A 56867-nucleotide genomic window follows, 5' to 3' on the forward strand; every position below is an offset into this window, starting at 1 on the left:
GTGGTTTCGAGTTCAAGAATACGAGCAAGGCCACCGCGGTCAAGCTCGAGGATCTCAAAGGCACGGGTGACTTGCCCGAGCACTTCACCAAAGGAGAAAGCAAATGACCAGGCTGAAAGCGGTTGCAGTTTTCACGATCGCCACGGCGATCATTGTTCTCGGAGCTGAAGTTGGCGAGCAGCTCTCAATTCCGGGGATTAACAGTGTCATCCCGCGAGCTGAAGCCATCGTTGGCCGGCCTCTCACGCCGGTAAGCTACGCTGGCGTGGCACGGCGCACCGCACGCCGTTACTAAGCAGCCGCTTGTTATCACGGCTGGTCCGGCAATGAGCTAACGGTCATGACAATCGAGACACCCCAAATCATGAAAGTCATGACCGTTTCCCTCTTCCCCTGCCCCTTCTCCCGCAAGGGAGAAGGGAGATTCGTGAGTCGCTTGCGCGACTTTCACATTAAGGGAAGCGGGCGTGGGCGATGAAGAGCACTTGCCAGCGCCCGCGCCTTCGCAGCTCAAGAACCACCGTTTCGCGCCGACGGCTCGTTTGGCGAAAGCCAGTCAGAGTCCTGGACGATGCCGAAGTCGCGAAGCCCGGCGATGAAGGCATCGGCGGCGCTGTCATGGCCTTGGCTGCGCACCAGGTCCAGCAATTTCGACGCCAGTTCGGCAAGCTCTTCGAGACTTTGCGCCGAATTGATGCTGGCGGCAGGATAATCCGCATCCACTCCCAGAGTGGCGAGCATGCTGGTTGCCATGAACTGCCTTGCGGCGCGCAATGAATCTGCCGATGAGCTAGCGCCAGCCTCAGCAGCGACTTCGATAAAACCGCAAGCGAGCAGACCGGCAATACCGGCGGCCGCCTGCGCTGGCGAGGAGAATCGGCGAACCAGCGCCGCGGCCGTGGACTTCCCGTCAATGGTGATCAGCAGAGCGCGCAAACGGGCCGGCAGCTTGTGTCTGCGCCACTTGATCTCGTCGAGCCCCCTGGCCGTCTTGGTGTAAACGATGTCCGGATCCATCGCCACTCCTCTGCTTCCTAGTTACGAATATAACACCATTTTATTTTCATGGTGACGGTCACGCGTGCCTCGTGAAAGCCTTGAAATGCGGTCGCCGGAGGGCGCGTGCCGGCCAGTGCTGTTTGACTATTTCGCGCGCTGCAACACCGACCGTCATGCTTTCGACACAAAGGCGACGTACCATCTGCCGATTGCTTACCCAGCACGCGCGGGCACGGATGACATTCTAGCGGGCTGACTGCCCCTACGCGCCCGGACTAACGGTCATGACATGTCGAGACACCCCTGATGATGAGAAAGCCATGACCGTTTTCCCTCTTCCCCTGCCCCTTCTCCCGCGAGTGGAGAAGGGAGTTTCGTGAGTCGCTTGCGCGACTTTCACATTAAGCCATAAGCCAAGGAGGCGGGGGGTGGACAGGTTCTTCAGCGGACTACGCATCGGCGAAAAAAATCGGCCTCGGCTTCGTCGTCATCGGCCTCCTTTTTTGTCGGCGTCGCCTGGCACTACCATCAGACGCTGGCTACTGTGCTCGGCGACTACCGGCAACTACAGGTTTTTGAAGTGCGAAAATCGCTGGCGCTGGAGATCGAGATCGAACTGGCGGCCGTACGTGACGCCGAGAAAGGCTTCCTCATCGAGCACCGGGAAGCCTTGGTGGAAGAAACCGACAAGCACTTGCAGGCGCTGAACGACAAGGTGGCGGCGCTGGCCGCGGTCGACCCGGACTCCCGACAAACCGCAGCGTCCCTGCAGGGCCTGCTGAGCAGCTATCAGGAAGATTTCCACGCCGTCGCCGACGCCTGGCGGATCATGGGACTGGACGAGGACTCCGGACTACAGGGCACCTTCCGCAAAAAGGTGCATCACCTGCAGGAGCTTGCGGCCAATTACAACGTCGACCGCCTGTACACCCTGCTACTGCAGATTCGCCGTAGCGAGAAGGATCTGGCCTTGCGGCAGGACCCTGCCTACCGCGAACAGGTTCGCCGCCTGATCGCCGAGTTTCGCCAGCTGCTGGAGACCGCCGAACGTCAGGACGCGGTCAGCCAGAAACTGCTGGCCGAGCTCACGGTATATGCGACGAGCTTCGAACCCTACGCCGAAAGCGCCCTCAAGGGCGGCAACGTCAGCGGCGGCAAGGGGCCGTTCCGCGACGCAGCGCACCGCATCGAAGCCATCCTGAATGCCTATCACGTGCCCAAGCTTGAAACCAGCGTCCTGCAGCTCCGACGACGCGAGAAGGACTTCCTGCTGCGCGGCGATGAGTCTTACCCGCCGATGGTGGTCGAAATCGCCGACGCCATTCGCGCGCAGATCACCGCTTCGCTGATCGCCGAGGCCGACAAGTCGCTGCTGCTCGGGCTACTGCAAGATTATCAAGAGGGCTTTCTGGCCCTGGTCGCGCAAAGGGCCAGCATCGCTATCCTGAGCCGCGAGATGAGTGCTGCCGCCGATCTTGTCGCGCCGCTGGTAAAGCAGAACGCGGACCAGGCCAATCAGATGATGGCCCGCCGCGTCGTGGAAATTACCGAATCGTCGGAGGCCAGCGCGCGGCTCAGTCTGATCGTCGTCGGCTGCGCCATCGCTCTCGGCGCACTCTTGGCGGTAGTGATCACCCGGCGCGTCGTGCGCCGCATTCAGTTGATGGCCGGACTGCTCGACGACCTGGCCTACGGCAGTCCCAGCCACCGCGTCCCGACGGTGAAGGGTGGACGCGACGAAATAAACGCCATGGGGGAATCACTGAACTCACTGGTCGAGCACCGGGCGACCTTCATGCGCTGGTGGAAGGAAGCAATGGCCGAAGTCAACGCGCGACGCGAGTTGGCTGGCGCGAACAGCGACGAGGAAAAGGACGAAGCGATGCACGATCTACGCAGCGCCGGCATCGCCAAACTACAGCTACTCAACGCCATTCGCAGCCGCCTGCTGCAGCATGGCGAGCGTGTTCTCGACATTTCTCAAGGTCTCCAGGCGGCCCCTGGCAGCGTCACCGAAGAGGATGCGAAAGCCCTCGAACATGCCGCCAAGGGCATGGCGACCTTGTTCGAAGTGCTCGCCACCGAGGACACACCCAGCACACTCAGCACATCCAGCAGTCGAACAGCGGCAAGTGCCAACGGCGGCGATCCCGCCTAGCGGCAAGCGAGCTCCCGAGCCGGTTTGGCAGGCCTTACACCTGCCGAAACATCACTCGCTGCAAGGCTCGGTCATAAATCCAGGCGGAAGGACTTCGCCACCTAGCGCCGGGAAGCGGGCACCCTCCTCCGCGTGCCGCTTCCGGTGAAGCGGCGGCGCGCCAGCCAGAAAGGCCTGGATAGCCTGCGCAAGCCCACTTCTCTGTAGTGCCAAAGCGGCGTCGACCTGCCTGCCCGCGGCGGCCCTGTCGCCGCCGACCAGCAAACACGCGGCTTGCGCGAGGCGGCGAGCGGCCGCAAGCTCGGCTTGCCGCAGCAGCGAAAAATCACAGCCACAACGGGAACAGGTGGCGGCCTCAGTCAGGCGCGCACGGCACGCCGGACAGCGCTCGAGATGTTCAGGCATCGAGGTAATAGAGGAGATCGGCCAGCGCATCGGTAGGCGTTTTCAGCTCGTCCGCGGATCCGCCAAGGCCATCCTTGACCGCCTCGATGGCGTTCACCAGGTCCTCGGCATCTTCGGCGGCCGCCGTGGTCAGCAGGCGCTCGGCTTTTTCGATTAGCGCCGTTGCTTCAATGCGCAGTCGCCGACCATCGGCAGTGCCCGCAGCATCGGCCCCGCCGGGGCGCTCCGCCGCCTCCTGCTCACCAAACAGCTCGTCGATCCGTTCGCGTGCGGCCAGCAACTTGTCGCCAGAGAAGGCGCTGATGGCCTTGTCGATGGTAATCGAATGCACCAGGCCGCTTTCCTTCTCGCGCGAAGTCACCTGCAGGATGCCGTTCACATCCAGCGAGAAGGTGGTAATCAGCGGATTACCGGCGGGGGCGTCGCGTAGCCCCTCGATCATGAAGCGCCCGATCGCGATATTGTTCAGCGCATCGGGATCTTCGCCCTGGTAGACGTTGATCTCGGCCCTGGTCTGGCCATCGAAAAGGGTGCCGAAGCCCTCGCTCCGCGAGACGGGAATCGGCGTGTTCTTGCGGATCAAGGGCACGAAGCAGTAGGGATACATTTCACCGTTGAAAGGCCCCATGGCACTGGTGCCGAAGGTGTAAGGAGTGACGTCGACGAGCACCGTCGGTGCCTGCGCACCAGCAATCACCGCCGCCTGAATGGCGGCGCCCATGGCGACGCAGAGATCGGGATCAACCTCTGCGCGAGGCTGCAGACCCAGCTCCTCTTCCAGTCGGCGCTGCACCAGTGGCGTGCGAGTAGCGCCGCCGACGAGCAGGATCTCGTTGATCTCGCTGACCGTCAATCCGGCACCACTGAGCGCCACATGCACCGCGGCGAGGGTCTCGGCGACAAAAGGCTCGATCATGTCCTCGTAGTCGGAGCGCGAAATCTCGAGCGACAAGTGAACCGGCACGCCGTCCTTCTCGGACAGATACTCCTCGCTCAAGCTGGCATACGGCTGCTCCGACAAGGTGATCTTGGCCGTTTCGGCGGCGCGCTGCAGGCGAGCCATGGCCACCGCGTTGTCACGAACGTCGATCGTGTTCTTCGTGCGCAGGTGCTCGACCGCAAAGCTGACGAGCTTCTCATCGAAATCGTCGCCACCCAGGTGATTGTTGCCGTGACTGGCGAGCACCTCGACGACATCGCTTTCCAGATTCACCACCGAGACGTCGAAAGTGCCGCCGCCGAGGTCATAGACCAGCGCCTTGCGCGCACCACTGTGACAGCTTTCGTAGGCCAGCGCGGCGGCGGTCGGCTCGTTGATGATGCGCATCACCTCCAGGCCGGCAATCTCGCCCGCCTCGCGCGTCGCCTGGCGCTGCGCATCGGAGAAATACGCGGGCACCGTAATCACCGCCCTGGTGAGCGTTTCGCCGGTATGGGCCTCGGCAATCTCGCGCAAGCGGCGCAGGATCATCGCCGAGATTTCCTGCGCACTGTAGTCCTTGCCAGCCATTTGCACGGCGTCCAGTTCGCCCATACGGCGCTTGATTGAACGTACGCTGCGCTCGGGATGCAAGACGTATTGGTTGCGTGCGGCTTCGCCAACCAGCAGAGTCCCGTCATCGGCGACACCGACCACCGAAGGGAGAATGCGGACCCCCGGAGCCACCTCGATGACCTCGACGCGCCCGTCGCGGACGATGGCCACCTCGGAGTTGGTGGTCCCCAGATCAATGCCGATAATGGTTTCTGTCATGTTCTGTTCGCTTTCTTGCTGACAATGACTTCGGCGATGCGCAGCAGCTCGCCGTCGTGGAAAAATCCGCGTTGAACTTCACGCACAACGCTACCGTCGGGGATCGCGGCCGACCCCGTAGCGGCTTCGAGACCGACAACGCGCATCCGTTGCGGATCAAGCGTTTCGCCGACGACCCGGATGGGCCGTACGCGATGGCCGGCAAGCAGCTCGTCGAGGCGTTGCAGGGTCAGGCGCTGCCCCTCGGCCAGGCTGGCGGCAAGACGCGTCGGACCAGGAAGCAGGCGCTCGAGAAACGATGACGGCGGTCGCCGCGCGGCGTCCACGCCACTCTGCAGGCGGTCGCGCAGGTCGATCAAGGCGAGCAGGAACTGCCGTGTGGTCTGCCCCTGGATCGAGGCCGCCTGCTCGCGCGCACGCTCGAGTTCCTCTTGCAGCCGCTCGCTATGCGCGCGCAGATCGTTGCCGAAGCAGCGCAACTCGTCTAGCGTATTCTTGAACTGACGCGATTGCAGACGCAGTTCGTTCTTGAGCACCGCCATTTCGGCGAGTAGAGTGCTCAGGTCGACCGCTGGCGCCGTGCTCTCCAAGTCATCACCGTCCCACGCATCGCCCGGCTCAGGCAGCTGCGCGGCGTCCTCCAGGTAGGCACGAAACTCCTCGACCAGACGCTCCACGCGCTCTCTTTCCTGGCCAGCGAGGGCCGTTGGCGCTAGCGTCTGTAGGTCAGTCAGCACTGGCGTCATTGCCGTCATTTCGCCCCCAGCACGCGCAGCACACGCTGCTCACTCGGGAGAGCAGGCGCGAAGTCGCTGCTGAGCGCGTGCAGCACGTCGTCTACGCTTGGCGATGAACGGTCGAAGAGCTGGTGTGCCAGGCGTCGGCGATGGTCGGAAATCGCCTCGTAGGCTGCGCGTACGCTCTCGAAGCGCTGGCGGTCGCGCTCGGGAGGCGATTCACGAATCGCCGCCAGGTACGCAGCTCGAATCGTCTCGTCGTTGGCACCCATCTCGACGCCAAGGATGCGGTAGGGATCAATCATCGAACAGGTCTCTCTGCCGGTCATCGTGAACCGGCGGTTTCGCTTTCGGGGCAACGGGGGAAGGTGGCGCGAGAGGAGGCTGCGGCTGCGGCTGCGGCTGCGGGTCAGGCTGAACACTCCCGGCGACAGGCCGAATTTCTTCGGCGACGCTCTCGATCAACAAGCGCGCCAGTTTCTTGCGATTCCCACCCGCGGCACGCTCCATTTTACTAAACTCACTAGCCGGGAAAACCGCGCGGGCCATGTTGATGGTTGCTTCTTCGCCGGCCATCTCGAACAGCATTTCCAGGGCTGCGCGTGGATTGGTGAACAACGTTTTTTCCACCTTGGCGAAGGCTTCGCCCAACTCGTCCAGATCTCCGAAATCGTCGAAATCGTCTGCATCCTCGTCGTCGAACTTCGCCGGCGGCGGTGACAGCAACTCGCGAATGCGTAGCGCGGTGCGTTGATCGCCTTCTTCGCGCGCCTTGTCCAGGGCTTCCTCGAGCGCCATGCCTTCGTCTAAGGATATCAACAAGTAGGCCGCGGAACCGTGGCGGGCGAAAACGTGGAAATAAACGAAGATCGGCCGCTCGGGCCAGCGCTTCCGGCCGGCGTCAGCGTAGGCCTGCAGCAAGGAGCGCTCGTTCCGGCGCAGCAGTGCTTCGCAAATCGAAATCCTTTCGGATTCGCTGAAGTCATGACGCGCAGCACCCCGCAAGGGTGCGCGCAACTCGTCCAGAACGGCGGCCAAAGTTCGCGGCCCGACTTCACACAGCGCGTTGATGGCATGCACCACGGCCAGCACTTCGCGCGCCGTCGTCGCCGCCGACAGTTTGATACCGGCACGACGCAGCGTAGGTGTCAGCTGAGCACCGAGGCGAGCGCCTTCGAGCAAGACGTGGAAAGCCGCCAGGAGATTGCCGCCGAATTCGGCCACCGCTTCGTGCAGCAGCCCGCTCGCCTGCGCATCGGTCGCACTCAGGCCGCGCAGGAGCTTGACGACACTTTTCTCGCTCGCCGCAGTCAGCCACTGCTCTGCCAGGTCGAGCTCCTTCCCCGCGGCCTCCGGTCGTCGCGCGCGAATCTGTTTGCGTGCGTGCGAGAGGTGCGCCTGAGCAATCAAGGCGCGCACCCGGGAATTGATCGGGTCGAGCGCCAGTACGCGCTTCGCCAGAGCCACCGCTTTCTTGAACGCGCTGCCGGCGAGAGCCGTTTCGACCGCTTCGAGGAGCACCGCCGGGTCCGTGGCAAAGTGCGCCAGCGCCTGGTCGACGGCGGTACGCGCCGCCCGCAAGTCGCCAGCCTGCCGATGGCTCTGGATCAGCTTCAGCTGCGTGCCGACGTCAGCCGGGTCAAGTGCCAGACTACGCTCCAGCCAGTCACGGCACTGCGCAGACATACCCTTGCCGCGGCCATCGTCGGCAAACAATTCAACCAGATGACGCAGGATCAGCGCCGCCTGCAGCGGCGCCTTCTCCGGCGCGGACAGCAATCCCGCAGCACGTAACCAGTGCGCCTTGCTCAGTGGCAGCTCGCCGTGCAGTTCCGCGGTCAGCGCCGCCAGGCACTCGCGCTCCTCTTCGGCCAGCGGGCCGAAAGTACTCTCGTAGTCGGGCACTCGTCTGTCCGCGAACGGCAACAGGCGGCGGCAGAGGGTCGCTGCGCTGGCCGGCACGCCGCCCTGGCGGTGCAGCAACAGCTCGAGCACCCTGCCTGGCGACGGTGCGGAATCGAGCGTCGCCATGGTCGCCACATTGAGCAGCAGGGAACGCCGGCTTTGCGGACAGCCCTTCAGGTCCAGCAGCAACTGCCGCCCCTGGTCATCGAGAGCCGGCAGCGCGGCAAGCCAGCGACTACCCGTAAGTAGCGCCGCACGAACGACCGCCGCCAGGCTTTCGAAAGGGCCTCCCGCAGCGACGCGGGCGCTCAGTTCGGCGGCCTGCGTCGGCTCCTCGGTAAGCAACAGCAGGGATTTCAGGAGATAGCGGAGATCGCGGTATGGCGAGCGAAAGGGTATCGCGCGCAGCTGCTCCTCAAGCGCCAGTTGGTCGCCACGAGCGCAGGCGGCGATGGCCGCCAGGGCGAGCGCACGATGACGGGATAGTGGACTGTCGGCGGCGAGTTGCGCCAGCGCTTCGGCGGGCGCAGTCAAGACCACCGCTGCCAGCCGTGTTTCAAGCTCGGCGATAGCCGACGGCGAGAGATCAGCGCTGGTGACCAGCAAGCGCAGCGCAGCAGCATGCTCGCCTGCGCGCAGCAACCACTCGACGTAGGGGCCTTCTGCCAGCGGCCGATCGCACAGGCTGGTGCGATTCCGCCATACCACCAGCGCTTCGGAGAGCATGCCCTTGGCGGCCAGCTCGCCAGCGCGGCCAGCATAGCTGGCGGCCAGACCGTCGACCCACTCGCTCCTGCGCTCCTGCTTCAGCAAGGTCTTGTATAGCTCTATCGCCTGGCGATACTGGCCCGCCGCAAGCGTCTTCGCGGCCTGAGCCTCCGGCGTCAGCGGCTCAGCGAGTACCGCTTGACGGACGCGCGAGGCAGGAGTTCTCTTCTTGCGGGACACAGACATGGATTCAGCTGAGAGTGAAGCGACGGCAGGAATTTTATCCCAAGAACGCGCCCGATTAGGCCCCCAGGCGCGCGCGCAGATCCACCCACTGCCGGTCGAACAGGCCCTCAATGGACTTGAAGTTGGCCTTGTAAGCCATTTTCCGGCTGTCACGGATCCAGTAACCCAGGTACAGATAAGGAAGCTTGTTGGCCGCACACTGGCTGATTTGCCAGACGATGTTGTAAGTGCCAAAACTGGCAGGGGAAAGATCCGGATCGTAGAAGGTGTAGACCGACGAAAGGCCGTCGTTGAGCACGTCCAGGATACTCACCATGCGCAGGACGCCGTTTTCGGTGAATTCGATGAGGCGAGTGTCAACGCGACTCTGCAGCAGGAAATGCGCGTACTGGTCGTGGCTGTCCTCGTCCATGCCGCCACCGGCGTGCCGCGCCGCCTGGTAACGCAGGTAAAGCTGATAGTGCTGCTCATTGAAGCACAGTGGCAGTTCGCGCGCCTGCAGGCGCGCGTGCCTGTGCACACTGCGGCGCTGGCTGCGGTTGGGCTGGAACAGATCAACCGGAATGCGTACCGGGATGCAGGCCTGACAGTGGTCGCACTTCGGCCGGTAGGTGAACAGGCCGCTACGTCGAAAACCGCTACGCACGAGTTCGCCGTAAATCTCGGTGCTGATCAGATGGCTTGGCGCGGCGACCTGCGAACGCGCCCGCTCACCCGCCAGGTAGCTGCAGGTGTAAGGGGCCGTCGAGTAGAACTGCAGCAGGGAGAACGGCAGTTCCGAGTCATTGAGGCGCGCCATGCAACTAATTCCAGGGTTGGTTGGCGCCGTCGGCCGGCCATCGACCCGGCTGCCACGGCACGGCGACCAGCGCGCGCAAACGGGCCATGAAATCGGCACGCGGGATTTCGCGCGCGCCCAGAGACGCCAGGTGCGCGGTTTTCATCTGGCAATCTATCAGGCCGTATCCCTCACCCTCAAGGAAACGCGCGAGGTGTGCGGCGGCAATCTTGGAAGCATCGGTGGCCAGCGCGAACATCGATTCTCCGTAGAACATGCGCCCGATAGCCATTCCGTAGAGACCGCCCACCAGCTGGCCATCGATCCACGTCTCGACCGAGTGCGCGAAACCAAGTTGCGCCAGCTGCCAGTAGGCGTGCTGCATTTCGCGGGAAATCCAGGTGCCGTCCTGACCGTCGCGCGGCGCTTCTGCGCAGGCGCGGATGACCGCCGGGAAGTCACTGTCCAGTTTCACCTCGTAGCGACCGGCACGCAGGCGACGGCGCAGGGAGCGCGAGATGCGGAAGTCCCCAGGGTCAAGCACCATACGCGGATCCGGGCTCCACCAGAGGATCGGTTCGCCGCTCGCGTACCAGGGGAAAATGCCATGTTGGTAGGCGTTGAGGAGGCGTTGCGGCGACAGGTCGCCACCCGCACAGAGCAGGCCGTTGGGCTCGTGCAGCGCCCGTTCCAGTGGCGGAAAGGGGGCTTTGCCTTCGAGCCAGGGAATCATCGAGGCAACGGAATGCTCTGTGCGATGGGCACGACGCTTTGCATCGGCGTCTTGAAGGCGACGACGTGGTCAACGTCGAGGCGGATGCCGATCAGCTCGCCAAGGGCATGGTTGTGATGCGAAGGAACCAGCGACAGGACTTCAACGCCACTGGCGAGCTTCAAGGTATAGAGGATTTCCGCGCCACGAAAAGCCTTGAGCCGGACTTCGGCGAGCAGTTCGCTGCGGTCGTCGTGAACGATGTCGTCGGGACGTAGCAGCACTTCGACGCCACAACCCTGACCACAGGCAGCGCAACCCTGGCTGCATTCGAGCGGCAAACGCGATTCGAGAATGCCGAGCTCGACCTCTACGTGCCGTTCATCGATGACTCTGCCAGCCATGAACACCCCCTGCCCAACAAAATCGGCGACAAAGCGGTTGACCGGCTGATGGTACAGGCGATACGGACTATCCCATTGCTGAATGATGCCGGCGGCCATGACGCCCACCTCGTCGGCCATGGCAAAGGCTTCGTGCTGATCGTGGGTGACCAGCACCGCGGTAATGTTCTGGCTCTTGAGAATGTCACGCACTTCGAGCGACAGGCGCTCGCGCAGACCTACATCGAGATTGGAGAACGGTTCGTCGAGGAGCAGCAACTGCGGTTGTGGCGCCAGCGCGCGGGCCAGCGCCACCCGCTGCTGCTGCCCTCCCGAGAGTTCATGCGGGTATTTGCCGCCCTGGCCAGCGAGGCCAACGGTGGTCAGAAGCTCGGCGGCGCGCTCTTGACGCTGCTCGGCGGCCACGCCAGCGAGACCGAAAGCGACGTTGGCCGCCACCGTCAGGTGCGGAAACAGCGCGTAGTCTTGAAAAACCATGCCGATCTCACGCTTCTCCGGCGGCAGCCGCCAACCGGCGCGACTGACGGCCCTGCCCTGCACGCGAATCTCACCGGCAGCGATCGCTTCAAAGCCGGCGATGCAGCGCAGCAGCGTCGTCTTGCCGCAGCCCGAGGGTCCGAGCAGGCAGGCGATGCTGCCGGTTTCGACACTGAAGCCGACGCCATCGACGACGGTATGCGAGCCGAAGCGCTGGACGATTCCTTCGAGTTCGAGATGGGCCATCGAAGCCTGGTGAGGAGTGGATGAGTCGGTGATTCGGTGATTCGGTGATTCGGTGATTCGGTGATTCGGTGATTCGGTGACTCGGTGACTCGGTGACTCGGTGGGCGGCGGACCCCAGCTGCTCAGTTCCTGCCGACGTCAGCCAGGACGTGAAGCAGCAAGGAGCAAGGCTGCTTGTCAATTATAATTCTCATTTACGCACTTGAATCATGATCCGCTCACCGCTCAATCCCCTGCTCGTCGTTTCTGCCACCGTCGCCGCCCTGGTCGGCCTGCCGGTGGCCAGCGTGCTGACCAACATCCTCAGCGGCGGTACCGGAACGACCTGGTCGCACCTGGCAGCGACCGTGCTGCCGGACTACATCGCCAACACCCTGGTACTGTGCCTGACGGTCGGGGTGGGGGTGGTCGTCCTCGGCGTCAGCACAGCCTGGCTGACGACCATGCATTCATTTCCCGGTCGGCGCGTCTTCGAGTGGGCGCTGGTCTTGCCACTGGCCATGCCGGCCTACGTTCTGGCCTACGTGTACACCGATTTCCTGCAGTTTGTCGGCCCCCTGCAGACTTTCCTGCGCGAGTACTTCGGCTGGAGCAAGGCCGACTACTGGTTTCCGGAAGTGCGCAGCCTGGGCGGCGCCGTCACCATGTTCGTCTTCGTTCTTTATCCCTACGTCTATCTGCTCACCCGCACGGCTTTCATCGAGCGTGCCAGCGGCATGCTCGAAGCCTCGCGCACACTCGGTCTCGGGCCCTGGCGCAGTTTCTTTCGCGTCTCGCTGCCACTGGCCCGGCCGGCCGTCGCGGCCGGCGCCGCGCTGGCACTGATGGAAACGCTCGCCGATTACGGGACGGTCTCCTATTTCGGCGTGCAGACCTTCACCACCGGCATCTATCGTGCCTGGTTCTCGCTGGGTGATCGCATTGCCGCAGCGCAACTGGCGGCGGCGCTGCTCGGCTTCGTGATGCTACTGCTGGCCATCGAGCGGGTCTCCCGCGGCCGCTCGCGCTTCTACGACACCACCGCACGCAACCGGCCACGCACTAGCCAGCACTTGTCGGGCTGGCGCGGCTGGCTGGCCAGCGCAGTGTGTGCGCTGCCGCTGACCATCGGCTTCCTGTTGCCAGCCTACCTCTTGCTGCGCCTGGCGCTGGCCAACGGCGAGGCGCGCTTTGGCGAACATTTCTTCGTCATGGTGCGCAACAGCTTCGTGCTCGCCGGCCTGACCGCAATCATCGCCGTGTCGCTGGCGGTATTGCTCGCCTACGGCGCACGCCTCTCGAAAGGGCTACTGGCGCGCGCCCTCAACCGCCTGGTCAGCCTCGGCTACGCCGTCCCCGGTTCAGTCATCGCCGTCGGTGTCCTGATCCCGGTCAGCCGCCTCGACATCTGGCTGGCCGGCCAGTGGCAAGACTGGTTCGGCGCCAACCCCGGCCTGCTGCTCACGGGCGGAATCGCGGCGCTGATCTACGCCTATCTGGTGCGCTTTCTGGCCGTCGCCTTGCAGGCGGTGAGCAGCAGCCTGGCAAAAATCACCCCGAACATGGACGATGCGGCGCGCAGCCTGGGCCTCGGTCAGGGCGCAACGCTGCGCCGGGTGCACCTGCCGATCCTGCGCAGCAGCCTGTTCACCGCCAGCTTGCTGGTCTTCGTCGACGTCATGAAAGAGTTGCCGGCGACGCTGGTGATGCGCCCTTTCGACTTCGACACCCTGGCCACGCAGGCCTATACGCTGGCCGCAGACGAACGGCTCGCCGAAGCAGCCAGCGCGTCGCTGGCCATCGTCGTCGTTGGACTGCTACCGCTCATCGCGCTGTCACGCCAGATTTCACGCCGCCGTCGCTGACGCCGCTGCGGCGATCGGCGCGAGCAGCGAAATTAGCGCTCTAACGCAATCAGGCAATCAGCGATACCCCACCTGATCGAAGATCATCTGCGCCTTGGCACGATACATCGCCAGCGAGCCGACCGGCAGCGGGTCGGCCTTGAACTTGCCGAGCGCAGTCAGCGCCGGATTGTCGATCTTGATCCCGACCACCACCGGCCACTCGTTGTTACCATCGGCGAAATAGCGCTGCGCCTGGTCGCTGGCCAGATACTCGAGGAACTTGAGCGCTGCTTCCTTGTGCGGTGCATGCTTGAGAATCCCGCCACCGGAGACGTTGATGTGTGCCCCATAGCTCTGCTGGTCAGGCCAGACGACGCCGATCTTGTCCATCGTCGTGCGGTCCTCGGGCTTGTCCGAACGCATCAGGCGCGCCAGATAGTAGGTATTGGCGACCGCCACCGCGCATTCGCCAGCAGCCACCGCCCGGATCTGATCGGTATCCCCACCTTTCGGCGCGCGCGCGAAATTGGCCACCATGCCCTTCGCCCATTGCTCGGCCTTGGCCTCGCCCTGATGGGCGATGATCGACGCCATCAGTGACAGGTTGTAGGGATGCGAGCCCGAACGCGAGCAGATCTTTCCCTTCAGGCGAGGATTGGCCAGGTCGCCATAAGTCTGCACTTCCTCGGGCTTGACGACGCCTTTGGCATAGACGATGACGCGCGCACGCGTCGAGAACGAAAACCAGTCGACGGTGCGCAGATTGGCCGGAATACGCGCCTCGAGAAGCGGCGAGCTCAGCGGCGCAAAGAGTCCCAGTTCGTGCGCGGCGGCGAGCCGCGCGGCATCGACGGTGAGCAGGATATCCGCCGGGCTGTAGGCGCCCTCGTTCCTGATCCGTTCGAGCAGTTCGTCTTCCTTGCCCTCGATTCGCTTGATGGTGATTCCGGTCTGCTCGGTGAAACCCTGGTACAAGGCTTCATCGGTCTGATAGTGCCGCGCCGAATAAAGATTCAGCACTTTGTCCTCGGCCTGGCTGACGCTGCTGCCGAAGGCAGCGACAACCACCGCGAGAGTCAACAGCGAACGCGAAAACAGAACTTTCATGTCATACCTCCATTGCTTGAGATGCGAATAACTCTTGTTAGCAACGGATATTAACAAGCGCAGAGCTTGCTGTAAATGCGAATTCTTCGCATTTACAGCTGTGAGATTCGGGCCGTTTGACGATCCATCATTCCTAACCATGGAAAAGTTCAGCCAAACCATGGTAACGCGAATGCTTCTCATGTACATTGCAAACCCATTCCTTTGGGCCCTTGCTGCGCTAGGGCAGCTTTGACAACGGTCATGCTCCGCGAGGCAGGCACTCGCTCACTTTTTTTGGAAGAGGGATGTTGATGTCCAAGTACACATTCGGCGCCGCGCGCAGCGCATTGTTGCTCACTGTCCTTTTCACTCAAGCTTCGCCTGTGCATGCTGCCGCCGGGGACGACCCCGGCGCGTCCTCAAGGGCAGGCGAAATCCGGCAGAGCGAGGGCGGGCCGGCGCACGAGATGACTTCCATCGCGAGCGCCGATGTCGCTGCGCCGAACTGGCAGGAAAGCACCCTCACCGGCGACTGGGGCGGTGCCCGTCAGCGCCTGTACGACAAAGGTGCCGAGCTCGAGCTTCTCTACACCGCTGACTACCTCCGTAACAATAGTGGTGGCTTCAAACGCGGCGGCGGCTACATGGGTCATGTCGACCTGATCCTGCAAGTCGACGGTGAGAAGCTGCTCGGCTGGCAGGGCGGATCGGCGTACCTGCAGTTGATCAGCAACAGCGGCCAACGCGTCAATCTCAACTACGTCGGTAGCCTGATGGGCATTGACAACATCGAAGCTCCGGTCAACCGTAGCGGCATCTTCCAGGCCTGGCTGCAGCAGTCCTTCCCCGACGACAAGGGCTCGCTGCGGCTTGGCCTTTACCCCATCGACTCCGAGTTCTACGTTACCGATTCGTCGGGCGTTTTTCTGCATCCGTCGTTCGGGATGTCCGCCGAAGCCGGTGATTTCGGCACCCTGGCAGGCCCTACGATCTACCCGACCAGCACCTGGGGCGCCCGCCTGCGGATCGATCCGGACCCTGCCTGGTACGCCATGCTGGCCGTCACCCGCGGCGTTACGACCGAGCGTGCAGCGACTGCCGGCCCCAACATCAGCTGGCAACAGGGCAGCGGCAGCATGGTCATCGGTGAAGTCGGCCTGCGTCCGGCCGAACTGGGCGTGACGCTCGGTGCGTCAGCTCCGGCCGCCAGCCACGCGGGTGGCTTCGAACCCATCAGCAAGCTCGCCCTTGGCGCCTGGCGTTTCACGCCGCAGTTCCCGGAGCTGGTGGCGGTCAACGCGGCGGGCGATGCCAAGACCACGACGCACTGGGGTGCCTACATTCTCGGCGAACAGACCCTTTATCGTGTCCCCGACTCGAATCGCAACTTGACGGCCTTCGTTCGCTACGGCCTTACCGACGGCAAGACCAACAACATCGACTATTCGGTCAGCGCCGGTATCGCCTGGCAGGGCGTGCTCGCTGGCCGTGAAGACGACATCTTCGGCATCGCAGCAACGCGCGCACACGTCGGCCTGCAGGGACGTGAACTGCTGGCCGCCGATCTTGGCACGCCGCTGTCGTCTACTGCGGAAACCGTCGTTGAAGTAACCTACCAGGCCCAGCTCGCACGCGGCGTGATCGTGCAACCGCTGATCCAGCGCATTTTCAATCCCGGGCTTTCGCTACCCGACTCCACCGTTGCCGGCGCCCGTCTGCAGCTGGCATTTTGAGCACCGCCGCCAAGGCGCCGGGCAACACATGCCTGCTACAGATCCCCACCCATGAACGAAGGCCTCGTCGGGAATTGTAAATGCGGCGCTACAAGTCGCTGCGGGAAATGGTTTCGGAAAGTCTGATCAAGAATGCAGCACTACACACTAAACTGACCGAATTTTCTGGGGTTCCGGCTTACCACCCCTAATCTGAAAGTCGCCTACGCAACTCAGGAGTCGCCCTTCTCTCCTCGCGGACGAAGGGCCAGGGGGGACGGTCATAACCGGTTACTGAGCGAGGCTTTTCTGCTCCTCGCGAGCCAGCAAGCGACGGGCGCCGTTGTAGCGGTTGATCCAGTAACTCTGGCGCATATCCTCGATACGCACTTCGGCACCGGAGCGCGGCGCGTGCAGGAAGCGGTTGTCACCGAGATAGATGCCGACGTGCGAGAACGCGCTCCGCATGGTGTTGAAGAAAACAAGGTCTCCGGCTTTCAGCTCCTGGCGGCCGATCACCGCACCCACCTGGCTCTGTTCTCTGGCCGTGCGCGGCAGCAACATGCCGATCGCCTCCTTGAAAACCACTTGCACCAGACCGCTGCAGTCCAGGCCGACATCGGGATTGGTGCCGCCCATGCGATAGTTGATGCCGATCAGCTCGAGGCCCTTGAGAATCAGGTCTTGAGCGCTGTTGGTGTAGCGCTCGAAGAACGACGCGTCCTCGGCAATCCTGTGCAATTCGGTGGCGTAAACCGAGCCGGCACTTCCTGGGAGGACCGCTGGGAAAGCCATCAGCGCGGCAGCGAAAAGGGAGGCGAGAAGGTGTTTTTTGAGCATAGAGGCGGAATTTATGTGAAAAAAGTCACACTGTAAACCCCCAATTGAACCGCAGCTATCCCAGAAACCGATCGAAACAAGCACTGCAAGCGACTCACTTAAATGAGATATCCAATAAAAATCAGCCTCGTGGCAATGCTGCACTGCACATACGAGCAAGGGAACAAACGCGCTATATTCCTTGTCTCGCTGGCACCCGCGTCGAAGACTCTAATTCTGGCAACGGCGATGACGCGCGTTGGCGCGCAAAGGTGCTGGGCTTTGTGTTTATAATCGCCGACTGTCCCGACGGTCAACGAGGCGGCAGCTTCGCCCCGCGTTTCGCTAGACTCCCGTTGTGCTCGACTCCTTGTGCTCAACCCCATCCAATCCAACGTACGGAGCCTGCATGAGTCCCTTCAAAGCGTATCTGATCGATGAACAGGAAGGTGTCACCAAAAGCGACTTCGTCAAGCTCGAGGAAGCGCAACTGGATGCGGGCGAAGTAACGATCAAGGTCGCCTACTCGAGCGTTAATTTCAAGGACGCGCTGGCGGCAACCGGCGCCGGCCGCATCATCCGCCGCTACCCCTGCGTTGGCGGCATAGACCTCTCGGGAACCGTCGCCGCGAGCAGCGACGCGCGCTTCAGCGTCGGCGATGCGGTGATTGCCACCAGCTTCGACATCGGCGTTGCGCACCACGGTGGTTATGCCGAATACGCCAGGGTGCCCGCGCAATGGGTCGTCCCCCTGCCCACCGGCCTATCGCTGTACGAAGCGATGGCCCTGGGTACCGCGGGCTTCACGGCGGCGCTGGGAATTGTGCGCATGGAGGAAAACGGTCTCCAACCGAGCAAGGGTCCGCTGATCGTCACCGGGGCCAGCGGGGGCGTCGGCAGTCTGGCGGTGGACATGCTGGCCCGGCGTGGTTATCAGGTCACGGCACTGACCGGCAAGGAAAGCGAAGTCGACTACCTCAAAAGCCTGGGCGCGGCAGCAGTGATGCTCCGTTCGACGCTCGACCTGTCGCGCATCAGGCCCCTCGACAAGACGCTCTGGGCTGGTGCCGTTGATAACCTCGGCGGCGAGGTTCTCGCCTGGATCGTCAGCACCATGAAACAGGGCGGAACGATCGCCAGCATCGGTCTGGCAGCCAGCCCGTCACTGAACACGACAGTAATGCCTTTCATCCTGCGCGGCGCCTGCCTGCTGGGAATCGATTCCGGCTACATTGGCGAGCCGTACCGCAGCAGCCTCTGGCAGCGTCTGGCCAGCGACCTGCGCCCGCAGCATCTGCAGTCGATGACGCGCTGCATCGCTTTCGACGAACTGCCCAAGGTCTTCGACGACTTCCTCAAGGGTCGTGCGCATGGCAGGGTAGTGGTCGCTGTGGGCGGCACTTGACGCCCCGGCCTTGATTGCCAGCGCCCACCGCGATGGACACCCCGCAGCAACGGCCTCGCATCCTGATTGTCGATGAATCGCGAAACGTCCGCACCCAGCTCGTCCAGCTCATCCGCGACCAGTACGACTTCCGCGAGGAAGGCGATGGTGAAGGCGGCTGGCAGGCGCTGGTCATCGATCATTCGCTGCAGCTGGTGATCTGCGCCGTGTCGATATCAATACCGCTACTCGATAGCGACGGTCTGCTGGCGCGACTGCGCTCGTCGAGGCTGGCCCGCCTGCGTCAAATTCCGGTGCTGATGGTCGCCAGCAACGATGAGGAGGCCAATGTGCGCGCCCGCGCGCTCGGCGCCTCCGACTTCATCGCCAGCGACATCGACGCCAGCGAACTGCTGGCGCGCATCGACTCGGCACTGCGCCTGGCCCAGGCGCAGAACGTCCTCCGCGAACATCCGGAACGCGACACCCAGCACCCCGATACCGGACTACCCACCCGCCAGCGCCTCGAAGTTCATGCGGCGCAGGCAATCTCGTATGCCCTGCGCCACGAGAGCCCGGTGAGCATTCTGATCATGGGCTTCGACCGCTTCGACGCACTGCGCGACGAGCACGGTGAAGATCTGGTCAAAGAGTTGCACAAACGTTTCGCAAGTATGCTATTCACCAAGGTGCGCAAGGAGGACAGCCTCGGCCACTACTCCGGCAGCGATCTGGCCGTGGTTTCGCCGGGCACCCCCTACCCGGCCTGCGAAGCCTTCGCCAATCGCCTTCGCGAGGCCTTCGCGGTGGCTAATATCGCGGTGCACGGCAAACGCCTCGATTTGTCGGTCAGCGTCGGGGTGGCAAATACCCCGGTTGATCGTCTAAACTCAGCGTCGTCCTTGCTCACCCTGGCCGCTCAGCGCCTCAAGACGGCGCAACAGGCGGGTGGCAATCGCGTCGTCGCCTGCGGCGAAAAACCGTTGAGCCAGCAACCAGCGCCACGCCTAGGCCATGCCATCGACCTAATCAAGGCCGGACACGAGAACGCGGTGATCCCGCATCTCCTGCACTTGAGCAAAGAAGTACTGCCCTTCCTGGAACTACTGGAAAGGGAATTGAAGTTGGGTCTGCCTTTGGCAGAGCTCCGAAAAAGGACGCTTGACCGGGAGCATTAGGCGCTCCAAGACACCCGGCAGGCGTAGTTTCCACTGCAGCACGTGGTTTAAATTTTGCACGAGGGAGTCTCATGACGACAATCCAAGAGTTTCACAAGAAATCAATCGACAATCCGGACGCTTTCTGGGGAGAAGAGGCCAAACTCATCGACTGGCACACGCCGTTCAGCCAGGTACTCGATTTTTCCCGGCCACCGTTCGCCAAGTGGTTCGTCGGAGGCGAAACCAATCTTTGCTACAACGCCGTCGATCGGCACGCCGCCACGCGACCGAACGACCGCGCGCTGGTCTTCATCTCGACCGAAACCGACCAGGAAGTGGTCTATTCCTTCGCCGACTTGAAAGCCGAAGTGATGCGCATGGCAGCGATCATGCAAAACCTCGGCGTCGGCAAGGGCGACCGCGTTCTGATCTACATGCCGATGGTCGCTGAAGCGGCCTTCGCGATGCTCGCCTGTGCGCGCATCGGCGCCATCCATTCGGTCGTTTTCGGTGGCTTTGCCTCCGGTTCGCTGGCCACCCGCATCGACGATGCAACGCCGGCACTGATCGTCTCTTCCGATGCCGGCATGCGCGGCGGCAAGGCCGTCCCCTACAAGGGCCTGCTCGACGAGGCGATTTCCCTGGCCGAAAAGAAGCCGGCGAAAGTGCTGATGATCGATCGTGGCATCGACAAGGGCTTCAACAAGGTCGCCGGTCGCGACGTAGACTATGCGACCGAACGCGCCAAGGTCATGGACACCGACGTGCCGATCGTCTGGCTGGAGTCCTCCGAGCCGTCCTACATCCTCTATACCTCCGGAACCACCGGCAAGCCGAAGGGCGTGCAGCGTGACACGGGTGGCTACGCCGTCGCCCTGGCCGCGTCGATCAAGAACATCTTCTGCGGCGAAGCCGGCGAGACCTTTTTCGCCACCTCCGACATCGGCTGGGTCGTCGGCCACTCCTACATCGTCTATGGTCCGCTGCTCGCCGGCATGGCCACTATCATGTACGAAGGCACGCCGCTGCGTCCCGATCCCGGCATCTGGTGGCAGATCGTCGAGAAATACAAGGTCAGCGTCATGTTCTCGGCGCCAACGGCGGCACGGGTGCTCAAGAAGCACGACACCGAGTACATGCACAAGTACGACCTGTCGACGCTCAAGCACCTGTTCCTGGCCGGCGAGCCTCTCGACCAGCCGACGCACGAGTGGCTGATGGGCGAACTCGGCCTGCCGGTGATCGACAACTACTGGCAGACCGAAAGCGGCTGGCCGATGCTGTCGGCCATGCCTGGTGTCGAGAAGACCGAAATCCGCTACGGCACGCCGAGCTTCCCGGTCTATGGCTACAACCTCAAGATCTTCCGCGAAGACGGCACGATCTGCGATCCGGATGAAAAAGGCATCGTCGGCATCCTGCCCCCGCTACCGCCGGGCTGCCTGTCGACCGTCTGGGGCGACGACGCGCGCTTCGTGTCGACCTACTTCACGCTCTTCCGCGAGCCGCAGGTCTACTCGTCGTTCGACTGGGGTATCGCCGACAAGGAAGGCTATCACTACATCCTCGGCCGTACCGATGACGTGATCAACGTTGCCGGCCACCGTCTGGGGACGCGCGAGATCGAAGAAGCCATCCAGGGACATCCGGCGATTGCCGAAGTTGCCGTCGTCGGTGTTGCCGACAAGCTCAAGGGTCAGATGCCGATGGCTTTCGCGGTGGTCAAGAGCGCCGACAGCATCGCCACGCCAGAGCTGGTAGCTGCGCTAGAAAAGGCGGTGATGAAGCAGGTGGACGCCAGCCTCGGTGCGATCGCTCGCCCGAGTCACGTGCACTTCCTCAGCGTGCTGCCCAAGACCCGTTCGGGCAAGCTGCTGCGGCGGACGATCCAGGCCCTCGCCGAAGGTCGCGACCCGGGCGATCTGACGACCATCGAGGATCCCCTGGCCCTCGAACAGCTGCAAAAGGCACTGAGCGCCGCCCAGGCTTGAGGCCGCGGCCGCCACCTGGCGGCCAACACTTGAACCTTCAACTGCCGCCCGTGAGGGCGGCATTTTTTTGGATTCCGCTGCGGCAACAACGACCCCATTGCCGAAAACCTGAACCACGGCCATAAAGGTGCGCTGGTTTTGTCCGTTAACTACCTGTCAGTCGCCGATACCCGACCCGAGAGGCCCCCGAACCATGACCGCCAAAACCGCCGCCTCGACCCGTGCCCTCGCGCTCGCCTTCGCTTTCGCCTTTGCAACCCAGACCACAGCCCAGTCCCTGCCGCCGGAGGAGCTCGACATCAGCCTCGAAGACCTGCTCCGCGTCGAAGTGACCAGCGCTTCGCGCAAGAGCGAGCGCCTGCACGACGTGGCCGCGGCGGTGTACGTGATTAGTCGTGAAGACATCGAACGCTCGGGAGCGACGAGCATTCCCGAAGCGCTGCGCATGGCACCCGGCGTCGAGGTTGCGCGCCTGGCCAATAATCGCTGGGCGGTCAGCGTCCGTGGCTTCAACGACCGCTTCGGCAACAAACTCCTGGTACTAATGGACGGGCGCAGCATCTACTCGCCGATCTTTGCCGGCGTCCTGTGGGAAAACGAGGACACCCTCCTCGAAGACATCGAGCGCATCGAGGTCATCCGCGGCCCAGGGGCGGCGATGTGGGGAGCCAACGCGGTCAACGGGGTGATCAACATCATCACCCGTCGACCGCGCGATACCCAGGGCAATCTGCTGGTTGCCGGCGCCGGCAACGAGGAACGCGGCTTCGCCTCGTTCCGCCATGGCGGCGAGGCCGGCGACGGCCACTACCGGGTCTGGGGAAAGGCCTTCAATCGCGACACGGCGGTCAGCGCTGACGGTCGCTCGGGTAACGACTACTGGCGCTCGGGGCGCGTCGGCTTTCGCGGCGACTGGACCGTCGCCAGCGGCCAGCGCGTGATGCTCAGCGGTCAAGCCTATTCGAACGATACCGGTGACCGCTGGCAGGTCCCCGACATCACTGCGCCGCAAGGAGTGCGGCTCACCGACATGCAGCAGACCGGCAAGGGAGCGCACCTGCTCGGGCGCAGCGAATGGATCCTGAACGATGGTTCCGAAGCCGCGCTGCAGGCCTATGTCGACGTCAGCCAGATCGAATTACCCGGCGCTTTCAAGGAGGACCGAACGACGATCGACATGGATTTCCAGCATCGTCTGCTCGTTGGCAAGCGCCACGACGTGCTCTGGGGCCTCGGCTATCGCTACTCGGGTGACCGCATCGACTCGGCAGGAATCATGTCCTTCCAGCCGGACAGTCGCAGCTTCAATCTGGCCAGTGCCTTCGTCCACGACGACATCACCCTGCTGCCGAATACGCTGCGCATGATCCTCGGCGTGCGCCTGGAAACCAACAATTTCACCGGCTATCAACCGCTGCCAAACGCCCGCCTGATGTGGACGCCAAGCGACAGTCAGTCGGTGTGGGGCTCGGTCGCCCGCGCCGTGCGCACCCCATCGCGCGGCGAACTCGACGCCGACATCGACCGGTCGGTGCAGCCGCCCGGCACGCCGGGCAATCCCTCGCCCTTCCCGATCCTGACGCGCAACGTCCAGGACGATCACGAGCTGAAAACGGAGACCGTCCTGGCCTATGAACTCGGCTACCGGCAGCGCTATGCAAACAATCTGTCGCTCGATGTCGCCGCTTTCTACAACCAGTACGGCGATCTGCGCGCGGCGGTGCTCGGCGCGCGCAGCTTCGAATTCTCGCCGCCGCCACCGCACATCGTTCAGACGATCACCCCGGACAACAACGTCGAGGCGCATACCCATGGTGTCGAGGTCTCCGTCGACTGGTCGCCGCTGCCCTGGTGGCGGCTGCAGCCGATCTACAGCTACCTCTCGCTGACCTCCTCGTCAACCAGTGGCGACCCGGTCTCCGTCGCCAGCGCGCAGATCTACAACAGCAGCGACCCGCAGCATCAATGGTCGCTGCGTTCGTCGATGTCCGTGACCGACCGGCAGCAGTTCGATCTCTGGCTGCGCTATGTCAGCAAGCTCGGCGACCGGACCTCGCAGTTCTCGATTCCGGCCTACACCACCCTCGACCTGCGCTACGCGTGGCGGCCGACGCGTGACCTGGAGTTGTCGCTGGTCGGGCAGAACCTGCTCGACAACCAGCACCCGGAGTTCGTCCCCAGCCTGCTGCCCGGGCAGGCGCTGGAAATAGAGCGCGGCGTATACGTCAAGGCCAAGTGGCAGTTCTGAGAGTGCGGAGAGTGACAACTCGATGGCCGCACGCATGAACTCCTTGGCGCTCCGTTGTCTCGCCGTGCTTCTGGCGATTGCCACGATCATGGCTGCCGGCAGCACTCGCGCCCAGGGCACGCTCACCGAGGCACAGGCCAAGGCGGCGTTCGTGATCAACTTCGCGCGCTACATCGAATGGCCGGAGCGCGTTTTCACGACCCGCACGGCGCCCCTACTGATCTGCGCCCTCGGTCGCAGCGCCGTCGGCAACGCTCTGGAAGCGCACGAAGGCCGCCAGGTGCAAGGGCGCCCGGTCGCCGTGCGCCAACTGCTGGGCATCGACGAGACGCGCCCCTGTCAGGTGCTGTTCATCGCCGACTCGGAAGAACGCCGTATGAGCCAGTTGCTGCGCGCGCTCAGCGGACAGCCGATACTGACGGTCAGCGACGCCGACGCTTTCATCGATGGCGGCGGCACCATCGGTCTGGTGCGTGCCGAGCAACGCCTGCAGTTCGAGGTCAATCGCCAGGCTTTGGAACAGGCACAGCTCAAGGCCAGTTCCAACCTTCTCAAGCTCGCCCGCAACCTGGCCGATTTCAAGGGAAAAAACTGAGATGCGTTTCCGCGATTTACCGCTGAACAACAAGATGATGTTGATTATCGGTCTGACCGTCGGTGCCGGTCTGCTGATCAGCACCCTGCTCTTTGCCGGCTCGGAGATCGACGACAACCGTCAGGCCGAGCTGGCCAAGCTCAATGGCATGGCCGAGATTCTGGCCGCAAGCAGCACCGCGGCGATCGCCTTCGCCGACACGGCTGCGGCCAGAGAAACGCTGGCCGGCCTGCGCATTCGTCCCGAAGTCAGCGGCGCTTCGATCACCCTGCACGACGGCACGCTCTTCGCGCACTATCCTGCCGACCAGACGCCGGTGGCCGCAACGAGTCCCGGCGCCAGCGCCGCGCTCGTCGCCGGCGCCTACTGGGGCAACTCGCTGAAGATCGAGTACCCGATCCGCCAGGGCAAGGAAGTTATCGCCACGCTGAGCATCGAATCCGATCTCACGCCGATGTGGCAGGACATCACCCAGCGCATGCTGGTCGTCCTCGGTGGCGCCCTGATCGCCTTCGGCGTCGCCCTGCTGCTCGCCGCGCGCCTGCAACGTTCGGTTTCGGCGCCGATTCTGGTGCTCAGGCAAGCGATGCACCGGGTGGGCACCGACAAGGACTATGCGCAGCGGGTAATGATCGATCAGCGCGACGAGATCGGCGACCTGATCACCGGCTTCAACGTCATGCTCAGCGAAGTCCAGCTGCGCGACCAGGAGCTTGCCAAGCACCGGGCGACACTTGAAGATCAGGTCGAGCAGCGCACCGCACAACTGCGCCAGGCAAAGGAACAGGCGGAAAGTGCCAACGTCGCCAAGTCCCGCTTTCTGGCCAACATGAGTCACGAAATCAGGACCCCGATGAACGGCGTCATCGGCATGGCCGACCTGCTCATGGAGACGCCGCTTTCAGCACAGCAACGACGCTACACCGAGACCCTGCGCGTTTCGGCCGAGTCGCTGTTGCACCTGCTGAACAACGTTCTCGACCTGTCGAAAATCGAGTCCGGTCGACTGGAAATCGAGCATCTGGCCTTCAGTCCACAGCAACTCGTCGAGGAGGTCGTGCAACCGTTTCGTGAAATGGCCTCGGCCAAGGGCGTGCTGCTCAGCCTGGTAATTGACCCGGACGTGCCCGCGGCTGTCAGCGGCGATCCCTACCGCATCAAGCAGATCGTCAGCAACCTGCTCAGCAACGCCGTCAAGTTCACCGAACGCGGCTCGATTGCCGTCTCCCTGACTTGCGAATGCACAGACCTTGCCCAGCCCGAGTTGGGGTCGGCAGATGCCGGGGACTGCGCCCTGTGCTACGCAGTCATCGACACCGGGGTCGGCATCTCGCCAAAAAATCGCGACAAGCTGTTCGCGCCTTTTTCACAGGCGGACGATTCGACGACGCGCAAGTTTGGCGGCACCGGTCTCGGCTTGGTGATCATTCGCGAACTGGCGCAGCGCATGGCCGGCGAGGTCGGCTTCGAAAGCGAGCCTGGACGCGGCTCGACCTTCTGGTTCCGGCAACGGGTACAGCGGCACACGCAAGTACTGCCGCAACCGGCATGGCTTTCACAGCAGGCACGCAGGCTGAGCGGACGCGTACTGCTCGTCGAAGACAATGAGGTCAATCGCGAGATCGCTGGCGCCATCCTCGACACCCTCGGATGCCAGGTGGACTGTGCTCACGACGGCGCACAAGCGGTAGTTGCGGCGCGTGCGGGGATCTACGACCTGATCCTGATGGATTGCCAGATGCCGATCATGGACGGCTTCGCAGCCACTCGTCAAATCCGCAGCGAAGAGCAGCAGACGGAGCGTGCCCGGTGTCCGATCATTGCCCTGACCGCCAACGCGCTGGCTGGAGACCGCGAACAATGCCTGGCCGCCGGCATGACCGATTACCTGGCCAAGCCGATCAACCGCGCGCAACTCGCCGCGGCACTGGAGCGCAACCTTCCCGCGACGCCAGCGCCGTGTGGCGACAGCGGTCAGCCTGCGGCCAGCGATGCCAAGTCCATCAGCCAGGTTCAGCCGGACACGCCAGCGGCTTTCGACCCCCGCCTGGTGCAGGCTCTGCCGATGGTCGCCGATGGCAGCAATCCGGCCTTCGCCGACCGCATCCTCGATATGTTCACCAGCAACGCCACCCAGATCCTCGAGGCCATCGAAGCGGCGAGCGCGAGCGGCGACGCGACCACCTTGCAGCGTTCCGGGCATACGCTCAAGTCGTCGAGCGCCACGGTCGGCGCGCTGGCACTGTCCGAACAAGCCAGGCAGCTCGAAATGCTGCTGCGCGCCGGCAGCTCGCCGGCCAGCGACTGGCCGTCCAGGCTCAGGCACGCCTATGACGAATTCGCCGACAAGCTGGCACAATATCGCATCACCAAGTTTCCAGCAGGATGACATCGCCGACAAACTTGCCGATGCGGTACGGCGCGCCGGCATTTCGGCACAGCAACCGGTCCTTGAACTAACCGAGTCCTTGCTCATGGTCGACGCCGAACGCACCATCGCTCGACTGCACAGTTTGCGCGACCAGGGCTTCAGCCTGTCGCTCGACGATTTCGGAACCGGCTAGTCGTCCTTGAGCTATCTCAAACGATTTCCGATCGATGAACTGAAAATCGACCGCGCCTTCGTCAACGACGTCGCCTGCGGCGGCGAGGTCGCGATGCGGCCTTGAGGCAGGAGTGCACGACGCTCGCCGGTGGAGTGAATCCCTGATCAACAGCACTTCGCAAGGAGGTCGTGCCAGCTCAGCCCAGCGCCCACCTGCCGCCAGTACTCGCGGCGTCTGGCGACGCTCGCCTGGCGATCGATCGGCACTTCGATCAGCGTCGCACCACCGCGCTGCAGCGCCCGCTCGACGCTGGCCGTGAATTCGGCCAACGAACTGACACGCTCGCCGGCGCTGCCGAAGCTTTGGGCGGCGGCGATCAGGTTGATGCTCTGCGGGGTCAGCCAAGCGCGCTCGAACTCGGGCAAAGCGGCGACCGGCAAATAATCGAAGATGCCACCGCCACCGTTGTTGAGCACCACGACAATGATGTCACGGCCGCTGGCTGCGGCCAGTGCGCTCAGATCGTGCTGCGCGGTCAGGTCGCCGACCAGCGCCACGCAGGGGCCATCGCTGGCGATCCCCAGCGCAGTCGACAAATTGCCGTCGATGCCGCTGGCACCGCGATTGCCGAAGAAGCGCAGCGGCTTGTCGCTGCTGCCCGAAAAGGCATCAAGGTCACGAATCGCCAGCGAGTTGCCACAGAACAGGCGATGGCCCGCCGGCAGGATTTCGAGCAGCGCCGGAATCAGCATGCCTTCGAAGTTCTCCGACGCCTCGGCAGCGTTTGCGCAGGCCACGAACGGTGCTCTTGCCACGGCCTCGGCGGCGGCTTCGGCCTGCGCAAACGCGTCCCGCCAGCCGGCCGGCACGGGTTTCCCGCCGCCCGCCAGCAGAGCCTGACAAACCTCTAGCGGATCGGCCTGAAGCAGCCTGCTGGCGGCGTGCTGCGGATCCGGCCAGCGGCTGTCCGGGCTGATCACCACCTGCACCGCTGGCCCAGCCCTGCGCAACCAGTCCTGCAGGGTACGGGTGACAGGAAAGGCGCCGAAACGCAGCAGCCATTCCGGCCTTGCCGCAGCGAGCGGCGATGGCTGGCGCAGGAAGCTCTCGTAACGCACGCAGAGCCGGCTGCGGTCGTGCGCACCAAAACGCAGGTTCGACAGTGGTTCAGCAAGGATCGGGCAGTCGAGCTGCGCGGCCAGCGCGCTCACTGCGTCGGCAAATCCCGGCGGATAGTCGGCGCCACCACAGACGATCAGCCCGGGACGAGCGTTAATCTCGGCCAGCGTCTCGCTGATCGCCTGCGGCCTGGGCATCAGCAGCGGGGCGGCGACGCTGATCGCCGACGGACAGGCCGTGGCCGCATGCGTCGCGAGCAGGTCGCCGGCCGGCAACAGCGGTTCGCGGAAAGCCAGATTGAGATGCACCGGACCCGGCAGCGGCCAGCGGCTATCGGCGAGCACCCGCGCCGCCAGGCGCTGCAGGTAAGCAGGTGAGAAGTCGGCATCGGGCAGCGGCGGCGCATGGAAGGAACGCACGTGCCCGCCAAACAGCTGCTGCTGGTCAATCGTCTGGTTGGCGCCCCAGCCGAGCAGCTCGGGCGGGCGGTCGGCCGACAGCAGCAACAGCGGCACGCTGCCAAGATCGGCTTCGATGAGCGCCGGAAACCAGTTCGCCGGCGCCGAACCCGAGGTACACAGCAACGCCGCCGGCTGCCGCGTGGCCTTGGCCACGCCCAGCGCGCAGAAGGCGGCGCTGCGCTCGTCGAGGATGACCTGGCAGCGGATCGCCGGCTGACGCAGGAAGGCCAGCGCCAGCGGACTCGAACGCGACCCCGGCGAAAGCACCACGTCGCGCAGTCCGGCAGCGGCCAGGGCATCGACCAAGGTCTGCGCCCAGCGCAGGTTGAGCAGACCGCTGTCGGCGGCGGCGCTCATGCGCTCCGGCTCACCTGGCCAGGTACGCCGCGCAGGGCTTGGCCCAGGGGCTGGCGCAAGGCTTCGGCGATCACCGCCATCTTGGCTTCGGTTTCGGCGAATTCCTGCGCCGGGTCCGAGCCGGCGACGATACCCGCCCCCGCGAACAGCTCGGCTTCGCTACCCTTTATGCGCGCGCAGCGCAGCGCGACGACCGCTTCACCGTCACCGTCACGGTCGATCCAGCCGATGCCACCGCTGTACCAGGCGCCACGGCGATCGCCGTGGCTGCGCAACCAGTGCCGCGCAGCGCCGCTCGGGACGCCGCCCACCGCAGGCGTCGGGTGCAGGCACGCAATCAGGTCGAAAAGCCCGACCCCCGGCCGCACGTGCCCGCGGACGCGCGTCCGCAAGTGCTGCAGCTCACGCAACTGCAACACTTCCGCCGGTGTCGGCGATGCCAGCACAGCACAGAGTGGCAGCAGTGCGGCACGAACAGCATCGACCACCAACTGCTGCTCGTGGGTGTTCTTGTCGTGCTGCAGCGCCAGCACACTCGCTGCGCGAGGATTTGCTGCCGCCACCGGCCAAGCCGTACCAGCGAGCGCATCGGCCTCGACAAGGCCGTGGCGCAGCGAGACCAGACGCTCGGGCGTGGCGCCGAGAAAACACTGCTCGCGCTCACCGACGCCGTAGATGGTGCATTCGGGATGGCGATCGGCGAGCGCGGCCAGCAAGGCTGCCGGGTCAATGCGCTTGCTGCTGTCGACGTATACGCTGCGCGCGAGAACCAGCTTGTCGACGCCGCCGCCGGCGATCGCAGCCAGGGCGGCGCGGGCTCGCGCCAGGAACGCCCGATCGGCCAGCGCGGCGCTGCGGCGGCGCACGACGCTGGCCGCAGCGGCCGGGGCTGGCGTCCGCTCTGGCGCCCGCTCTGGCGACTGAGCAGCACGCAAAGCGCTGCGCCAGCGTTCGATGGCGCTTTCACCTTCGCGCACCGCGCAGCTGAAAGTGGCCGTGCAGCGACCCGCTCGATTGGCCAACAAAATGGCAGGCACCAGCAGGCGCGCGTTCGGCAAGTCGTCGGCGCTGTCGGCAGCGTTCCGGGTGTTCTCGGTGTTCTCAGCGAAGGCGAAACCGATATGCGCCGCGGGAACGAAACCGGTGTGCTGCCAGTCGTCGTGCTCCCAGACCGGCGCCAGACCGGAAAAAGCGGCCTGCAAGGCCGAAAAACGCGCCGCACCGGCGCTCGTGAAACTCATCGCGCTGCCAATGGCGAGGCGAAAGTCGCCGCCTGCGCCAGTGCGCTGAGGGCTGTCCCTGCCAGCCTCCGTCGGCCGCGCCCACCAGTTGAGCTGCGCTTGCGCGAGATCGACGTCCAGCCAGCGCTCATCCTTCCCTGCGCCGAGATCGAGCGTGACGCTGAGCAGGCCCCGCGCCGCCGCCGCCGCCAAGCGCGCGCGCAAACGCCGCCGCAAGAGTGCACTGCGCGGGCCATCGAGCAGCTCAGCGAGGTTCATGCATTCACTCATTCACTCATTCACTCATTCACTCATTCACTCATTCACTCATTCATCCATTCATTCATTCATTCATTCATTCATTCATTCTTTCACCCACTCACCTGCGCGAGCTCGCGCAAGGCGCGCCGTTCGATCTTGCCCATGGCGTTGCGCGGCAGCGCATCCAGGCGCAGCAGCCGACGCGGCCGTTTGGCCGCCACCAGATGCTGCCGGCTCCAGTCGTGCAGCGCGCCGAGCTCGGCCGGACCGACGATCAGGGCAACCAGCAGGTCACCCCAGAGCGGATCGGCAACGGCGGTCACCGCGACGTCGATGACGCCGGGGCAAGCCGCCAGGCAGGACTCGACTTCGAGCGGGTGCACGTTGACGCCGCCGCTGATCAGCATGTCGTCGGCACGGCCGAGAATGCTGAGCCGTCCGTCGGCGTCGAAACGGCCCAGGTCAGCGGTCGGCAACCAGCCGTCTTCAAGGCCGTCACCGCGCTGCCAGGCCGGGTTCAGGTAGCCGGCCATGACCTGCGCGCCGTGTAAATGGAGACGCCCGTCGGCAGCCACCCGGGCGCGCAGCCCGCTCAGCAAGTGACCGACCTGGCCCGCCTGCCAGTTGCCATCCGGCCGTAGCAGCGTCGCCGCCTGCGCCGTCGACTCGCTCATTCCCCAGCTCGGGCAGATCGGCCAGCCGCTCGCCAGGGCGCGCTCGCAGAGCGGCCGCGACAAGGCCGCGCCACCGATCAGTGCATGGCGCAGACTGCGCGGCGGCGACGCGCCCTGCGCCACGTCAAGCAGGCGCGCCAACATCGCCGGAACCAGCGACAGGTGACTGACAGGGCGGGCGTGCAGATCGTCCCAAACGGCAGCCGCCGAAAAACCGTCATGCAAGAGCAGCGTCGCCGCGGCGCGCAAACACCGGCCAAGGATGGCGATACCGCCGATGTGATGCAGCGGCAGACAGGCCAGCCAAAGGTCTCCGGGGTGTAGCGGCAGGCGCTCGTTCGCAGCCGCGGCGGCGGCGTCGATATTGGCCTCGCTGAGCATCACCACCTTGGGCGCGCCCTCACTGCCACTGGTGGCAATCAGCAGCGCCAGATCGGTGGCCGCATCGGCAACACTGGCGTCATTGGGCGCGTCGCCTGCCTTGCTCCTCCCGTGCCCAGCAGCGAGCGACGGGGAAGCTGCGGGTGAAAGGTCCAGGCTATCGGGCAGCGGCGAAAGCTGCTGCAGGCGACCGCCAGCAAGCGCTTGCAGCCTCGGCCAGGCGGCCTCGGCGAGGAGCGGATCGAGCGGGAGAAAAGCCACTTTCGCCGTCGCACAGGCCAGCGCCGCGAGCGCCAGTTCGCCAGCGCCCGCGGCGATGGCCACGGCGTCGCCAGCCGCCAGCCCTTGCGCACGGAGAAAGCCGCCAGCGCGCTCAGCCAGAGACGCCAATTCGTCGTAGCGCCATTCGCCGCGCGTGCTCAGCAAAGCGAGCTCCGAGGGGTGCTGGCCTGCGTTCGCATGCAGCCAGCGCACGAACGGGCTGCGCCTCTCTGGAAAAGGCGCAGTTTTTTTTGTCGGCAGAAGGGAAGACGAGGCGTGGGTCACTGTGAACGGCAAGACATGGCGCCAAGATTATACGCAGCCGCCCTGGCTCCCGCCCATGCTGCCGATCAAGAAAAACGCCGCACGCGTCCTGGGCGCTACTCGGCGATGCCAGCGAGCAGCACCGCTTCGCCGCCTCGGCGGACCCTGCTAAACTCGGACCATGTGTGGACGCTATGCCCTCGATGCCCCGCGCTCGCAGCTCTCACGACGCTTCGCCCTCGACGAATGCGTCGAGCTGAGCGCCCGCTACAACATCGCCCCGACCAGTGACGTCGCGGTCATTCGCCAGTCGCCAGAGGGGCAACGCGTTCTCCACCGGCTGCGCTGGGGGCTCTTGCCGCACTGGGCGAAAGACCCGGCAATCGCTGCCCGCCTGATCAACGCCCGCGGCGAGCCATTGGCCGCGCTGGCCGCAACAGCCGCCTTTCGCGACGCTTTCCGCAAGCGCCGCTGCCTGCTTCCGGCCAGCGGTTTCTACGAATGGCAAAAAGTCGCCGCGCGACCTGGCTCGGCACGCAAACAGCCCTTCTACACCTCTCTGCAATCGGGTGAAGTGATGGCCTTCGGTGGACTCTGGGAAGCTTGGACCGCACCGAGCGGCGAAGTGATCCGCAGCTGCTGCATCGTCACCACCGCCGCCAACCAGGGCCTGCAGGCAATCCACGAGCGCATGCCGCTGATTCTTGCTCCCGAACACTGGCAGGACTGGCTGAGCGCCCCGGTCGACCAGGCGGCAGCGCTGATCCGCCCCTGCCCGGACGGCGTCCTGCAAAGCTGGCCGGTCAGCCCCCGCGTTGGCAAGGCCAGCGCGGACGACCCAGCCCTGATCACCGCGCTGCATGGAGACGAGCCATGAAAACCAGCAGCAGCACGATCGCCCGACACCGAGCTACTGGGAACGAACGGGAGGCCGCGGCGCGACGCCCTGCCGCGGCTCACAGATCATCATGCCTGAGCGGATCTTGCGCCATCGTCATCCGCCGATGACCTGCGTTTTGTAGCATAATCGCCGGCAAATGCCGGACTCGAAACTTTCTTGATCAGCTTCGTCGACCCCGAACGCTACCGTTTGATGAAGGCGACGGGCAAGCTGCCGTCGCCGAAAGGCGTCGCCTTCGCGATCATCACCCTTCTGCAACGGGACGATTTCCGGGTTACGGAACTGGTGCGACTGGTGCAGTCGGATCCGGCGATTGCCGGACGCCTGCTCAAGTTCGCCAACGCCGCCGCCTTTGGCCGCACGCGGCCGATTGTTTCCCTGCAACGGGCGATTGTCGCCCTCGGATCGTTCAAGGTCCGCGATCTGGTGATCGGGCTGTCGGTGATGCACAGCCACAAGAGCGGCCAGTGCGTCGAATTCGATTACACCGCTTTCTGGGGCCATTCGCTGGCCACCGGCATCGCTTGCCAGGAACTCGCCCGTTTCGCACAGATTTCGAGCGAAGACATCTTCACCATCGGCCTGCTGACCCGGGTCGGCGAATTGGCGATGGCCTCGCTGTACCCCGACGAGTACGCCGAGGTACTGATCGCGGTGAAGGAGCTGCATCAGGATCTGGCCACTCTCGAGCGTGAACGCTTCGCCATGGACCATCGCCAGCTTGGCGCCACCATGCTCGCCGAGTGGGGCTTGCCGGACATGCTGATCCAGGCCGCCTACCATCAGGAGCAACCCGATGTCGCCGGTTTTCCGGATGGCTCGCGTTTGCAGACGCTGACCCACTCGCTCAATTTTGCCTGCTCGCTGGCCGAAATCTGCATGGCCGACGAGGAGGCACGCTGGAGCCTGCTGCCGGGTCTGCTGACCCGGGCCGCGCGCCTGGGAGTCAGCGGTGACGCGCTCAACGACATGGTCGACCGCATGGCGCGGCGCTGGCGTGAGTGGGGAGCGACGCTGCAGGTACGCACGCAGGAGCTGCCGCCCTTCGCCGAAATCCTCGCCGCCAGCCCGCCGAGCCGACGGGTCAGCGCCGCCAGTCCCGAACACAGCGGCAAAGCGGCTGCGCCGCGCCTGCAGGTGCAGATCCTCGGCGTTCCGGCGCCCGAGCTGCCCGCCTTGATGGAACAGATCGAAAGTCTCGGACATCTGCCAGTGCTGCTGGACAGCAGCCCCGAAGGCCTGAAGCAGGCGCTGCGTCAGCCCGCCCAGATCGTCATTGCCGACATGTCGATGCCCGGCCTCAAGCCGGCCGTCTTCTGCCGCATCCTGCGCCAGACCAGTGCCGGCAAGGAGACCTACGCCCTGCTCCTGGCATCGCCGGATAGCGAGGGCCATATCATCGAAGCCATCGACGCGGGCGCCGACGACGTACTGGTCAAACCGCTGACCGTCCAGACCTTGCGCGTGCGCCTCAATACCGCCACGCGCATGATCCTGCTGCGCGAGGAGATTCAACGCGAGCGCCGCGGCATCATGCGTTCGACCGGCGAGTTCGCCGTCGCCCACAAGCGCCTGCTGCAGGAGGCGCTGACCGATACCCTGACGCAACTCCCGAACCGACGCCACGGCCTCGACTTCCTGGCTTCCGAATGGGCATTCGCACAGTCCAACGCGCTACCCATGGCCTTCCTGCTGCTTGACATCGACCACTTCAAGCGCATCAACGACAGCCACGGACACCCCGCCGGCGACGCCGTCCTGCGCCAGCTCGCGGACCTCCTCAAGCGCACCTCACGTGGCGAAGACCTGGTTTTTCGCTACGGTGGCGAGGAGTTCGCCGCGGTGCTGCCCAATGCCAGCGTGCGCGCCGCAGCGCAGATCGCCGAACGCATCCGGGCCTTCGTCGAAAAGTACAACTTCCTGTGGAACCATCAGACTCTGCCAGTCACCGTGAGCATCGGCGTAGCGTCCGCCAGCGCTTCCGACAAAAACAGTCAGGCGCTGATCCAGGCCGCCGACACAGCGCTCTACCAGGCCAAGAACGAAGGCCGCAACCGGGTCGTCGTCGCCAGCTGACGCCCAGCTCAGGGGGCGAGCAAGGCCAGGGCGTGATGGCGCAGGTGATCGTCGATGAAGCTGGCGATGAAGTAGTAGCTGTGGTCGTAACCAGGGTGCACCCGCAGGCGGAGCGGATGGCCGGCAGCCGCGCAAGCCTGACGCAACTTCTCGGGCTGCAGTTGCGCGACCAGAAAACCGTCGGCCGCGCCCTGATCGACCAACAGAGGCAGGCGCTCGCCGCCTCGGGCGATCAGTTCGCAAGCATCCCACTCTTTCCAGCTGGCTCGATCTTCACCGAGGTAAGCGGCGAAAGCTTTCTGCCCCCAGGGGCTGTCGAGGGCGTGGCTGATCGGTGCAAAAGCCGACAGCGAGCGATAACGGCCGGGGTTGCGCAGCGCACAGATCAGCGCACCGTGGCCGCCCATCGAGTGACCGCTGATGCCGCGCCGCGCGTCGATCGGCAGCAGCTCTTCGAGCAGTGCCGGCAACTCCCAGACCACGTAGTCGTGCATCCGATAGTTCTCGGCCCAGGGCTGTTGCGTGGCGTTGAGGTAGAAACCGGCGCCGTGGCCGAAATCCCAGGCGCCTTCCGGATCGCCGGGTACCTGCGCACCACGCGGGCTGGTGTCGGGCGCGATGATGGCCACGCCCAGTTCGGCCGCAAGGCGCTGGGCGCCCCCTTTGTGGACGAAGTTCTCGTCGCTGCAGGTCAAGCCGGAGAGCCAGTACAGCGCCGGCACCGTGCCCAGCTCGGCCTGTGGCGGCAGATAGACGGCAAACACCATCTCGCAGCGCAGCGTCGCCGAGTAATGCCGATAACGGCGCTGCCAGCCATCGAAACAGCAATTGGCAGCGATCTCTTCGAGCGCCCCGGCAGTCACCGTCATGGCCGTCAGAAGTGGATCACCGAGCGGATGCTCTTGCCGGCGTGCATCAGCTCGAAAGCGTGGTTGATGTCCTCCAGCCCCATGGTGTGCGTAATGAAGGTATCAAGCGGAATCTCGCCGTTTTGCGCGCGGGCGACATAGCCGGGCAGTTCGCTGCGGCCACGCACGCCGCCAAACGCCGACCCCCGCCAGACGCGGCCCGTCACCAGCTGGAAGGGTCGCGTCGAGATTTCCTCGCCAGCGCCGGCGACGCCGATGATCACCGCTTCGCCCCAGCCCTTGTGACAGCACTCGAGCGCCGCGCGCATCACCTTGACATTGCCGATGCACTCGAAGGAGTAGTCGACGCCGCCATCGGTCAGGTCGACAATCACGTCCTGGATCGGGCGGTCGTAATCCGCCGGATTGATGCAGTCGGTCGCCCCCAGTTGCCGGGCAATGGCAAATTTTCCCGGGTTGGTGTCGATGGCAACGATCCGCGCCGCCTTGGCCATCACCGCACCAATCACTGCCGACAGGCCGATACCCCCAAGGCCAAAAATCGCCACCGTTGCCCCCGGCTCGACCTTGGCGGTATTGACCACCGCACCAATGCCGGTGGTCACGCCACAGCCGAGCAGACAGACCTTCTCCAGCGGCGCATCCTTGGCGATCCTGGCCAGCGAGATTTCCGGCAGCACGGTGTACTCGCTGAAGGTCGACGTGCCCATGTAATGGAAAATCGGCTTGCCCCGGTGCGCGAAACGGCTGCTGCCGTCGGGCATCAGGCCCTTGCCCTGCGTGGCGCGAATCGCCTGGCAGAGATTGGTCTTGCCCGAGGTACAGAACTTGCATTGCCCGCACTCGGGCGTGTACAGCGGAATCACGTGATCACCGACCGCGACCGAAGTCACGCCGGGCCCGATGGCCTCGACGACGCCGCCGCCCTCGTGGCCAAGAATGCTTGGAAAAATCCCTTCGGGATCGGCACCGGAGAGCGTAAACGCATCGGTATGGCAAACGCCGGTAGCGACGATGCGCACCAGCACCTCGCCACTGCGCGGCGCCTCGACGTCGACTTCGGTAATTTCCAGAGGCTGTCCCGCCGCCCAGGCAATGGCAGCACGTGCTTTGATCATCGACAACTCTCCTCAATCGTTAATGTGATAGTCGCGCAACAGCTTGCCATCGGCCGTATGTCAGTGCAGGTCTTTCACTTTCAGGCGCGGCAAACGGAGGACTTCGACCCCCTCCTCACGCAATGCCTCATATTCCTCGTCGCTCGCCTGCCCCCGAATCGAGCGCTCCGGCGTCTCCAGGTAGTGGATCTTTCTGGCCTCTTCGGCGAAGTGCTCGCCGACGTCCTCGCAATTGGCAAGCAGCATGGTCGTCAGTTGTTGAAGGGAGGAACGCGCGCCGGCACGCGGATCGATCGCCGGCGACGACGGAACGGGAGCGGCGACTGTCGCACTTGACGCGGCTGACATGGGTGGCATGGGTGGCATGGGTGACGGAGCCACTTCCGAACCCTTCGACTGACGACCCACATGCAGCGCCGACGGCACCCGACGAACCTGCAGCGAACCACAGTCCGGGCAGCTGATCAGCGAACGCAATGACTGGCTGTCGAAATCCTCGCGCGACTGGAACCAGCCTTCGAAGCGATGCTCGTGCTGACAGGAAAGATCGAAAATGATCATCGGGAACCAGCGCAGAAAGCCTGCAGTAAAGGGATCGTGCCCGGAGCCGGGATCGAACCGGCACAGCCGCAAGGCCGAGAGATTTTAAGTCTCTTGTGTCTACCTATTCCACCATCCGGGCGATGCAAGCCATTATACCTGCCCCGAAATGAAAGAAAGGGAAAGTGCTTTACGCACTTTCCCTTCGATATCTGGAGCGGGAGAAGAGTCTCGAACTCTCGACCTATACCTTGGCAAGGTATCGCTCTACCAACTGAGCTACTCCCGCTTGGAAGCATTTCTGGTGCCGCTCGACGCGTCGGGAAGACCCGCTACGAATCGAAAGATTCGCGACCACCAGCGCCGCGCATTATCCGGATGCTTGCGGCTGCTGTCAACCCGCAACTCGTTTTCGACGACAGCGCCCTGCACTTTGCCAAGCGCGGCTGTCCAGGCTGGCAGCAGGCCCGCAGACCCACCGGCTAGGGCGTCGGCTCGGTCACGAAGGCGATTTTCACCAGACCCGCACGCTGCGCGTCGGCAAGCACCTCGGTGACGCGCTCGTAGCGCGTTCCACGGTCGGCGCGCAGATGTAGTTCGGGCTGTCCGCCAGCGGCGTTGATGGCCAGGAAGCGCGCCGCCATGTCGCTGCGCTCGACCGCCTGGCCGTCGATGAAAACGTCACCGGCAGCGTCGATGGCCACCGACAACACTTGCGGTGGATCATCGAGCCGGCTGGCATCGACGCGCGGCAGGTCGATCGGCAGGGCTTCGTGAAAGAGCGGTGCGGTGATGATGAAGATCACCAGCAGCACCAGCATCACGTCGACCAGCGGCGTGGTATTAATTTCTGCCATCGGCTGGCTGCTGCCACTGTTTTCGAATGAACCGAATGCCATGCTGCCCTCCCCCTTGTTCAGGCGCTACGCCCGGCACGAACGGCGCCCAGATCGACCAGCTTGTCACCCGGCCGGCCACGCAGACCGGTGGTCAGGTAGGCGTGCAGGTCATGCGCAAAGCCGTCCAGGCGCGCCAGCGTCAGGCGATTGCCGCGGGTGAAGGCGTTGTAGGCGAGCACCGCAGGAATCGCCACGAAGAGGCCACCGGCGGTCATGATCAGCGCCTCACCGACCGGGCCGGCAACTTTGTCGAGGACCACCTGGGTGGCGCCCGAGAGACCGACCAGAGCGTGGTAGATACCCCAGACAGTCCCGAACAGGCCGATGAACGGCGCCGTCGAGCCCACCGAAGCCAGGAAGGTGAGTCCGGATTCGATGCTCGCCTGTGCTTCAACGATCTGGCTGCGCAGCGAGCGCGTGACAAACTCGCTGACGCTGACCCCGGCGCCGATGCCGCGATCGGAGTGCTGGTGGTGCAAGCCGGCGGCGTTGGCACCGGCAACCGCCATGCTGGTGAAGATGCCGGTGCGATCCTCCAGCCGGATCGCCTCGATCGCCGCCGGCAGGCTAGGCGCACCCCAGAACGAAGCCAGTGCGCGCGCATGACAACGCTTGGCCTGCCAGACCGCGTAGGCTTTGCTGGCAATCACATACCAGCTGAGCACTGACAGCAACACCAACAGTGTGGCCACCGAATGCGTCACCACATCGCCCTGTGCCCAGAACTGCGCCAATCCCAACTCCATTCGCATAGTCTCTTCCACTTCCCTGTTCAACCCTTGAGCGTGAATTGTAGCGGTACCAGCACTGACGACTCGATGGCCGTCGCGCCGCGCCTGGCGGGGACGAATCGCCAACGTTCGACAGCCGCCCTGGCCGCTTCGTCGAGGCGTCGAAAACCGCTCGCCTGTTTGATCTCGACGCTCAGCGGCAGGCCCTCGGCGCTGACCATGACGCGCAGAACGACACGCCCCTCCTCACCCATTCGCCGCGAAGCCGCCGGATAGACGGGAGGCGGGTTGCGCAGATAGTCGGCGTCGAATCGCGCCCCAACCGCTGGCAGAGGCGCCGCAAGCGCCAGCGGTGATGCCACTGCCGCCGACGCTGCTGGCGGCGCGACGGCGAATGGAGTCGCCGCAACTGCCGTAGGCGCCGCCGTCAGTAGCGCCGGCGGCGTTGGCAATAGCTTCTTCGCAGGCGCCGGCAATGCGCGCGCCGCCTTCTGCTGGTGGAGCTTTCGCGGCGCTTTGACGGGTGCTGGCAGCGCCACCGCGGCTGGCGGTTCAAGCGCCTTGGCCACCTTTGGCGGTTCGACCGTCCTGCTTTCTTCGACTTTTGCCCGCGCCGGGGCGAGTTCCAGGACGCGCACGGTCAGCACCGGCAAGGGCTCCGGAGGGGTGTGCCCGCTGACCATTCCAAAAGCGAGAAACAGGCCGCTGAGGTGCACGCCCAGGACCAGCAGGACGAGCACAGCCAGCCTCCAGAAAGGCGGCCTGCGCTCTTCCGGCAGTTCGAAGTACCCTGCTGTGCCATGCACCTGGCCCGACATTTCGCCCAACTCCGCCAACTCTGCCTAGCTCAGTGAGCACTGAGCGGTGCTCGAAAGGGCGTCATTGTAAGCCGCCCCAGCAACATCCGGATGCGGCATTTTGTCTCGGTAGAGGCGCTCGCCGTCCGGGAAAGCCAGTGCCGGCAGCACTTCGTTTGCCGGCAGCCGCCATTGTGCCTATGATTCTGCTTCGCGACGTCGAGAAAAAAACGAGTGCCTTGCCGGCCGCCAGCGAGGCACGGAGAAAATGAACCAATGCGGGGGGAAGCAGGCGGATGCAGAAGCTGGGCCGTATGCCAGCCTCCTGAACGTGACGCCGCCCGCCCTGTTACGACGGAGCAAGAGCAACGGCGGGGTTTTTCCCTTCGCAAGTGTCTATAGCGTGATCGAAGGACGAAAAGAGGTCAAAGTGCAGGGATCGAGTGAGATGTTGATCCGGGGAAACGACTATCCGCTCAAATCCGCCGAGCGCTCCTTCGAGAGGCAACACAACGCCAATTCCCATGTCCGTGGACGCCTGTTCGCGCTGATCGATTACCTCAACCGCATGCAGCAGAAGTAGGCGCTGCACTGCCACTTGCAAACGAATCGCCTCGCTATGCCGCTCGCCACCCAGCACTCCACGTATGGGTACCGGCCGCCGACGTTGCGGAGCCATGCTCGCGACTTGGCAAGCGCAAAGGGTATGAAATCCTGCACAATGCCGGCCTTTCCCCCCGGGCCGCGACGACTTCGCGGCAGGAAGTGCCAAAATGTCGCACCGCCGTGCTGTTGCTCTGATGGTCCTGGCCACGCTGCTGTGGAGCATCGCCGGCGTTGTCGCTCGCCAGCTCGATAACGCTGCCAGCTTCGAGATCACCTTCTGGCGCAGCCTCTTCGCGGCGCTGGCTTTGAGTGTGGCGCTGACGCTCATGCGCGGGCCGGGAATGTGGCGTGGTCTGGCGAAAGCGCGCTGGCCGGTCTGGTTCTCGGGCCTGTGCTGGTCGGTGATGGCCACCGCTTTCATGCTCGCGATAAGCCTGACCACGGTCGCCAACGTGCTCATCAGCATGGCCATCACCCCGCTGATGACCGCCCTGTTCGCACGCATTTTCCTGCAGCACCGGCTGCCGGCCAGAACCTGGGTGGCAATTGGCGTGGCTGGCGTGGGCATCGCCGGGATGTTCTGGAAGGACGCGGGCACTGGCCTGTCATTGACCGGAAGCATCGTCGCGATGGCTGTCCCGCTGGCCGCCGCGCTCAACTTCACGATGCTGCAGCACGTCGGCCAGGGCCAGGGCGAACCGGCAAATGGCCCGCGCCACGACATGTTGCCAGCGGTGCTGATCGGCACCATCCTGTCGGCGGCGTTCACCTTGCCACTGGCCTACCCCTTGCAGGCGTCGGCACACGATCTCCAACTGCTGGCCTTGCTGGGCAGCGTTCAACTGGCGCTTCCCTGCCTGATGGTGGTACGCCTGTCGCGCCAGCTAGCGGCACCCGAGATCGCCCTGCTCGGCCTGCTCGAAGTGCTTTTCGGCATCAGCTGGGCGTGGCTCGGTGCCGGCGAAACGCCGCATGCGAGCACGCTGATCGGCGGCGCACTGGTCCTCGCTGCGCTGATCACCAACGAGGCGCTGGCCTTGCTCGGTCGCGGCGCGCAACGGGCGCGCAACGGTCATGCCAGGGAGTGAAGTGCCTGATCAGGGAAGTCAGGGAAATGACTGGCGGTCGGCAAGCGCATATTCCGCCGCTGTCGTGGCGTGAATGCGCGTCGTGTCGAAGAGCGGTACGGCTGCATCCGCAGCATTGACCAGGAGCGAAATCTCGGTGCAGCCGAGAATTACCGCCTGCGCGCCCTTCGCCACCAGCCGGCTGATGATGCGCCGGTACTCGTCGCGCGACGCATCGCGCAGCTGGCCGGCGCACAGTTCGTCGTAGATCACGCGATGGACGATTTCGCGGTCGGCCGCGTCGGGCAGCACGACATCGATCCCCTGCCGTTGCTGGAGCCGTTCCCGGTAAAAGACCTGCTCCATCGTGAAACGCGTGCCGAGCAGGCCGACCCGGGAAAAACCCGCACGCTGGATTTCGTCTGCCGTCGGGTCGGCAATATGGAGCAGGGGCAGTGCGACGGCAGCCTCGATGGCCGGCGCAACACGGTGCATGGTGTTGGTACACAAGACGAGGAAATCGGCACCGGCCGCGTCGAGCGACTGCGCAGCTTGCGCCATCAAGGCGCCGGCCGCGCTCCAGTCACCGCGACGCTGGAGTTCCTCCAACGGCTGGAAATCAACGCTGCAGAGCAGCAGCGGCGCCGAATGCAGGCCACCGAGTCGTTCCTGCACGGTTTCATTAATGATCCGATAGTAGGGAATCGTCGACTGCCAACTCATGCCGCCGATCAGGCCGATAGTTTTCACGCGATTTCCTCCAAACTCCCTCCAGCCTCTTCATTCTCAACAGCGGCGACTCAGATCGCCATCGTTGCCGGTAGTCCACAAGTTCTGCTGCCGATCCCGGCTGAGCCCATTGTCGCCGGCCTGGCGACGAACCGCCATGTTGAAGCCACCGCGAGAGCCCGTTCGCGGCGACGCGGCGGGAAATTTCCTTGAGCTGCTGCTGCAGAATGACCGACAATGATTAACCTGAATCAAGGCAACAGGCCGGCGCGCTCCGGACAATGCCAGCCTGAGCGCAGGATGTCGGCCACGGCGGGCGACGATAGACAAGCCGCTTGCCGACCGAAAAACCGCCGCGCCAGCCGCGCCGCCGCCGCCGCACCCACGGGCGACGAACAACTGGCCAACGCCGCCCTCTTCACTCTGCACAACAGACTTTCGCGACAAGCAAAGACGACCATGAAAATCCTTTCGACGCTGATCCTGTCCATCACCCTGCTGCTCTCGGCGTGTTCTCAGCCCGTGGCTTTCAAGTCCAGCGACATCACCGGCGTCGATTGGGGCAAGACCCTGAGTTTGACCGACCACAACGGCAAGCCGCGCCAGCTGGCGGATTTCAAGGGGCAGGCGATCGTTCTCTTCTTCGGTTATACCCAGTGTCCCGACGTTTGCCCGACGACACTGCTGGCGATGCGTGACGTGCTCAAGCGTCTCGGCGACAGCGCCAGTCGCGTGCAAGTCCTTTTCGTCACCCTCGACCCGGAGCGGGATACCGCGCAACTGCTGTCCGGCTACGTCACCGCCTTCGATCCGAGCTTCATCGGCCTGCGCGGCGACGACGCCGCCACCGCTGTCGCCGCCAAGGAATTCAAGGTCTTCTCCGTCAAACAGGCCGGCAGCACGCCCGACACCTATTCTATCGACCACAGTACCGGCAGCTACGTCTTTGACCCGCAGGGCAAGCTACGGCTGCTGGTCCGCCACGGCGAGCCCGCCGACAGCGTCGCCGCCGACATCAAGCGGCTACTCGATGGTCAATGATCGTTCAGGAAAAATGATATGAAACGCCTTCTCGCGCTACTGCTCCTCACTTTTCTATCACTGCCGCTCGCGGCGGCACCGCCCAGCGCGGAGATCAATCTCGATATCGGCACACCGCCGGTGATCCTGGTCAAGCACACCCTCGCCCAGCGAGGCTCGCGACTGGTCTATTTTTTTGGATCCCGGTGTCATCGGTCTGGGTTACGACGGCATGATCAAGGTGCGTGACGACAGTAGACTCAACCTGCCGCAACTCCAGGTCGTCGGAAAACTCATTGACCAGGAAAACCCGGACCGCAATTCGCTGATCTACGCGATCGCCGAAGGCACGGCGGGCAGCAGTTCGAGCCGGCCGTGCGCGCGGCGCAGATCAAGCGCTGGAAGGCGCAGTTCCACTCGGGCTGGTGGATCGAGGACGAGCAAGGCAACTGGAGCCAGAAACCCTGATTCCTTCATGCCGCGCCTGCGGCATCTTGTCGCATGAGGCAATACGGGCCGCCACTTATAATCAAGGCCTTTGCATGATGATGAAGGAGTACGGCTTGAAAGCAACACGAACTCAACTGGCGATGGCCTTCCTGTTCAGCCTGTCCGCAACGGCAGCGCTGGCCGCCGATGTCGAGGTCAAGGATGCCTGGATACGCGGAACGGTAACCGGCCAGCAGGCGACCGGCGCTTTCCTGGAAATCACCAGCAAGTCGGACGCGGCGCTCGTCGGCGCCGCCAGCCCGGCCGCGGCAGTCAGCGAAATCCACGAAATGAAGATGGACGGCGGGATCATGAAGATGCGCGCCGTCACCCGCCTCGAACTGCCGGCCGGCAAGCCGGTACAGCTGGCACCCGGCGGCTACCATGTGATGCTGATGAAACTGAAGCAGCCGCTGAAGAAAGGCGAGTCGATCCCGCTGACGCTACAGGTCGAGGGCCCGGACAAAACCGTGCAAACGATCGAAGTTCAGGCCGCAGTACGCGACCTGACCGCCAGCGGCTCATCGGCGAGCGAACACAGCAAGCACTGAGCAGCCGCCCCTGAGTGTTTGCTGGCGTCGGGCGCAAGGCCGATCGGCGCGGGACGATGTCGCTGGACGGCAGCGTTGACACTTCGCCACGCGCCTGGCCCTCAGCGCCGCAGCAAGCTCACTAGGGTAGCGAGCAGTACGGCCGCGCAGCAGGCATGCGCGATCGCCAGCCACAGACTGAAGCCGCTGATCACGGTCAGCGCCCCGAGCATCACCTGCGCGGGTAAAAGCAGCAGCAGCGCCATGGCTGCCTTGCGCGTCGCGCCATCGGCGAGCGCCTGCCAGGCAGCGCCGCCCAACAAGAGCAGCGTCAGCAAGGCACTCCAGCGGTGCAGCAGATGCAGACTGATCCCCCCGGCTTCGCCCGCTGGCGGCGGCCCATTCAACGCCGCAAATACCTGCATGGCAGCCCAACCGTCTGCTGTCGGCCACCAGTGGCCCATACAATCCGGCAAGGACAAACAGGCCAGGGCTTCGTAACGGGCGCCGATCAGCGCACCGAGGATCAGCGTCAGCGACAGCGCAGCGCTACCGAGCTGTAGCAGCCGCCTTGGCGGCCCGGGTCGCGCCTTCACCGCCCTGCCGAGCATTGCTTCCGGGCGGCTGGCGAGCGCCACTCGCCACGAGAAACTCACCAGGCCAAGGCCGCCGAGGATGTTCAGGAAAGAAACCAGCACTAGCCGTGGATCGGAACTCCAGAAGCCGAGCACCGCCAACGCCAGCACCAGCAACACCAGGGCGCTTGCCGGACGTGCCGGCGACGGCAGCGACGGACGACGCCAGCACAGCCACGCCAGATGGCAGACCAGCAGTAGCGCCAGCGAGGCCGTAGCGCGATGCAGCAGGCGCAGCGGGCCGAAAGCCTGCGCCGGCGGCTCGCTGCTCAGCAGTTGCGCGTAGCAGGCGGGCCAGTCGGCACAGCCGAGACCGGCCGCTGCAAGGCGCAGCCAGGCGCTGAGCAGCACCACCAGCAGCGACAGCGCCGTCAGCCAACAGGCAATCGTCCGGATTTTCTGCAGTCGCAAAGCCTGGCTGGCAATCAAGCGGCGCTGCCCGCCACCGGCTCTACCCGCAGTTGGTGATTCAACCACAGCAGCAGGCCGAGAACGATCATCGCGCCCCCCTGATGTGCGGCGCCGAGGCCAACCGGAACCGCCAGCAGCAAGGTCGAGATCCCGAGCACGATCTGCAGGAAGACGGCTACCAGGACCAGAGTTGCTGCCAGGCGGGCACTACGGGAAAGCGCGGCCGCCCTGATCTTCCACCACAACCAGGGCACCAGAAAGGCCAACAGCCATGCCCCCAGGCGATGGTCAAACTGCACCAGCGCCATGTTGTTGAAGAAATTGAGATACCAGGGATCGATGATGAAGCTTTCCGGCGGCAGGAAATGCCCGTTCATCAGCGGAAAGCTGTTGTAGGCCTTGCCGGCCCGAATGCCGGCGACCAGACCACCGCTGACCACCATGTAGCCCACCAGAATCGCCAGCCAGAAGGCGAAGCGCTGCAAACCCTTTAATGTCGCGTCGGTGGTCACGCGCACGCGCTCGCTGAGCAGGCCGAGCGCCAGCCACATCATGGCCACGAAAATCAGGAAGGCCAGCGACAGATGCGCCGTCAGGCGATACTGGCTGACGCGCGGATCATCGACCAGGCCACTCTTGACCATGTACCAGCCCATCGCGCCCTGCAGGCCCCCGAGCACGAAGATGCCGAGCAGCTTGGGCATCAGCGGCGGGTCGATCTTGCGTCGCCAGCAAAAATAGAGGAAGGGCAGCAGGAAGACGACACCGATCAGGCGTCCAAGAACACGGTGCCAGTACTCCCAGAAGAAGATACCCTTGAACTCCTCGAGCCCCATCTGGTGGTTGACCTTGTGGTACTCCGGCGTCTTCTTGTATTTCTCGAAAGTCTCGTCCCACTCGGCCTGGTTGAGCGGCGGAACGATGCCCACGATCGGCTTCCACTCGACGATCGACAGGCCGGAATGGGTCAGGCGGGTGACGCCGCCGACGACCAGGATTGCGAAGACCATGGCGCTGCAGATGAACAACCACAGCGCAACTTGCCGGCGAGCGACTTTATTCATACGATGGATCCGGGAGGGAAGAGGAAAGCGAAGCGAGGAAAGCGAAGCGCGAATTATAGGCCTTCGGCGGCGGCCTTGAGCGCTCCAGGGGCTGCGACCGGCGGCCGCATGAGCATGCCTGCAAGGCTGATGATTGCTGGCTTTGCCGGTCATCGCCGTCTTTCCCCGTTCTTGACGTGCATCAAATCACAAGCAGGGCAAGAGCAGGTATTCTTCGCCCAATTGTGCCCGACAAGCCCAAGGAATTTTACCTTATCGGCAACTTATCAAGCGCCACGAGCGCCAATCAGCGAAGGAGGATTCAACCATGGTCGACGACAAAGACGACGACATCCCGTTCATGCAGAAGCTGCTGGACAACCACTTTCTGCTCCTGTTTCTCGGTGTGGCGTCACCAGGGCTGATCTACATCCTGTGGGGCATCATCGACATCATGAACACGCCGGTCGCCAAATAAAACAGCCAGTCACCTCAGGGAGAGAGAAATATGAGTGCAATTCTGCCGCCGTCAGATCGGCTATGGTGGAAGCAACCCATCGACAAGGTCGAATGGGCGTGGATAGCGATCGCCTTCGTATGGGGGATGATCATGTTCGGGATGATGATCTACTGGCACATATACGGTAAGCAGAACCTGTCCAACGAGGCCTACAAGACCACCCCGGAACTGTTCGCCGCCAAGGCCGAGAAGTTCATCGCCGAAAACACCATCCGCACCGAGACCGACCAGGACATCCCGGTGGTGAGAGTCCCGCCGGGCGGCGACGGCTACCTGATCGCCCGCCTCTGGGCCTGGTACCCGATCCTCGAACTCGAGGAAGGTCAAACCTACAAGATCCATCTCTCGTCGATGGACTACAACCACGGTTTCTCGCTGCAACCGGTCAACATCAACATCCAGGTGATCCCCGGTTATGAGCACGTGGTGAAGATGACACCAACCAAAAAAAGGCACTTATGCCATCGTTTGCAACGAATTCTGCGGCATCGGCCATTCCTGGATGCTTGGCCGTATCTACGTGAAATAAGGGGGAGTAAATAGATGGCAACCACGTACCGCACCTGTCCAATCTCGGGAATGCAGTTTGAGGACCAGGCCGAGAAACTGATGCGCTGGAACGCCGTCGCCGGCGTCCTCTGGCTGCTGGTAGGCGGCGTCACCGCGCTGTTGGTGATCCTTACCCGCTGGCCGGCGATCAAGCTGCTGCCGGCCGACCAGTTCTACCTGATTCTCACCGCCCACGGCATCGACATGCTGATTCTGTGGATCCTGTTCTTCGAAATGGCCGTTCTCTACTTTGCCTCATCGACATTGCTGCGCTGTCGACTGGCGGCACCGAAGATCGCCTGGCTCGGCTTCTGGCTGATGGTCGTTGGCGGCATCATCACCAACGTCGCGGTTTTCCAGGGTGAATCAAGTGTCATGTTCACCTCCTACGTGCCAATGCAGGCGCAGCCGCACTTCTACCTGGGCATCATCCTGGTCGCCGTCGGCGCCCTGCTCGGTACCTGCGTCTTCTTCGGCACCCTGGTCGTCGCCAAGAAGGACAAGACCTATCAGGGCTCGCTGCCGCTGGTGACTTTCGGCGCCCTGACCGCGGCGATCATCGCCACCTTCACCATCCTGTCCGGTGCCGGCATCCTGATCCCGACCTTCTTCTGGTCGATGGGCTGGATCAAGGAAATCGACGCCCAGTTGTACCGCATGATCTGGTGGGGCCTGGGACACTCGTCGCAGCAAATCAACGTTGCCGCGCATGTCTCGGTCTGGTATCTGACTGCCGCCGTGCTCTTCAACGCCAAGCCGCTGTCCGAGAAAGTCTCGCGTTTTGCCTTCCTGCTCTACATCCTCTTCCTGCAACTGGCCAGCGCGCACCACCTGCTGTCCGACCCGGGCATGAGCGCCGAGTGGAAAGTGCTCAACACCTCGTACTTCATGTACTTCGCGGTGATGGCCTCGATGATCCACGGCTTCACGGTCCCTGGCGCAATCGAAGCGGCGCAACGGCGCAGAGGTTTCACCAACGGCATGTTCGAATGGCTGCGCAAGGCACCCTGGGGCAACCCGGTGTTCTCGGGCATGTTCATCTCGCTGGTCAGCTTCGGCTTCCTCGGCGGCATCTCTGGTGTCGTCCTCGGTACCGAGCAGATCAACATGCTGATGCACAACACCTTCTACGTTCCCGGCCACTTCCACACCACGGTTGTCAGCGGCACGACGCTGGCCTTCATGTCGATCACCTTCCTGCTGGTTCCGGTGCTCTTCCGGCGCGAACTGATCCTGCCGAAGCTGTGCCAGATCCAGCCCTACCTGTACGGCATCAGCATGGGCATTCTCGGCCTGGTGATGATGGGCGCCGGTACGCTGGGCGTTTCCCGCCGGCACTGGGACATGGCCTTCTCCGGCGCACCGTTCCAGTATGAATGGCCGGGTGCTGCCTACCTGATGATGGGCCTGACCGGTATCTTCGGGGTCATCGCCGTCATCGGTGGTGGCCTGTGGATCCTGCTCATCGTCGGCTCGCTGCTGTTCGGCAAGAAGCTCGACGGCGGCAAGGTCTCCGACAAGCCGACCCCGATCCCGGGCAACACGCAAGCGGCCTCGGCCGTCGCGCACGGCAGCGACCACATACCGGTCCCTGGGACCGTCGTCCTGGCCTTGCTGCTCTTCGTGTCCTTCGTGCTCTACTACTTCGTCAACTGGAAGTACCTGTCCGAAGTCTGGCTGCTCAGCTGATCGAGCGCTCCCCCACGCCCCTGGCGTGGGGGCCTGCCTCAATCGGGCCCGGGACAATGCTCCAGGCTCGATTCAAGCAGGTCTGACCCTTCGCCCCCGGGGCGATTTCGCGCCAACTCCTGCCTCTTCTTTTCCCTTCGCTGCGCCACCGAGACTCATGCACTCCACGCTCCCACCGAACAGCACTTCCGGCTTTCCTTTCCGTGCCATTCTGGGCCTTTTCAAGTTGCGTATCGGCGTGGTCATCACTTTTACCGCCCTCGCCGGCCTGGCCGTCGGCGCCGGCCCCAGCCTGAGCCCCTTGCAACTGCTGGTGTTGACCCTCTCGGTACTCGTCTCCTCGGCCAGCGCCGGTGCCTTCAACCAGTATTACGAACACGACAGCGATCACCTGATGGCGCGCACCAGCAAGCGCCCCTTCGTCACCGGCGAACTGCGCCATGGTCCCATCTGGCTGCTGCTGATTGCTGCCTTGATGGTGCTTTCGGTCGGCGCCGCCTGGATCGCGCTCAATGCCTGGTCAGCGCTCTTCGTCTTCCTCGGCGCCTTCTTCTACGCCATCGTCTATACCGTCTGGCTCAAGCGCCGCACCTGGCTGAACATCGTTTTCGGCGGCCTGGCCGGGAGCTGGGCAGTCCTCGCCGGGGCGACGGCGGCCGACCCGCAACTCGGCGCCGTGCCTCTGGCGCTGGCGCTGGTACTCTTCCTGTGGACGCCACCGCACTTCTGGAGTCTGGCCATCGCGTTCCGTGACGACTACGCCGCCGCCGGCGTGCCGATGCTGCCAGTGGTGGTTGGTGAGCAGCGGGCGGCGAAAACGATTTTCTTCAGCACCCTGGCGCTGGTCGCCGCCTCCTTCATTCCACTGGCTTTCGGACTCGGTGCGATCTACTTCGTCGGCGCCGCCAGCGGTGGCTTCCTGTTCATCCACAAAGCCTGGCTGCTGACTCGCGACACCCACCGCAAATCGGCGATGGCCTGCTTTCACGCTTCATTGATCCAGTTGACACTGGTGCTGCTGGCCGCCATCGTGGACAGTCAATTTGCGTCCTGACCCTGGGACGCCCTGACCTTCTGATCCACCACTGGCATGTTTCGATGATTGGTCCCTGTTTTCGCGCCCTCCTGGCGTCGCTTCTCGTTCTGGCAGCCTCCCCTCTCGTCGCCGATGAAGCCGCGGTCGAACAGCCCAAGCTCACGGCTCGGCCGCAGGGGCTGCTGCGCGGCGACCTGACACTGACCGCGCTCGACGAAAAAGCCGCTTACACCTTCTCGCAGGCCGCCATTGGCAGGCCGCTGGGGGACTTCGTGCTGCTCGACCGCAACGGAAAGCCGGTCGAACTGTCCCGTTATCTGGGCAAGCCGCTACTGGTCAACTTCATTTACACCGCCTGTTTCCAGGTCTGCCCGACGACCACCCGCAACCTGCAGAAAGCGCTCGAGAACACGGTCAGCGTCATGGGTGCCGATCGCTTCAACGTCGTCAGCATCGGCTTCAACCAGCCTTTCGACTCGCCAGCTGCCTTGCGGGATTTTTCCCGGCAGTACGGCATCGACCTCCCCAACTGGAATTTTCTCAGCCCGGCGACGGCAATCGTCGATGACTTGACGGCTCATTTCGGCTTTCGCTTCATCGCCACCTCGGCCGGCTTCGACCACCTCAACCAGGTGACGATGGTGGATGCAGAAGGCAGGATCGTGCGCCAGGTCTATGGCGAGAAGTTCACCGCCGAAGACATCGCCGAACCGCTCAAGCTGCTGATCACCGGCTCCGCCATCCCGCCCGAGACGGGCACCCTGCGGGAGATCATGGAGCGTATCCGCATCATCTGCTCGGTCTACGACCCGCAGACCGGGCGCTATCGTACCGACTACTCGCTGTATTTCATGTTCGCCGGCTTCCTGACTTTCGTCTTCTTCATGATCTACCTGTCGATCAACTTCTGGAGAAATCGGCGCCGCGACGAGCCCAAGGCGCCCTGATCGGCGAGCGCCAGCGCCGGTCCCCCACTTTTGAACTGCAAAAGCCACTCGCGGGCCAGGCAAGCCGAGCCACCGGAGCAGCCATTGAGCGCCGTCGTCCTCTTTCGACCCGAAATCCCGCCGAACACCGGCAACGTCATTCGCCTGTGTGCCAACACCGGCTGCGAACTGCACCTCGTCGAACCGCTCGGCTTCCGCTGGGAAGACCGCTCGCTGAAGCGTGCCGGCCTCGACTATCACGAGTTTGCTCGCGTTTTTCGGCACGCCGACTGGGACGCCTGCAAGCAGGCCCTGAGCGGGCGGCGCCGCTTCGCGCTCAGCACGCGCGGCGGACGACGTTTCGACGATCCGGACTTCGCTGCCGACGACGTCTTCGTCTTCGGCCAGGAGACCAGCGGCCTACCGGCCGAGGTGATGGCCGAATTCGCCGCCGAGCAGCGCCTGCGCCTGCCGATGCGGCCCGGACAACGCAGCCTCAACCTCTCGAATGCGGTCGCGGTGATGGTCTTCGAAGCCTGGCGGCAACAGGGTTTTGCCGACGGCGTATAAGTCGGCATCCGGAGGCGCTCGACATGTCGCAACCGTCATGGCATGTTTTGTATTTGACTCGGGTCAAGTCGCCTCCAGCCCGCAGTCTATATAATCAGCGGCTAATGATTATTCTCAACCACGCTTCAGAGGCCTCCGGCACGTGAGCTTCCACGCCGCATTGCGCAACGGCACAAAGAGCGTTTTTCTGCGTGTTGAAGAAGCCTTCGATTCCCCGTTCGGTGGCCAGGACAACCCCCTGCGCCATCTCGGCGCGATGGGTCTCTATCTGCTGTGGATCGTCGTCGGCAGCGGTCTTTATCTCTACACCGTTCTCGATACCGGCATCGACGCCGTCTATCACTCCATCGGCTATCTCTCCAACGAGCAGTGGTACCTCGGCGGCGTCCTGCGCAGCCTGCATCGCTACGCCTCGGACGGCTTCATGCTGGTGATGATGCTGCATCTGCTTCGCGAATGGTCCTACGGCCGCTATTACGGCTTCCGCCTTTACTCGTGGATGACCGGCATCCCGCTGATCTGGCTGGCCTATATTGCCGGAATCGGCGGCTACTGGATCGTCTGGGATGAACTCGCGCAATTGTCGGCGACCGCGACCACCGAACTGCTCGACTGGCTACCGATCTTCAGCGAGCCATCGGCGCGCAACTTCATGTCGCCGAGCGCGATCAGCGACCGCTTCTTCACGGTCCTGATTTTCATCCATCTCGGCGTGCCGCTGCTACTGATCCTCGGCCTGTGGGCACACGTCCATCGCGTCGCTCATGTCGATTACCTGCCGACGCGTCGCGTGATGCTGGCTACCGCCGCCGCCCTGACCCTGCTCGCCCTGTTCCGACCCGCGCTGAGCAACCCGCCCGCCGATCTGGCCAGCGTTCCCGGTGAACTGGCTTTCGACTGGTTCATCCTGTTCATTCATCCGCTCACCGACCTGACCTCGCCAGCCATCGTCTGGTCGCTGCTCTTCGGCCTGACGGCACTACTCTTCGCCCTGCCCCTGCTGCCGCACCCCAAGGCGCAGCCGATCGCCGTCGTCGACCCGGCCAACTGCACCGGCTGCGACCGCTGTCATGTCGACTGCCCCTATGCGGCGATCTCGATGGCGCCGCACCCGGGCCGACCCGGCTACCAGCTGGCGATCGTCGACGCCGACCTCTGCGCCAGTTGTGGCATCTGTGCCGGCTCCTGCCCGTCATCAACCCCTTTCCGCCGTCGCGAGACGCTGATCACCGGCATCGACATGCCACAACTGCCGGTCAACGCCCTGCGCCAGCAACTCGAGCAGGCGCTGGCGCAACTCGCCGGCCGCACCCGCATCGTCGTCTTCTCCTGCGCGCGCGGTGCCCAGGGCAGCCCGCTGGCCGGCGCCGACACCGCGGTGATTGAGCTGATCTGCACCGGCATGCTGCCGCCGGCTTTCGTCGAATATGCGCTGCGCGGTGGTGCCGACGGCGTCGTGGTTACCGCCTGTCGCGGCGGCGGCTGCGATTTCCGCCTCGGCGAACGCTGGACCAGCGAGCGCCTGCTCGGCGATCGTGAACCGCACCTGCGCCCCAGCGTACCCCCCTCGCGACTGCAACTACTGCTCGGCTCGGCGCACGACAGCGGCGCACTGGTCGCTGCGGTGGCCGAACTCAGAACCCGGATCGAAACCCTCGGGGTTGCGACCGACCGCCTTCCACCCTACCTGCGGAGTGCTTCACATCATGCTTAAACCCGCCGCCATCGTCGGCCAGGTGATCCTCTACGGCGCTTTTGCCGCTTTCATCGGCTATTTCGCCACCTCGCCGACCTACCACCAGATTCCCGAAGACGTCGCGCTGATCAAGCTCTCGATCAGCCACCTCGGCGACCGCGAGTGTCGCAAGCGGACACCCGAAGAGCTGGCCAAGATGCCACCGAACATGCGCGCACCGATGGACTGCCCGCGCGAGCGCTCCGACATCAATCTCGAAGTAGACCTCGACGGCGAGCCGGTTTTTCGTACCGTGCTGCACCCCACCGGCCTCTACAAGGACGGCGTGTCGACCGTCTACAAGCGCTTCGAAGTCAAGGCAGGCACGCACCAGCTGGCAGTCCGGATGAACGACAACCTGGTCGTCCCCGGCTTCAACTTCGTCCAGGATGAAGAGATCACCCTTGCCCCACGGCAGGTAATGGTCGTCGACTTCAACCCGGATCAAGGTGGCTTGTACTTCAAGTGATCACCGCCACTGCGCATAACTCCAGACGCTGCCGCCGACACAGGTCCCGGCCAACAGGTACGCACGCGAGTTCCACATCAAACAATTTCCCGAGCTGACATCAAAAATGGTCAAAATCATTCAACAAGTCATCCGCTGGCTGTTCATGCGCATCGAGAATGTGTTCAACGTCGCCTTCGGCGACAAGATGAACCCCTTCTACCACCTCGGCACGATCAGCTTCTGGCAATTCTGGTTGCTGCTCATCTCCGGCCTCTACCTCTACATCTTCGCCGACACCGGCGTCCATGACGCCTTCGAGTCGGTGGAGAGCATCACCCATGACCAGTGGTGGCTGGGCGGCATCCTGCGCAGCGTGCACCGCTACGCCACCGACGGCATGATCCTGACCATGCTGCTACACATGCTGCGGCACTTCGCCTACGATCGCTATCGCGGCTTCCGCTCGTTTTCCTGGCTCACCGGCGTCGTCCTGCTGTGGCTGATCTACATCGCCGGCGTCAATGGCTTCATGCTCGTCTGGGACAAGCTCGCGCAGTTCGTGGTCATCGCCACTGCCGAGTGGTTCGACATCCTGCCCATGTTCAACGGCACCCTGATCCGCAATTTCCTGTTCCTTGAAAACGTCAATAGCCGCCTGTTCACCCTGCTCGCTTTCCTGCACATCGGCATCCCGCTGATCATCGGCATCGTGATGTGGGTGCACGTGCAGCGCATCCCGCGCGCGCACATCAATCCGCCGCGCCCGATCGCCATCGCCGTGACCCTGATGTTCCTGGCGCTGTCGCTGGTCAAGCCGATCCTCAGCCAGGGTGGCGAAGCCGATATGGCGGTAGTCCCGACCGGCATTGCCTTCGACTGGTTCGAGTTGCCGGTGCTGGCGCTGGTCTACGTCACCAACCCCCTGCACCTCTGGTTCTGGGTCATCGGCCTCACCGTCCTGCTGATCCTCGTGCCCTGGCTGCCGCCAAAACGACTCGGCTCGGCCAAGGCATTGACCTCGATCACCTTCCAGCCCGATCACAGATCGGTCAGCGCCCGCTTTGGCGAAACCCTGCTCGACGCCGGCCTGCGCCAGGACATCAACCTGCCCTACGAATGCCGTAACGGCGGCTGTGGGGTCTGCAAATGCACCGTCCTGCAAGGCAAGGTCGACCCCGGCCTCTACCAGCCGAGCGCGCTGTCCGACGCCGAACTGGCGCAGGGCAAAGTGCTCTCCTGCTGCGCCACTGCACTCGAAGACGTGATCATCGAGTACCAGGCCAGCGCCGTCGCCAGCGGCATCCAGGAATACACCGCCCGCGTCGTCAAGCTGGAGAAGCTCACCCATGACGTCATGCGCGTCCTGCTCAAGTTGCCGCAAGGCCAGCAGATCAAGTTCAAGGCCGGCCAGTACGTAAACATCATCCTCGACGACGGCCAGCGACGCGCCTTCTCCTTCGCCAACCCGCCGCACGAACCCGAGTTCGTCGAACTGCAAATCCGTCTGATGCCCGGCGGCAAATTCACGACGCACGTTTTCGAAGCCATGCAGGAAGGTGACGAGATCCGCTTCGAAGGCCCGATCGGCGACTTCAGCCTGCGCGAATCCGAGCGCCCGATCGTCTTCGTCGCCGGCGCCACCGGCTTCGCCCCGGTCAAGAGCATGGTCGAAGACGCTTTCAAGCGCGGTCTCAAGCGCCAAATCCATCTCTACTGGGGCGTCAAGACTCTGAAAGATCTCTACCTGCCCGAACTGCCGACGCGCTGGGCGCAGGAACACGACAACTTCCACTTCATCCCCGTGCTCTCCGAGCCCGAGTCCGAAGCCACCTGGAGCGGCCGCACCGGCCTGGTCCACGAAGCCATCCTCGAAGACTTCCCCGAACTCAAGGAACACGAAATCTACGCCTGCGGCTCGGTGCGCATGGTCGAAGCCATCTTCCCCTTCCTCAAGCAGCACGGTGCGGAAGACGGCGCGTGCTTCTCCGATGCCTTCAGCGTCTCGGCCAGGTCGATGGCTTTCCAGCCCAGGCAGGGGTCGTAGCCTGGGCCTGGAGTAAGACGCTTCCAAGCCCCTCGCCCCTCGTCGGAGAGGGCTTGGGGAGAGGGGCAGCAGCCAGTCGACCACCCCCCCGCCACCCAGGATCACCACCACGCCAGGAGAAGCCCATGATCACCGTCATCGTCGAATTCAAGCTCCCCCCACACTCTGTCCAGAGAACAGGCCCAGGCCACTTTCCGGAGCACGGCGCCAAAATACCAGGGCATGCCCGGCCTGATTCGCAAGTACTACTTTCTTTCCGAAGACGGCAAGCGCGCCGGCGGCATCTATCTCTGGAACATGCGTGCCGACGCCGATCGGGTCTACACGCAAGAATGGAAAGCCTTCGTCCGCGGCAAATACGGCAGCGAGCCGTCGCTGACCTTCCTCGAATGCCCGCTGGTCGTCGACAACCTCACGCAGGAAATCATTGCCGACCAGGCAGTTCAAAGCGAGATATCGCCCGCCACTCGGTAACGCCCACGACTACAGAAAGGAAGCAAAAATGCCCGACAAAGCTTTTCAGGATTTTTATCCGGAGGATTTCAGTCATTGCTACGGATGCGGCAAAAGCAATGAACACGGCCATCATTTGAAAAGCCATTGGGATGGCGAGACGACCGTTGCCCGCTTTACGCCGCAGCCCTATTACACCGGCGGCGTCCCCGGCAATGTCTACGGCGGGCTGATTGCCTCCCTGCTTGATTGCCACGGAGCCGCATCGGCGGCGGCCGCCGCGTGCAAGGCAGAAGGTCGCGAAATGGGCAGCGCGCCGCCGATGCGCTTTGTCACCGCCTCGCTCAAGGTCGACTATCTCCGCCCGACGCCGATAGACGCCGAACTGGAAGTCCGCGGCGAAATCGTCGAAGTCAAAGCGCGCAAAGTCACCGTCAATCTGTCCTTGACTGCCCATGGCGAGGTTTGCGCGCGCGGGCACATGGTCGCCGTGCGACTGCCTGATGCTGCGGCGAAAAAGCCTTAAGCGGGCCGCGG

At 63.8% G+C, this 56867-nt stretch carries 53 protein-coding genes and 2 tRNA genes (1 of these 55 only partly in view); 30 read left to right on the forward strand and 25 right to left on the reverse strand.

Annotated features, from left to right (window positions below):
* Positions 1-107: the end of a DUF2092 domain-containing protein gene (locus tag E4Q23_RS07165; RefSeq protein WP_291998481.1), read on the forward strand. It extends 565 nt beyond the left edge of the window; the window shows 107 of its 672 coding nt (coding positions 566-672); its start codon lies off the left edge, out of view; the stop codon is at positions 105-107.
* A complete protein-coding gene (locus E4Q23_RS07170; protein WP_169066000.1) occupies positions 104-295 on the forward strand; it encodes a hypothetical protein in 192 nt (63 codons plus the stop codon). Before E4Q23_RS07165 ends, E4Q23_RS07170 begins: the two co-directional genes overlap by 4 nt.
* 215 nt (positions 296-510) lie before the next feature.
* On the opposite strand, the gene E4Q23_RS07175 is transcribed toward E4Q23_RS07170, so the two are convergent.
* Positions 511-1017, reverse strand: a complete 507-nt coding sequence (locus tag E4Q23_RS07175) for a hypothetical protein (RefSeq protein WP_169066001.1) — start codon at positions 1015-1017, stop codon at positions 511-513.
* A 562-nt stretch (positions 1018-1579) separates the two neighbouring features.
* Between E4Q23_RS07175 and E4Q23_RS07180 the strand changes: the two genes are divergently transcribed.
* Positions 1580-3157 carry a hypothetical protein gene (locus E4Q23_RS07180; RefSeq protein WP_169066002.1) on the forward strand — a complete coding sequence of 526 codons (1578 nt, stop codon included), beginning with the start codon at positions 1580-1582 and terminating at the stop codon, positions 3155-3157.
* A 397-nt stretch (positions 3158-3554) separates the two neighbouring features.
* Here the strand turns inward: E4Q23_RS07180 and E4Q23_RS07185 are convergent, their stop codons facing one another.
* From E4Q23_RS07185 to E4Q23_RS07215, 7 genes are read right to left on the reverse strand one after another with little or no spacing between them, the layout of a single operon-like run.
* Positions 3555-5315: an Hsp70 family protein gene (locus tag E4Q23_RS07185; protein WP_169066003.1), complete on the reverse strand. Its 1761-nt coding sequence runs from the start codon at positions 5313-5315 to the stop codon at positions 3555-3557.
* On the reverse strand, positions 5312-6052 hold the full coding sequence (locus E4Q23_RS07190) for a nucleotide exchange factor GrpE (protein ID WP_169066004.1): 741 nt from the start codon (positions 6050-6052) through the stop codon (positions 5312-5314). The genes E4Q23_RS07185 and E4Q23_RS07190 overlap by 4 nt, the downstream gene beginning before the upstream one ends.
* A 14-nt stretch (positions 6053-6066) precedes the next feature.
* A complete protein-coding gene (locus E4Q23_RS07195; RefSeq protein ID WP_248595293.1) occupies positions 6067-6357 on the reverse strand; it encodes a J domain-containing protein in 291 nt (96 codons plus the stop codon).
* The gene (locus E4Q23_RS07200; protein ID WP_169066006.1) at positions 6350-8911 is read right to left on the reverse strand and encodes a tetratricopeptide repeat protein; all 2562 of its coding nucleotides are present in this window, start codon (positions 8909-8911) and stop codon (positions 6350-6352) included. Before E4Q23_RS07200 ends, E4Q23_RS07195 begins: the two co-directional genes overlap by 8 nt.
* 55 nt (positions 8912-8966) lie before the next feature.
* Positions 8967-9710 (reverse strand): arginyltransferase, encoded by a 744-nt coding sequence (locus tag E4Q23_RS07205; protein WP_169066007.1) that lies wholly within the window; start codon positions 9708-9710, stop codon positions 8967-8969.
* Between the two features lie 4 nt (positions 9711-9714).
* A complete protein-coding gene (aat, locus tag E4Q23_RS07210) occupies positions 9715-10422 on the reverse strand; it encodes a leucyl/phenylalanyl-tRNA--protein transferase (RefSeq protein ID WP_169066008.1) in 708 nt (235 codons plus the stop codon).
* Positions 10419-11528 carry an ABC transporter ATP-binding protein gene (locus E4Q23_RS07215; RefSeq protein WP_169066009.1) on the reverse strand — a complete coding sequence of 370 codons (1110 nt, stop codon included), beginning with the start codon at positions 11526-11528 and terminating at the stop codon, positions 10419-10421. Before E4Q23_RS07215 ends, aat begins: the two co-directional genes overlap by 4 nt.
* Positions 11529-11737: 209 nt before the next feature.
* Here E4Q23_RS07215 and E4Q23_RS07220 point away from each other — a divergent pair, with 209 nt between their 5' ends.
* Positions 11738-13372: an ABC transporter permease gene (locus E4Q23_RS07220; protein ID WP_169066010.1), complete on the forward strand. Its 1635-nt coding sequence runs from the start codon at positions 11738-11740 to the stop codon at positions 13370-13372.
* A 57-nt stretch (positions 13373-13429) separates the two neighbouring features.
* On the opposite strand, the gene E4Q23_RS07225 is transcribed toward E4Q23_RS07220, so the two are convergent.
* A complete protein-coding gene (locus tag E4Q23_RS07225) occupies positions 13430-14461 on the reverse strand; it encodes an extracellular solute-binding protein (RefSeq protein ID WP_169066011.1) in 1032 nt (343 codons plus the stop codon).
* A 293-nt stretch (positions 14462-14754) separates the two neighbouring features.
* Here E4Q23_RS07225 and E4Q23_RS07230 point away from each other — a divergent pair, with 293 nt between their 5' ends.
* Positions 14755-16176: a carbohydrate porin gene (locus E4Q23_RS07230; RefSeq protein ID WP_248595294.1), complete on the forward strand. Its 1422-nt coding sequence runs from the start codon at positions 14755-14757 to the stop codon at positions 16174-16176.
* 270 nt (positions 16177-16446) lie between these two features.
* Here E4Q23_RS07230 and E4Q23_RS07235 read toward each other — a convergent pair whose 3' ends face one another.
* A complete protein-coding gene (locus E4Q23_RS07235) occupies positions 16447-16995 on the reverse strand; it encodes a C40 family peptidase (RefSeq protein ID WP_169066012.1) in 549 nt (182 codons plus the stop codon).
* A gap of 388 nt (positions 16996-17383) precedes the next feature.
* On the opposite strand from E4Q23_RS07235, the gene E4Q23_RS07240 reads away from it, so the two are divergent.
* The 7 genes from E4Q23_RS07240 to E4Q23_RS07270 all read left to right on the forward strand — a co-directional run bounded on the left by E4Q23_RS07240 (position 17384) and on the right by E4Q23_RS07270 (position 26916).
* Positions 17384-18379, forward strand: coding sequence for an oxidoreductase (locus tag E4Q23_RS07240; protein ID WP_169066013.1), 996 nt, complete (start codon positions 17384-17386; stop codon positions 18377-18379).
* 14 nt (positions 18380-18393) lie between these two features.
* Entirely contained in the window at positions 18394-19536 is a 1143-nt protein-coding gene (locus E4Q23_RS07245) for a diguanylate cyclase domain-containing protein (RefSeq protein ID WP_169066014.1), read from the forward strand.
* Between the two features lie 71 nt (positions 19537-19607).
* A complete protein-coding gene (locus E4Q23_RS07250; RefSeq protein WP_169066015.1) occupies positions 19608-21509 on the forward strand; it encodes a propionate--CoA ligase in 1902 nt (633 codons plus the stop codon).
* A 193-nt stretch (positions 21510-21702) separates the two neighbouring features.
* On the forward strand, positions 21703-23757 hold the full coding sequence (locus tag E4Q23_RS07255; protein ID WP_169066016.1) for a TonB-dependent receptor plug domain-containing protein: 2055 nt from the start codon (positions 21703-21705) through the stop codon (positions 23755-23757).
* Positions 23758-23779: 22 nt separating this feature from the next.
* Positions 23780-24352: a YfiR family protein gene (locus E4Q23_RS07260; RefSeq protein ID WP_169066017.1), complete on the forward strand. Its 573-nt coding sequence runs from the start codon at positions 23780-23782 to the stop codon at positions 24350-24352.
* A 1-nt stretch (position 24353) separates the two neighbouring features.
* Positions 24354-26741 (forward strand): ATP-binding protein, encoded by a 2388-nt coding sequence (locus tag E4Q23_RS07265; protein WP_169066018.1) that lies wholly within the window; start codon positions 24354-24356, stop codon positions 26739-26741.
* A complete protein-coding gene (locus E4Q23_RS07270) occupies positions 26683-26916 on the forward strand; it encodes an EAL domain-containing protein (protein WP_423753320.1) in 234 nt (77 codons plus the stop codon). The genes E4Q23_RS07265 and E4Q23_RS07270 overlap by 59 nt, the downstream gene beginning before the upstream one ends.
* Positions 26917-27062: 146 nt before the next feature.
* Here E4Q23_RS07270 and menD read toward each other — a convergent pair whose 3' ends face one another.
* The 3 genes from menD to E4Q23_RS07285 all read right to left on the reverse strand — a co-directional run bounded on the left by menD (position 27063) and on the right by E4Q23_RS07285 (position 31917).
* Positions 27063-28835 carry a 2-succinyl-5-enolpyruvyl-6-hydroxy-3-cyclohexene-1-carboxylic-acid synthase gene (gene menD / locus E4Q23_RS07275; RefSeq protein WP_169066019.1) on the reverse strand — a complete coding sequence of 591 codons (1773 nt, stop codon included), beginning with the start codon at positions 28833-28835 and terminating at the stop codon, positions 27063-27065.
* Complete coding sequence (locus tag E4Q23_RS07280) at positions 28832-30334, reverse strand: isochorismate synthase (protein WP_169066020.1); 1503 nt, start codon at positions 30332-30334, stop codon at positions 28832-28834. The genes menD and E4Q23_RS07280 overlap by 4 nt, the downstream gene beginning before the upstream one ends.
* 92 nt (positions 30335-30426) lie before the next feature.
* The gene (locus tag E4Q23_RS07285) at positions 30427-31917 is read right to left on the reverse strand and encodes a class I adenylate-forming enzyme family protein (protein WP_336511632.1); all 1491 of its coding nucleotides are present in this window, start codon (positions 31915-31917) and stop codon (positions 30427-30429) included.
* Between the two features lie 160 nt (positions 31918-32077).
* Between E4Q23_RS07285 and E4Q23_RS07290 the strand changes: the two genes are divergently transcribed.
* Entirely contained in the window at positions 32078-32773 is a 696-nt protein-coding gene (locus tag E4Q23_RS07290) for an SOS response-associated peptidase (protein ID WP_169066022.1), read from the forward strand.
* A 180-nt stretch (positions 32774-32953) separates the two neighbouring features.
* The gene (locus E4Q23_RS07295) at positions 32954-34873 is read left to right on the forward strand and encodes a sensor domain-containing diguanylate cyclase (protein WP_169066023.1); all 1920 of its coding nucleotides are present in this window, start codon (positions 32954-32956) and stop codon (positions 34871-34873) included.
* Positions 34874-34881: 8 nt separating this feature from the next.
* Here the strand turns inward: E4Q23_RS07295 and fghA are convergent, their stop codons facing one another.
* From fghA to E4Q23_RS07335, 8 genes are all read right to left on the reverse strand, one after another.
* Entirely contained in the window at positions 34882-35742 is an 861-nt protein-coding gene (gene fghA, locus E4Q23_RS07300; RefSeq protein ID WP_169066024.1) for an S-formylglutathione hydrolase, read from the reverse strand.
* A 5-nt stretch (positions 35743-35747) separates the two neighbouring features.
* The gene (locus tag E4Q23_RS07305; protein ID WP_169066025.1) at positions 35748-36860 is read right to left on the reverse strand and encodes an S-(hydroxymethyl)glutathione dehydrogenase/class III alcohol dehydrogenase; all 1113 of its coding nucleotides are present in this window, start codon (positions 36858-36860) and stop codon (positions 35748-35750) included.
* A gap of 60 nt (positions 36861-36920) precedes the next feature.
* On the reverse strand, positions 36921-37421 hold the full coding sequence (locus tag E4Q23_RS07310) for a DUF1178 family protein (RefSeq protein ID WP_169066026.1): 501 nt from the start codon (positions 37419-37421) through the stop codon (positions 36921-36923).
* Between the two features lie 37 nt (positions 37422-37458).
* A tRNA-Leu gene (locus E4Q23_RS07315) sits at positions 37459-37542 on the reverse strand.
* A gap of 71 nt (positions 37543-37613) precedes the next feature.
* A tRNA-Gly gene (locus tag E4Q23_RS07320) sits at positions 37614-37689 on the reverse strand.
* A gap of 193 nt (positions 37690-37882) precedes the next feature.
* Positions 37883-38299 carry an ExbD/TolR family protein gene (locus tag E4Q23_RS07325; RefSeq protein WP_169066027.1) on the reverse strand — a complete coding sequence of 139 codons (417 nt, stop codon included), beginning with the start codon at positions 38297-38299 and terminating at the stop codon, positions 37883-37885.
* Positions 38300-38316: 17 nt separating this feature from the next.
* Positions 38317-39051, reverse strand: coding sequence for a MotA/TolQ/ExbB proton channel family protein (locus E4Q23_RS07330; RefSeq protein ID WP_169066028.1), 735 nt, complete (start codon positions 39049-39051; stop codon positions 38317-38319).
* Positions 39052-39071: 20 nt separating this feature from the next.
* The gene (locus E4Q23_RS07335; RefSeq protein ID WP_336511624.1) at positions 39072-39770 is read right to left on the reverse strand and encodes an energy transducer TonB; all 699 of its coding nucleotides are present in this window, start codon (positions 39768-39770) and stop codon (positions 39072-39074) included.
* 325 nt (positions 39771-40095) lie between these two features.
* Here E4Q23_RS07335 and E4Q23_RS07340 point away from each other — a divergent pair, with 325 nt between their 5' ends.
* Both E4Q23_RS07340 and E4Q23_RS07345 read left to right on the forward strand, forming a co-directional pair.
* Positions 40096-40410 carry a hypothetical protein gene (locus E4Q23_RS07340; protein WP_169066029.1) on the forward strand — a complete coding sequence of 105 codons (315 nt, stop codon included), beginning with the start codon at positions 40096-40098 and terminating at the stop codon, positions 40408-40410.
* A gap of 190 nt (positions 40411-40600) precedes the next feature.
* Entirely contained in the window at positions 40601-41521 is a 921-nt protein-coding gene (locus tag E4Q23_RS07345; RefSeq protein ID WP_169066030.1) for a DMT family transporter, read from the forward strand.
* 18 nt (positions 41522-41539) lie between these two features.
* Here the strand turns inward: E4Q23_RS07345 and E4Q23_RS07350 are convergent, their stop codons facing one another.
* A complete protein-coding gene (locus E4Q23_RS07350; protein ID WP_169066031.1) occupies positions 41540-42250 on the reverse strand; it encodes an aspartate/glutamate racemase family protein in 711 nt (236 codons plus the stop codon).
* Positions 42251-42688: 438 nt separating this feature from the next.
* Between E4Q23_RS07350 and E4Q23_RS07355 the strand changes: the two genes are divergently transcribed.
* Together E4Q23_RS07355 and E4Q23_RS07360 are read left to right on the forward strand one after the other, a co-directional pair.
* A complete protein-coding gene (locus E4Q23_RS07355) occupies positions 42689-43270 on the forward strand; it encodes an SCO family protein (protein WP_169066115.1) in 582 nt (193 codons plus the stop codon).
* 18 nt (positions 43271-43288) lie between these two features.
* Positions 43289-43498 carry a hypothetical protein gene (locus tag E4Q23_RS07360; RefSeq protein WP_169066032.1) on the forward strand — a complete coding sequence of 70 codons (210 nt, stop codon included), beginning with the start codon at positions 43289-43291 and terminating at the stop codon, positions 43496-43498.
* Positions 43499-43579: 81 nt separating this feature from the next.
* On the opposite strand, the gene E4Q23_RS23265 is transcribed toward E4Q23_RS07360, so the two are convergent.
* Positions 43580-43726, reverse strand: a complete 147-nt coding sequence (locus tag E4Q23_RS23265) for a hypothetical protein (RefSeq protein WP_211203671.1) — start codon at positions 43724-43726, stop codon at positions 43580-43582.
* An 86-nt stretch (positions 43727-43812) separates the two neighbouring features.
* Here E4Q23_RS23265 and E4Q23_RS07370 point away from each other — a divergent pair, with 86 nt between their 5' ends.
* The gene (locus E4Q23_RS07370; RefSeq protein WP_423753321.1) at positions 43813-44289 is read left to right on the forward strand and encodes a copper chaperone PCu(A)C; all 477 of its coding nucleotides are present in this window, start codon (positions 43813-43815) and stop codon (positions 44287-44289) included.
* Positions 44290-44390: 101 nt separating this feature from the next.
* On the opposite strand, the gene E4Q23_RS07375 is transcribed toward E4Q23_RS07370, so the two are convergent.
* Positions 44391-45332 carry a COX15/CtaA family protein gene (locus E4Q23_RS07375; RefSeq protein WP_169066034.1) on the reverse strand — a complete coding sequence of 314 codons (942 nt, stop codon included), beginning with the start codon at positions 45330-45332 and terminating at the stop codon, positions 44391-44393.
* Positions 45329-46378: a COX15/CtaA family protein gene (locus E4Q23_RS07380; RefSeq protein WP_169066035.1), complete on the reverse strand. Its 1050-nt coding sequence runs from the start codon at positions 46376-46378 to the stop codon at positions 45329-45331. Before E4Q23_RS07380 ends, E4Q23_RS07375 begins: the two co-directional genes overlap by 4 nt.
* 307 nt (positions 46379-46685) lie before the next feature.
* Here E4Q23_RS07380 and E4Q23_RS07385 point away from each other — a divergent pair, with 307 nt between their 5' ends.
* From E4Q23_RS07385 to E4Q23_RS07435, 11 genes are all read left to right on the forward strand, one after another.
* Positions 46686-46835 (forward strand): hypothetical protein, encoded by a 150-nt coding sequence (locus E4Q23_RS07385; protein ID WP_169066036.1) that lies wholly within the window; start codon positions 46686-46688, stop codon positions 46833-46835.
* A gap of 30 nt (positions 46836-46865) precedes the next feature.
* Entirely contained in the window at positions 46866-47420 is a 555-nt protein-coding gene (locus E4Q23_RS07390; RefSeq protein ID WP_248595295.1) for a cytochrome C oxidase subunit II, read from the forward strand.
* Entirely contained in the window at positions 47421-49115 is a 1695-nt protein-coding gene (locus E4Q23_RS07395) for a cbb3-type cytochrome c oxidase subunit I (RefSeq protein ID WP_169066037.1), read from the forward strand. It abuts the gene before it with no gap.
* A gap of 157 nt (positions 49116-49272) precedes the next feature.
* Complete coding sequence (gene cyoE / locus E4Q23_RS07400; protein ID WP_169066038.1) at positions 49273-50169, forward strand: heme o synthase; 897 nt, start codon at positions 49273-49275, stop codon at positions 50167-50169.
* A 44-nt stretch (positions 50170-50213) separates the two neighbouring features.
* Positions 50214-51098 (forward strand): SCO family protein, encoded by an 885-nt coding sequence (locus E4Q23_RS07405; RefSeq protein WP_169066039.1) that lies wholly within the window; start codon positions 50214-50216, stop codon positions 51096-51098.
* An 84-nt stretch (positions 51099-51182) separates the two neighbouring features.
* The gene (locus E4Q23_RS07410) at positions 51183-51647 is read left to right on the forward strand and encodes a tRNA (cytidine(34)-2'-O)-methyltransferase (RefSeq protein WP_169066040.1); all 465 of its coding nucleotides are present in this window, start codon (positions 51183-51185) and stop codon (positions 51645-51647) included.
* 142 nt (positions 51648-51789) lie between these two features.
* A complete protein-coding gene (locus E4Q23_RS07415) occupies positions 51790-53361 on the forward strand; it encodes a hydrogenase iron-sulfur subunit (RefSeq protein WP_169066041.1) in 1572 nt (523 codons plus the stop codon).
* Positions 53354-53851, forward strand: coding sequence for a hypothetical protein (locus tag E4Q23_RS07420; protein ID WP_169066042.1), 498 nt, complete (start codon positions 53354-53356; stop codon positions 53849-53851). Before E4Q23_RS07415 ends, E4Q23_RS07420 begins: the two co-directional genes overlap by 8 nt.
* 106 nt (positions 53852-53957) lie before the next feature.
* Positions 53958-55877, forward strand: a complete 1920-nt coding sequence (locus tag E4Q23_RS07425) for a 2Fe-2S iron-sulfur cluster-binding protein (protein ID WP_169066043.1) — start codon at positions 53958-53960, stop codon at positions 55875-55877.
* 222 nt (positions 55878-56099) lie between these two features.
* Complete coding sequence (locus tag E4Q23_RS07430) at positions 56100-56351, forward strand: YdhR family protein (protein ID WP_248595296.1); 252 nt, start codon at positions 56100-56102, stop codon at positions 56349-56351.
* 28 nt (positions 56352-56379) lie between these two features.
* Positions 56380-56856, forward strand: coding sequence for a PaaI family thioesterase (locus E4Q23_RS07435; protein ID WP_169066044.1), 477 nt, complete (start codon positions 56380-56382; stop codon positions 56854-56856).
* Positions 56857-56867 lie beyond the last annotated feature (11 nt).

Source organism: Candidatus Accumulibacter phosphatis (assembly GCF_012939955.1).
In the GTDB taxonomy this organism is placed as follows: domain Bacteria; phylum Pseudomonadota; class Gammaproteobacteria; order Burkholderiales; family Rhodocyclaceae; genus Accumulibacter; species Accumulibacter delftensis.

Excerpts from the sequence above, each read along its gene's own strand:
- E4Q23_RS07170 (WP_169066000.1), top strand. The coding sequence starts at position 104 with ATGACCAGGCTGAAAGCGGTTGCAGTTTTCACGATCGCCACGGCGATC.
- E4Q23_RS07175 (WP_169066001.1), bottom strand. The coding sequence starts at position 1,017 with ATGGATCCGGACATCGTTTACACCAAGACGGCCAGGGGGCTCGACGAG.
- E4Q23_RS07185 (WP_169066003.1), bottom strand. The coding sequence starts at position 5,315 with ATGACAGAAACCATTATCGGCATTGATCTGGGGACCACCAACTCCGAG.
- E4Q23_RS07195 (WP_248595293.1), bottom strand. The coding sequence starts at position 6,357 with ATGATTGATCCCTACCGCATCCTTGGCGTCGAGATGGGTGCCAACGAC.
- E4Q23_RS07200 (WP_169066006.1), bottom strand. The coding sequence starts at position 8,911 with ATGTCTGTGTCCCGCAAGAAGAGAACTCCTGCCTCGCGCGTCCGTCAA.
- E4Q23_RS07205 (WP_169066007.1), bottom strand. The coding sequence starts at position 9,710 with ATGGCGCGCCTCAATGACTCGGAACTGCCGTTCTCCCTGCTGCAGTTC.
- aat (WP_169066008.1), bottom strand. The coding sequence starts at position 10,422 with ATGATTCCCTGGCTCGAAGGCAAAGCCCCCTTTCCGCCACTGGAACGG.
- E4Q23_RS07215 (WP_169066009.1), bottom strand. The coding sequence starts at position 11,528 with ATGGCCCATCTCGAACTCGAAGGAATCGTCCAGCGCTTCGGCTCGCAT.
- E4Q23_RS07220 (WP_169066010.1), top strand. The coding sequence starts at position 11,738 with ATGATCCGCTCACCGCTCAATCCCCTGCTCGTCGTTTCTGCCACCGTC.
- E4Q23_RS07225 (WP_169066011.1), bottom strand. The coding sequence starts at position 14,461 with ATGAAAGTTCTGTTTTCGCGTTCGCTGTTGACTCTCGCGGTGGTTGTC.
- E4Q23_RS07230 (WP_248595294.1), top strand. The coding sequence starts at position 14,755 with ATGTCCAAGTACACATTCGGCGCCGCGCGCAGCGCATTGTTGCTCACT.
- E4Q23_RS07235 (WP_169066012.1), bottom strand. The coding sequence starts at position 16,995 with ATGCTCAAAAAACACCTTCTCGCCTCCCTTTTCGCTGCCGCGCTGATG.
- E4Q23_RS07240 (WP_169066013.1), top strand. The coding sequence starts at position 17,384 with ATGAGTCCCTTCAAAGCGTATCTGATCGATGAACAGGAAGGTGTCACC.
- E4Q23_RS07250 (WP_169066015.1), top strand. The coding sequence starts at position 19,608 with ATGACGACAATCCAAGAGTTTCACAAGAAATCAATCGACAATCCGGAC.
- E4Q23_RS07255 (WP_169066016.1), top strand. The coding sequence starts at position 21,703 with ATGACCGCCAAAACCGCCGCCTCGACCCGTGCCCTCGCGCTCGCCTTC.
- E4Q23_RS07260 (WP_169066017.1), top strand. The coding sequence starts at position 23,780 with ATGGCCGCACGCATGAACTCCTTGGCGCTCCGTTGTCTCGCCGTGCTT.
- E4Q23_RS07265 (WP_169066018.1), top strand. The coding sequence starts at position 24,354 with ATGCGTTTCCGCGATTTACCGCTGAACAACAAGATGATGTTGATTATC.
- E4Q23_RS07270 (WP_423753320.1), top strand. The coding sequence starts at position 26,683 with ATGACGAATTCGCCGACAAGCTGGCACAATATCGCATCACCAAGTTTC.
- menD (WP_169066019.1), bottom strand. The coding sequence starts at position 28,835 with ATGAGCGCCGCCGCCGACAGCGGTCTGCTCAACCTGCGCTGGGCGCAG.
- E4Q23_RS07280 (WP_169066020.1), bottom strand. The coding sequence starts at position 30,334 with ATGAACCTCGCTGAGCTGCTCGATGGCCCGCGCAGTGCACTCTTGCGG.
- E4Q23_RS07290 (WP_169066022.1), top strand. The coding sequence starts at position 32,078 with ATGTGTGGACGCTATGCCCTCGATGCCCCGCGCTCGCAGCTCTCACGA.
- fghA (WP_169066024.1), bottom strand. The coding sequence starts at position 35,742 with ATGACGGTGACTGCCGGGGCGCTCGAAGAGATCGCTGCCAATTGCTGT.
- E4Q23_RS07305 (WP_169066025.1), bottom strand. The coding sequence starts at position 36,860 with ATGATCAAAGCACGTGCTGCCATTGCCTGGGCGGCGGGACAGCCTCTG.
- E4Q23_RS07310 (WP_169066026.1), bottom strand. The coding sequence starts at position 37,421 with ATGATCATTTTCGATCTTTCCTGTCAGCACGAGCATCGCTTCGAAGGC.
- E4Q23_RS07325 (WP_169066027.1), bottom strand. The coding sequence starts at position 38,299 with ATGGCATTCGGTTCATTCGAAAACAGTGGCAGCAGCCAGCCGATGGCA.
- E4Q23_RS07330 (WP_169066028.1), bottom strand. The coding sequence starts at position 39,051 with ATGCGAATGGAGTTGGGATTGGCGCAGTTCTGGGCACAGGGCGATGTG.
- E4Q23_RS07340 (WP_169066029.1), top strand. The coding sequence starts at position 40,096 with ATGAACCAATGCGGGGGGAAGCAGGCGGATGCAGAAGCTGGGCCGTAT.
- E4Q23_RS07345 (WP_169066030.1), top strand. The coding sequence starts at position 40,601 with ATGTCGCACCGCCGTGCTGTTGCTCTGATGGTCCTGGCCACGCTGCTG.
- E4Q23_RS07355 (WP_169066115.1), top strand. The coding sequence starts at position 42,689 with ATGAAAATCCTTTCGACGCTGATCCTGTCCATCACCCTGCTGCTCTCG.
- E4Q23_RS07360 (WP_169066032.1), top strand. The coding sequence starts at position 43,289 with ATGAAACGCCTTCTCGCGCTACTGCTCCTCACTTTTCTATCACTGCCG.
- E4Q23_RS23265 (WP_211203671.1), bottom strand. The coding sequence starts at position 43,726 with ATGAAGGAATCAGGGTTTCTGGCTCCAGTTGCCTTGCTCGTCCTCGAT.
- E4Q23_RS07380 (WP_169066035.1), bottom strand. The coding sequence starts at position 46,378 with ATGAATAAAGTCGCTCGCCGGCAAGTTGCGCTGTGGTTGTTCATCTGC.
- E4Q23_RS07385 (WP_169066036.1), top strand. The coding sequence starts at position 46,686 with ATGGTCGACGACAAAGACGACGACATCCCGTTCATGCAGAAGCTGCTG.
- E4Q23_RS07390 (WP_248595295.1), top strand. The coding sequence starts at position 46,866 with ATGAGTGCAATTCTGCCGCCGTCAGATCGGCTATGGTGGAAGCAACCC.
- E4Q23_RS07395 (WP_169066037.1), top strand. The coding sequence starts at position 47,421 with ATGGCAACCACGTACCGCACCTGTCCAATCTCGGGAATGCAGTTTGAG.
- cyoE (WP_169066038.1), top strand. The coding sequence starts at position 49,273 with ATGCACTCCACGCTCCCACCGAACAGCACTTCCGGCTTTCCTTTCCGT.
- E4Q23_RS07405 (WP_169066039.1), top strand. The coding sequence starts at position 50,214 with ATGATTGGTCCCTGTTTTCGCGCCCTCCTGGCGTCGCTTCTCGTTCTG.
- E4Q23_RS07420 (WP_169066042.1), top strand. The coding sequence starts at position 53,354 with ATGCTTAAACCCGCCGCCATCGTCGGCCAGGTGATCCTCTACGGCGCT.
- E4Q23_RS07425 (WP_169066043.1), top strand. The coding sequence starts at position 53,958 with ATGGTCAAAATCATTCAACAAGTCATCCGCTGGCTGTTCATGCGCATC.
- E4Q23_RS07430 (WP_248595296.1), top strand. The coding sequence starts at position 56,100 with ATGCCCGGCCTGATTCGCAAGTACTACTTTCTTTCCGAAGACGGCAAG.
- E4Q23_RS07435 (WP_169066044.1), top strand. The coding sequence starts at position 56,380 with ATGCCCGACAAAGCTTTTCAGGATTTTTATCCGGAGGATTTCAGTCAT.